Genomic DNA, 57,671 nt, shown 5'->3' with positions numbered 1-57,671 from the left:
GAGTGGAAGGCGTGGCTGACCGTGAGGCGCTTGGTCTTGCGGCCCAGCTCGACCAGCATGTCCTGGACGGCGAGGCAGGCGTCCTCGCGGCCCGAGATGACCACGGAGTTCGGGCCGTTGACGGCCGCGATGCCGACGCCCTCGCAGAGGTACGGGAGGACTTCCGCCTCGGTGGCCTGGACGGCGACCATGGCGCCGCCCGAGGGCAGGGCCTGCATCAGGCGGCCACGAGCCGCCACAAGACGCGCCGCATCCGCAAGATCCCACACACCCGCAACATGCGCAGCCGCCAGTTCACCGATCGAGTGCCCGGCGACGAAGTCCGGTCGGACGCCCCACGATTCGACGAGGCGGTACAGCGACACCTCGACCGCGAACAGTGCGGGCTGGGTGAACTCGGTGCGGTTGACGGCCTCTTCGTCGCCGTCTTCGAACAGCACCTCCTTGAGCGTGCGCGGGAGGTACTGGTCCAGCTCGGCCGCGACCGCGTCGAAGGCGCGGGCGAAGACCGGGTAGGTCCCGTACAGCTCGCGGCCCATGTCCAGGCGCTGGGCGCCCTGGCCGGTGAAGAGGACCGCCAGGCGGCCGCCCGTCACGGACTGTCCGGCGGTCTGGCCGGCGGCGACCGAGCGCAGGGCCAGGGTGGCGGCCTCGCGGTCGGCGGCGACGACGACGGCGCGGTGCTCCAGGGAGGCGCGCGAGGTGGCGAGGGAGTAGGCGACGTCCACCGCGGTGAGCGAGGCGTCCGCCTCGACCCGGTCGGCGATCCGGCCGGCCTGCGCCCGCAGTGCGTCGGCGGACTTCGCCGACACCACGAAGGGGACCAGCCGGTCGACGGGCGCCACCGGCTCTTCGGCGGTCTCGTCGGCCGGGGCCTCCTCGATGATCACGTGGGCGTTGGTGCCGCTCACGCCGAAGGAGGAGACCGCCGAACGGCGCGGCCGCTCCTCGGTACGGGCCCACGCGCGGGCCTCGGTGAGCAGCTCGACGGCGCCCGCCGACCAGTCCACCTTGGTGGTGGGCTCGTCGATGTGCAGGGTCTTGGGCAGGACGCCGTGGCGCATCGCCTCGACCATCTTGATGACGCCGGCGACACCCGCTGCGGCCTGGGCGTGGCCGATGTTCGACTTCAGGGAACCGAGCCACAGGGGCTCGCGCTCGCCGCGGTTCTGGCCGTACGTGGCCAGGATGGCCTGGGCCTCGATCGGGTCGCCGAGCGAGGTGCCGGTGCCGTGGGCCTCGACGGTGTCCACGTCGGCCGTGGTCAGACGGGCGTTGGCCAGGGCCTGGCGGATGACCCGCTCCTGGGCGGGGCCGCTGGGGGCGGTCAGGCCGTTGGAGGCGCCGTCCTGGTTGACGGCGGAGCCGCGGACCACCGCGAGGACCGGGTGGCCGTTGCGGCGGGCGTCGGAGAGGCGCTCCAGGAGGACCACGGAGACGCCCTCGGCCCAGGCGGTGCCGTCGGCGGAACCGGAGAAGGCCTTGGCCCGGCCGTCCTCCGCGAGACCGCGCTGGCGGGAGAACTCCACGAAGACCCCGGGGGTCGCCATCAGGGCGGCGCCGCCCGCGAGGGCCATGGAGCACTCGCCGCCGCGCAGCGACTGCGCGGCGAGGTGCAGGGCCACCAGGGAGGAGGAGCAGGCCGTGTCGACGGTGACGGCCGGGCCCTCCAGGCCCAGGGTGTACGAGACGCGGCCCGAGGCGACGCTGCCCGCGACGCCGATGCCGAGGTAGCCCTCGGTGCCCTCGGGGGCCTGCTGGACGTTGGAGCCGTAGTCGTGGTGCATGACGCCGCTGAAGACGCCGATGCGGGAACCGCCCAGCGAGGTGGGGTCGATGCCGGCCCGCTCGATGGTCTCCCACGAGGTCTCCAGCAGCAGCCGCTGCTGGGGGTCCATCGCGATGGCCTCGCGCGGGGAGATCCCGAAGAACGCGGCGTCGAACTCGGCGACGTCCGGGAGGAATCCGCCGTGGCGGGTGTACGAGGTGCCGGTGTGGTCCGGGTCCGGGTGGTAGAGGCCCTCCAGGTCCCAGCCGCGGTTGTCGGGGAACTCGGTGATGGCGTCCGTACCGGAGGCGACGAGCTGCCACAGCTCCTCGGGAGAGCTCACCCCGCCCGGGAGCTTGCAGCCCATGGCCACGATCGCGATCGGCTCGTCCGAGACGACCGGCTCCGGGTAGTCCACGGCGGGCTCGCCGGCCGGGGCGCCGAACATGCGCTTGCGCAGGTAGACGGCGACGGCCGTCGGCGACGGGTAGTCGAAGGCGAGGGTGACGGGCAGGCGCAGGCCCGACTCCTCGGTGAGGCGGTTGCGCAGCTCGACCGCGGTGGCCGAGGTGAAGCCGAGGGACTTGAAGCTGAGTCCGGTGTCGAGGGTGGTCAGGCCGGTGATGGTGCGGATCTGCTCCACGACCACGTCCAGCAGCCGCCGGTCCTGCTCGCTCTCCGGGAGGTCCTCGAAGCGGGCCTGGAAGGCCTCGGCGAGGTTCTCGTCGGGGGTGGCGGCCTTGCTTGCCGGGCGCTCGAAGAGCTCGGTCAGCAGCGGCGGGACCTCGCCCGCCGGGAGGGCGGAGACGTCCGGGCGGACGGCGACCAGGTGGGCCTGCGCCACGGTGTGCGCGGCGTCGAACATGGCCAGGGTCTCCTGGGTGGAGAGCACGCCCGCGCCCGTGGGCCACGTACGGCTGCCCGAGGCGGCCGCGGCCGCGCCGTGCCAGGGGCCCAGGGAGAGCGAGAGGGCGGGCAGTCCGGCCGCGTGCCGGTGGTCGCCCAGGGCGTCCAGGAACGCGGCGGCGCCGGCCGCGGCCCCGCTGCCGGGGGTGCCGAGCACGCCGTCGGCGGTGGGGATGACGAGGAAGGAGCCGAGCGCGATGTCCTTGGTGAGGCAGTGCAGGTTGAGCGCACCCTGCACGGCGAGGCTGCGGCCCCGCAGGTCGGTCAGGGTCTCGCGGCCCGCGGTGTGCACGATCGCGGTGAGCGGCTGGGCGATCTTGCCGAGCAGCTTGGCGACGGCCTTGCGGTCGGAGACGTCGCAGGCCTCGAGCCGGATGTCGGCCCCGCCCCGGGCCAGTTCGGCGCGCAGGGCGGCCGCGGCGGGGTCGGCCTTGCCGCCCTCGCTGACCAGGACCACGCGCCGGGCGCCGTAGACGGCCACGAGGTGGCGGGCGACGGCTTCGGCGGCCACGCCGTCGGCGCCGGTCAGCAGCACGGTGCCGGTGGTGTCGGGGGCGGCGGCCGGGCCGGAGGCGGCGGTGGCGCGCACCAGGCGGGGGCGCAGGAGCACCCCGTCGCGGACGGCGGACTGCGCCTCCTGGGAGGCGAAGGCCAGGGCCACGGCGCGGGCCGCGGCCTCGTCCGGCCACTCCTCGGGGCCGAGGTCGACCAGGGCGAAGCGGTCGGGGTGCGCGGCCTGGTAGGAGCGCAGCAGGCCCCAGACGGCGGCGTGTTCCATGCCGGTCAGCTCGTCGTCGTGGCCGGTGGCCACGGCGTCGCGGGTGGCGATCATCAGCGGCACCATGGCGGTGCGCTCCTCGGCCAGCCAGGCTTCGAGCGCCAGGGAGACGCGGGCCACGAGGGCTTCGACGGCCTCGCCGCGGCGGGCGGCGGTGGGCCGGTCGGCCTCGCCGAGCATCAGCAGGGCCACGTCCGGGAAGGAGACTCCGGCGGCGAGGTCCTCGACGAGGGCGTCGAGGGCGTCCAGGTCGCCGAGGCCGTCCACGTCGGCCAGGCCGGCGAGCCCGCCCAGCGGCAGGTAGGTCTGCACCTCGTTGCCCAGCGCCTCCAGGCCCGAGGCGAACTCGGTGCCGGCGATGTCGCCCGCGACGGCCCAGTGGCCGGCGACGAGCTGCGGCGCGGGCACGGACGGCAGGGGCAGCCAGTCGACGCGGAAGAGCGACTCGTAGCGGCCGCCGCCGGCGGCGAGCAGCCGGGCCGGGCGCTCCAGCAGGACGTGGCGCATGGTCTTGCCCGAGGCGGTGCGCGGGATCCGGTCGATCTCGTACAGCTCTTCGGGGATCTTGAAGTAGGAGAGGTTCTCGCGGCAGGCTTCGAACAGCCGCTCGTGGTCGACGCCTTCGGGGCCGGGGACGATGAAGGCGACCGGGACCTCGCCGAGCACCTCGTGGGCCTTGCCGGCGACGGCGACGTCGCTCACGCCGGGCACGCCGCGCAGTACTTCCTCGACCTCGCCGGGGTGGATGTTCTCGCCGCCGCGGATGACGAGTTCCTTGATGCGGCCGGTGACGGTGAAGTAGCCCTCCTCGTCACGGCGGGCCAGGTCGCCGGTGCGGAACCAGCCGTCGCGCAGGGCGGCGGCGGTGGTCTCGGGCTGGTTGTGGTAGCCGACCATCACGCTGGAGCCCTTGACCCAGACCTCGCCCTCCTCGCCGGTGGCCACGTCGGCCCCGGTCTCGGGGCTGACCAGGCGCACGCCGAGGCCGGGGACGGGAAGGCCGCAGGAGCCCTCGACCCGGGCGCCGGTGGGCCAGTTGATGGTGATGGAACCGCAGGTCTCGGTGGAGCCGTAGGCGTCGAGCAGCGGGGCGCTGAAGACCTCTTCGAAGGAACGGCGCAGCGCGGCCGTGGTGATGGCCCCGCCGACCAGGCACATGCGCAGTTCGGGGGCGGTGAACCCCTGTTCGCGGGCGGCCTGGACGAGGTAGTGGTACATGGTCGGGACGCCGGCCAGGAAGGTGGCCGACTCCTCGCGGACCGCGTCGAGGATCTCGTCTGCGGAGAAGCCGTCCACGATGCGCGCGGTGGCGCCGACGGCCGTGACGGCGAGGACGGCGACGATGTGCGAGAGGCTGTGGAAGAGCGGCAGCGGCCACACGACCCGGTCCTCGGAGGAGAGGCCGGGGATGGGTGCGTAGCAAGCGGCCACGGACCAGAGGCAGTTGCGCTGCGTGGACAGGACGCCCTTCGGCTTGCCCGTGGTACCCGAGGTGTAGAGCATCCAGGCGACGTCGTCGAGGCCGAGGTCGTCGCGGGCCGGCTCGGCCGGCTCGGTGGTGGCGAGGGTCTCGAAGGAGACCGTGCCGGCCGGGGCTTCGGCGGGGACGCCCTCGGGGCCGGTGACGATCACGCGGAGGTAGGGGCGGTCCTGGACCAGCCGGGCGACGAGCTCGATGCGCGAGGGCTCGGTGACGATGACGCGGGCGCCGCTGTCGTCGAGCAGGTAGGCCAGCTCGGCCTCGGTGACGCGGGGGTTGAGGGGTACTCCGACACCGGCGGCGCGGGTGATGGCGAGGTAGCTCTCGACCACCTCGACGCTGTTGCCGTGCAGGATGGCCGCCCGGTCTCCGGGCTGGAGCCTGAGACCGGCGAGATGCCCTGCGAGCCTGCGTGTGCGCGCCTCCAGTTCGGCGTGGCTCACGCTCCGCCGGGCGTCACTGTAGGCGACCTTCGTCCCGAAACGATCGGCATTCGCCCCCAGCAGCTCTGGCAGCGGCCGGATCAATTCGGTTCGCAGCATGGCTCTATACCTCTCGTCGAAAGACAACTCGATGCAGACATCTCGATACGGGAGGCATCAGCGTCACACGCATTCGATTCGGGGTTCCCACTATCGATCCCCTACGACCCCCCTATGTTGACGAACAAAGGCGACTCGGGGTAGGGGTAGCAGGTTCAATGCATCGGTAATTGCTCGACCTCTCGCACTCACCTCCCGCACTCACCTCTCGTACTCGACTTCTCGCACCGTAAGGAAATAGCGATGACCAATTCAGCCGGGGCGCCTCTTCGAATTACTGGAAAGACCAGGCTGTTCGCCGTGCTCGGGGATCCCGTGGCCCAGGTCCGCGCCCCGGAAATGCTGAACCCGGTCTTCGCCGCCCTGGGCGTGGACGCCGTACTCGTCCCCGTGGAGGCCCCGGTGGGCAGCCTGGGGGAGGTCGTACGGGGGCTGCAGCGCTCGGGGAACGTGGACGGACTGTTCATCACCGTCCCGCACAAGGACGCCGTCCGCCGGTTCGCCGACGTGTGCAGCCCGGCCGTGGACCTGGCGGGCAGCGCGAACGTGATGCGCCGCGGCCAGGACGGCCGCTGGTACGCGGAGAACTTCGACGGGGCGGGCTTCGTCTCCGGGCTGGTCGGCTCCGGGCACCCGCCGATGGGCCGGCGGGCCGTCCTGGTCGGCGCGGGCGGTGCGGGCAGCGCCATCGCGGCGGCCCTGATGACGGCGGGCGTGGCCCGGCTGGACGTCGTCGATCTCGACGCGGGCCGGGTCAAGGGGGTCGTGGAGCGGCTGCGGCGGCACTGGCCGGACCGGATATCCGGCGGCCCCACCACCGACCTGGGCGCGGCCGACCTCGTGGTCAACGCGACCCCGCTGGGGCTGCGGCCCGGCGACCCGCTGCCCTTCGACCCCCGGGAGCTGGCACCGGGGACGCTGGTCGCCGACATCATCATGACCCCGCGCGAGACCGCGCTCCTGCGGGCCGCGGCCGGGCTGGGGCTGCCGGTGCACCACGGGCACCACATGCTGGAGCACCAGCTCCACCTGTACCGCGAGTTCTTCGGGCTGGGCCAGGCCGCGGCGCGGGCGGGGGCGCCGGTGGGGGCGCCGGCAGGGGTAGCGGCGGGGGCGCCGGCAGGGGCAACGGCCGGGGCACGGGCGGGTGATGGGCACCGGATTGCCGGATGATGGACGGCGCCTTCATACCGTGCCCGTATGAATCCGACCGTCGACGCACGGGTGGAGGCGCCGTCCTCGGCCCTCCGGCTTCCCGATCCCATTGATGCCCTAGTCGCCGAAGCGGTGGCCCGTCCGGCCTCGCAGCAGCCCGAGTGGCCCGACGCGCAGGCGGCTGCGGCGGCCAGGGACACCCTGACCACCATGCCGCCGCTCGTCCTGCCCGGCGAGGTCGACCGGCTCCAGGGGCTGCTCAGCGAGGTGGCGCGCGGCAAGGCCTTCCTGCTCCAGGCCGGAGACTGTGCGGAGACGTTCGCGGGCAACACCGAGTCCCACGTGACCGCGAACATCCGCACGCTGCTGCAGATGGCCGTCGTCCTCACCTACGCGGCCAGCATGCCCGTGGTCAAGGTCGGCCGGATCGCCGGCCAGTACGCCAAGCCCCGCTCCAACAGCACGGACGCGCTGGGCCTGCCCGTCTACCGCGGCGACATCATCAACTCGCTGGAGCCCAACCCCGGCGCCCGGGTCCCCGACCCGAACCGCATGCTGCGCGCCTACGCCAACTCCGCGGCCTCCCTGAACCTGGTCCGCGCCATGGCCGGCTCCGGCCTCGCCGACCTCGGCCTGGTGCACGACTGGAACCGCGACTTCGTCCGCAGCTCGCCGGCCGGCGAGCGCTACGAGGCCCTGGCCGGGGAGATCGACCGCGGCCTCAGCTTCATCTCGGCCTCCGGCGCCGACCACGGCGCGCTGCACAGCACCGAGATCTACGCCAGCCACGAGGCCCTGCTCCTGGAGTACGAGCACGGCCTGCTGCGCCACGCGGCCTCGCCGCACGGCGAATCCCGGCTGTACGGGCTCTCCTCGCACTTCCTGTGGATCGGCGAGCGCACCCGCCAGCTGGACGGCGCGCACGTGGCGCTGGCCTCCATGCTCGCGAACCCGATCGGCCTCAAGCTCGGTCCGGGCACCACTCCCGAGCAGGCCGTCGAGTACGTGGAGCGGCTCGACCCCGACAACGTGCCCGGCCGCCTCACCCTCATCACCCGGATGGGCAACGGCAAGGTCCGCGACGTCCTTCCGTCGATCGTGGAGAAGGTCGAAGCCTCCGGCCACCAGGTGGTGTGGCAGTGCGACCCGATGCACGGCAACACCCACGAGGCCGCCAGCGGCTACAAGACCCGCCACTTCGACCGGATCCTCGACGAGGTCAAGGGCTTCTTCGAGGTGCACAAGGCCCTGGGCAGCCACCCGGGCGGCCTGCACATCGAACTGACCGGCGACGACGTCACCGAATGCCTGGGCGGCGCCCAGGAGATCTCCGAGGAATCCCTCGCAGAGCGCTACGAGACCAGCTGCGACCCGCGACTGAATCCCCAGCAGTCCGTGGAGCTGGCCTTCCTCGTGGCCGAGATGCTCCAAGCCTGATCCCTGGACCCCCGCCAGGGGGCAGGAGCACGCCGGCCACGCGAAGGGGGTGCCTGGACACCGGGCACCCCCTTCGCCGCATCCGTTCCATCCGCTCGGCAGAGGGGAGAACACCAGGAACGCACCCACCACTGATACGGGAAACGACGAAGGGCCGGACACCACTCCTCAGGTGGTGTCCGGCCCTTCGTGCTGCCCGGTACCGCTCGGCCGGTCAAGTGACCGGTCGGTCCGCCGGTCGGTCCGCCGGTCAATCGGCCGGGACGGTGATCGCGGTGAGCAACAGCCCGCCGGTCGCGCTCCAGTTGCCTTCGAGGCTGTCGTACCACTTGCCTCCGAAGACCAGCCCCGGCACCAGCAGCCGGGCCCGCAGGGTCCCGTTGAACGGGTCGATGGTGATCGCCGCGTCCGTGAACTCCAGCCTGACCCCGGTGGCCGGGAACGTGGCCTTGTAGACCGACTCCTTCGCGCTGAAGAGCAGCCGGTCCCAGGCGATCTGCGGGCGGGCCCGCAGGAGCCTGCGTACGTGCGCCTGCTCGCCCGGCAGCGCGATGGTCTCCAGGAGACCGGCCGCCAGCGGCTGCGCGGGCTCGGCGTCGATGCCGATCGCCGTGATGTGCCGGCGCAGGCCGAGCACCCCCGCGCGGTAGCCCACGCAGTGGGTCATGCTGCCCACGACACCCTCCGGCCACTGCGGGGCACCCCGCGCACCAGGAAGCAGCGGCACCGGCTCGATGCCGAGTTCCGCCATGGCGCGCCGCGCGCACATCCGTACCGTCGTGAACTCGCGCCGGCGCACCGGAAGCGCGTTCGCGATCCGGGCGGCCTCCTCGGCGAACAGGAACCCGCCGGGCGGGTCCCCGAACTCCTCCGCGTAGGCCACGGTGTCGGGAAGCAGGGCCGCGATCACGGCGCACCTCCCAGGAGCCCGGTACTCATTCGGCGAAGCGGACGGGCGAGAACCAGGCCCGCACCGAGGCCGGTACCGGCACCTCGCCGAGTCTCCGCTGCGGCGGTCGGACATAGGCCCGGAGGTTTCCTGTGAATATGTCGAGAGCCGCGTCGCGCGCCGCGCCGAGATCACTGGTGGGCGCGGCTGCCGCATCTCCCGACGGCACGCGATCAGCGTACGGAGCCACTGTGTCGGATGGTCGAGCGTGCATGAATACCGCCTTACTGGCAGGCCGCGAACTAGAACTATGGAAAAGGTAGAAGCGGCGGCCCTCGACTGGATCCCCTAGCGCACCCCTGAATTTCCCGGCGGAATGGAATTGGATTCGTACTCCCGGCCCATTGGGGCCGGTCTGCTGAATTCGGTCGGTCGGTCGGCGGGACGGTCCGCGTCAGACCAGCTGCGGCTGGCGGCCCAGCAGGCGCGGCTCCTGGTTCAGGATCGAGCGCTCCAGGGACTGGAGTTCCTGGGACGGGTCCAGTCCGTGCACCTCGACCAGTTCCCGGCGGGTGCGCCGGTAGACGGCGAGCGCCTCGGACTGCCGGCCGCAGCGGTAGAGCGCGAGCATCAGGTGGCGGCAGAGCCGTTCCCGGGTGGGCACCGCGGCCGCGACCCGGTCCAGTTCCGAGGCCAGCTCGAAGTGGCGCCCCAGCTCCAGTTCGGCCGTCGCCCAGTCCTCGTAGACCGCCATCCGCTCGCGGTCCAGCTGTGCGAAGGCCGGCCAGCGGATGCCCGCCTCGGCGAGGTCCACGAGCACCGAGTCCCGCCACAGGCCCAGGGCTTCGGAGAGGGTGGCCGACGCGGCTTCCGGAAGCCCCGCCGTCAGCTCGGCCCGGCCCCGGGTCGCGAGCATCCGGAACCGTACGGAGTCCACGGCCTGCGGGTCGATGTGGAGCATGTATCCCGGGTTCGCCGTGTCGAGGCGCGGACGGCCGTCGGGGCCCTCGTGCTCGGCGAGCATCCTGCGGATCCCGGAGATGGCGTTCTGCACCATCTTCCGCGAGGTCACCGGCGCCTCGTCGCCCCACAGGGCGCCGACGATGCGGCTCGTGGCGACCACCTTGTTCGGGTGGAGCAGCAGATAGCCGAGGGTGCTCCGCTGGACGACTCCGCCCAACGCCACAGTTCCCTCGCTACCCACCACTTCGAGTGGTCCCAGAATGTTGAATCGCATGATGCCCCCTCTTTCGTGGCGGTACGTGTACTAGGCGACGCTGGACAGAATCGGGCTGCCCCCCGCAGCTTGCGGCCTTGCCGGGGCGGGCCCCGTTTCGGTCACAACACGATGGAAGCCGACCGCCTCGTTGTCCGGAAGCCCGGACGCCACCGGCCAATCAACGCGGCCGCCGGACGACCGGGCTCCGGTCCCGGTCAGGAGCGGTCGGACTTGTAGTTCGTGCAGGTCAGACCACCTGCCGGGCACCAGAGGGTGGAGCCGCCGACCAGGTGGAGCTCCAGGTCCGAACCGCTCATCCCCCGCTCGTCCAGGGCCGCCCGCAGCGCGGACGGGGCCGGGTGCGGGGGCAGGCCGAGGACGCTGATGACGACGATCCCGTTGCGCGCCTCGACCGAGGCGATCCGCCAGTTGCCCGCCGCGGCCCAGCGTTCGGCCACCGGCCGGGCGTCCACGGCCAACTGCCGGTCGCGCGCCACGGAGACCGTCCCGGCCGTCAGGGGTACGGCGATCACCAGGAGCACCGCCACCACCAGGCCCAGGGTCCGCCCGCGGAAGGCGCCCACCTCCACCCCGGCGGCGCGGGCTGATGCGCGCCGACACCTGGCTGTTCGAGGCGAAGGCGTCGGGCGGCGAGACCAGCCACCCCATCAGCATCCCGATGGCCACGACGGCCAGCGCGCCCCCGAGCACCAGCAGGGCGCTGCGGACCAGGTGCGGCCAGCCGAGCGGGGGCCGGACCGCGGACGGTTCGGCCCCCGCTCGGGGAGTGCTGGGTCAGGAAAAGTCGAGCTCATGCAAGGAGCTTCTCCTTGGCCTTGTCGAACTCCTCCGCCGTGAGGTCGCCCTTCTCCTTCAGGGAGGACAGCTTGGCCAGCTCCTCGGCCGGGCTGTGGCGCGGGGCGCCGCCCGCCGCCTTCTGGACGTAGTCCTGGAAGGCCTTCTCGCGCTCCTCGGCTTGTTTCACGTCCCGCCGGCCCATGCTGCGGCCGCGGACGATGAGGTAGACGAAGACTCCGATGTACGGCAGCAGGAGGACCAGGATCAGCCAGCCCGCCTTGGCCCAGCCGTGCAGCTCGTGGTCGCGGAAGATGTCCGTGATCACCTTGAACAGCAGGAAGAACCACATGACCCACAGGAACAGCCAGAGCATCGTCCAGAACAGGTTGAGCAGCGGATAGTCGTCCACGCGGCACTCCGATCACATAAGGGGCAGATCAATTCATACCGCCCAGGTGGGTGATCCGCACGTGGAGTAGCCGCTCCGCCGCCCGCGCGCGACCATGAGGACATGCAGGAGCGCTCCCTCGACGGGGTCGGCGCGCCGAGCCGGGTGGCCGCGGCCGGAGAAGGCATCGGCCAGGACGAGCTGGCGCTCGCCGCGCGCAACCACGGGCTGCCGCTGGAAGCCATGCGGTACGAGGTCACGCCCGCCGGGCTGCACTACGTACTGGTCCACTACGACATCCCCGACACCCTCACCGAGGTCGAGTCCGACACCTGGCGGCTCACCGTCCACGGCCACCTGCGCCTCCCCCTGCGACTGGGCCTGCGGGAGCTGCGCGCGCTGCCCGCCGTGACCCGCCGGGTCACCATGGAGTGCGCCGGCAACGGACGGGCCCGGCTCTCCCCGCGCCCGGTCAGCCAGCCCTGGCTGGTGGAGGCGGTGGGAACGGCCGACTGGACGGGGGTGCCGCTGCGCACCGTCCTCGCGGAGGCAGGCGTCGCGGCGGACGCCGTGGAGGCGGTGTTCACCGGAGCCGACCACGGAGTCGAACGGGGCGTCGAGCAGGACTACCGGCGCAGCCTGCCGCTGCCCGTGGACGCGGACGTCCTGCTCGCCCACACGATGAACGGCTCCCCGCTGCCCCCGCAGCACGGGTATCCGCTGCGGCTGGTCGTGCCCGGCTGGTACGGGATGGCGCACGTGAAGTGGCTGCGGGACATCGAGCTCGTCGACGCCCCCTTCCGCGGGTTCCAGCAGGCCGTCGCCTACCGCTACCGGCAGAGCCCCGAGGACCCCGGGGAGCCCGTCACCCGGATCGCGCCGCGCGCCCTGCTGATCCCGCCGGGCTTCCCCGACTTCATGTCCCGCACCCGCGTCGTGCACCCGGGCCCCGTGCGGCTGCGCGGACGCGCCTGGTCGGGCTACGGGGCGGTCGTGCGCGTGGAGTTCAGCGCCGACGGGGGTCGGGGCTGGGCCGACGCCGAGCTGCTGCCGCGGGGAGCGCACCCGTACGCCTGGCAGGGCTGGCACGCCGACTGGACGGCCACCCCGGGCAGCCACACCCTCCTGGTCCGCGCCACCGACGGCTCCGGACGCACCCAGCCCCTCGAACAGCCCTGGAACCGGGGCGGCTTCGGCAACAACCTGGTCCAGTCCGTCCCCGTCGTCTGCTGCTGAGGGACCCCGACCCCTTGCCACACCGGCCCCCTTCCCATGAAACTGACGAACCGTCAGGTTTTTCGTCAGGGATGTGCGAGGAGAGGAACCGAGGATGCAGACCATCTGGCTCGGCGGACCCGAATGGGTCGCCGTTCTGCGGATCGGGCTCGGGCTGTGGTGGCTGGAGAGCTGGCGGCACAAGGACAAGAAGGACTGGTTCGGCGGGGGCGGCATCCGCTGGGCCGCCGGGGTCGCCGAGAAGCACCGCTGGGCGTTCGTCACGCGCGGCTTCGACCTCGTCGTCAAGCCCTACCCGCGTTTCATGGCCTACCTGGTCGCCTACGCCGAACTCGCCCTCGGGCTGGGCCTCATCGCCGGATTCCTGACCCCGATAGCCCTGGTCGCCGGGCTGCTGCTCAACCTGATCTACCTGGTCCTGATGATCCACGACTGGGGCGAGCAGGGGCAGAACCTGATGATGGCCCTGATCTCCGTGGCCGCGTTCTTCGCCATGGGCTGGCAGGTCTGGTCCCTGGACAACGCGCTGGGCCTGTTCTGACCCGACCGGACACCCTCCCCCGGTGGGCGGCGCCGACGCCGACGGGCGCCGCCCGCCGGGGGACGGCCACCGCGACGCCGGGCCCCGCCGGCCGGGCCGCTCAGCCCTGCCGGTCCAGCGGGTTGGCCGCGATGCGCTCCTTCGCTCCGCCCGCCACGTAGGCCGCCGCGGCGCACTTCGGCTTGCGCTCCGCCTGGTCCGCGACCAGCGCGAAGAAGGCGTCGCCGAAGCCCAGGCGCGGGTACTGCTCCAGGAGCCGTCCGGTGAAGGCCGGGTCGAAGTCGGCGAGGCCCAGGCCGGAGACGTCCGCGCTGGTGCCGACCTGGAGCAGGTGGCTCTCCGCGTCCTCCTGCGCCGTCACGTCGTCCCGCATGTGCAGCACGATGACCTCCTCCGCGCGAGCCCGCCGCTCGGCCGGCCAGCCCAGCCCCGCCGTCAGGACCCGGGCCACGTGGCCGCCCGCCTCCTCGAAGGGCAGGGTGTGGCTGTCGAAGGGCGCGGTCAGGCCGAGATCGTGCACCAGCGCGCTGACGTAGAGCAGCTCCCGGTCGTAGACGAGCCCGCGGCGGTCCGCGTACTCGGCCGCGAAGGCGTACGAGCGCACGGAGTGGTTCAGCAGCGCCGCGTCCGCGTACTCGGCGGCAATTTCCAGGGCCGCACGGCCCGACGGAGTGTCAAGTATCCATGTCTCAAGGGTCATGCGGCGTCAGTGTAGGCGGGGGCCCGAGCGGGGCCGGAAGTCCACCTCCGTCGGTTCCGCCTCCCCCGGCCAGGCCAGCAGTCGGGCCGGAGCCGCCGGGGTCTCGGCCAGGACGGTGCCGCGCGAGACCACGTACCGCGGGCGGACCTGGCGGCGGACCGCATCCGTCGGCGACTCGGCCGCCAGCAGCACGAAGGAGGCGGGCGCGCCCGCCGCGATGCCGTACTCGGAGGGCTCCAGACCCAGGACGCGCGCCGCGCGCTCGGTCACCATCTCGAAGGCCACCGGGATCTCCTCGGCCCCCGTGAGCTGGGCGGCGTAGATCCCGACGAGGGCGGTCTGGAGCGGGTTGCCGGTGCCGAGCGGGTTCCAGGGGTCCATCACGTCGTCGTGGCCGAAGGCCACGTTCACGCCCGCCGCCAGCATCTCCTTGACCTGCGTGAGGCCGCGCCGCTTGGGGTAGGCGTCGAAGCGGCCCTGGAGGCCCAGGTTGGCGAAGGGGTTGCAGACGAGGTTGATCCCGGAACGCGACAGCAGCCGCTGGAGTTTGTAGCTGTACGCGCCGCCGTAGGAGCCCATCGCCGTCGTGTGCGAGGCCGTCACCCGCTCGCGCAGCCCCGAGCGCAGCGCGAGGGCGGCCAGCACCTCCACGAACCGCGACTGCTCGTCGTCGATCTCGTCGCAGTGCGCGTCGATCCGCAGTCCGTGCTCCTCGGCGAGCGCGAAGGCGATCGACAGCGAGGCCACCCCGTCCTCCCGGGTGTCCTCGAAGTGCGGGATCGCACCCACCACGTCCGCCCCGCGCCGCACCGCCTCGCGCAGCAGCTCCGCGCCGTCGGGGAAGGAGACGATGCCCTCCTGCGGAAAGGCGACGATCTGCAGGGTCATCACGTCCCGCACCCGGTCGCGCACCTCCAGCAGAGCGTCGAGCGCGGTCAGCGCCGGGTCGGTGACATCGCAGTGGGTGCGCACGTGCAGGACGCCCTGAGCCGCCTGCCAGCGCAGCACCTCGGTGGCCCGCGCGATCACGTCCTCGCGGGTCAGGGTCCGCTTGCGCTCGCTCCAGCAGGCGATGCCCTCCCAGAGGGTCCCGGAGGCGTTCGGGCGCGGATCCCCGGCCGTCAGCGCGGTGTCCAGGTGGATGTGCGGCTCGACGAAGGGGGCGCTGAGCAGCCCGCCGTGGGCCTCGATCAGCACCCCCGTCGCCGGTGGTTCCTTCTGATCGTCGTACGGGAGCACGCGCGCGATCCGCCCGTCCTCCGCGACCTCGACGTCGTACAGGCCTTCGCCGTGCATCAGCCGGGCACCCCGGACGATCATCCGCATGCCGTCAGCCTACGACCGCGGGGACCGCACCGGGCCGTGCGAAATCCCCGTTCCCCTCGCGGAGGGGAACGGGGACCGTCGGACCGCGGTCAGCGGGACGCCGGGGTGGACCCTGGGGTCACGCCTTCTCGAACGGCGAGCGCACCGGGAAGTACGCGTTGAGGAACGCGTGCAGCACGCGGTCCTGCTCGTCGGCCGGCACGGCCGCGTTCGCCGACTCGCCGATGCAGAACACGCTGTGGCTGCGGGTGGCCAGCAGGCGGCTGAGCCGCGTGTGGTGCTCGTAGTCGCCCGCGTTGATGAACGAGCAGGTGATCGTCGACGGCATCGCCCGGCCGGTCAGGTAGCCGTAGTGGTGGTGCAGGGACGAGGTGACGGACAGGTCCGTCTGTGCCCGGAACTTGCTCGCCGCCGTGGCGCCGACCTCCTCGGAATACTCCTCGGCGAGCTCCTTGAGGACGCTCCGCCGCAGCGGGTGCGGCGTGTGCAGGAAGCCGTGGGTGGCGGTGCGGCCGAACTTCCGGTGGAGCAGTGCGCGGTTGTTCTTGGCGGCGGCGAAGTAGCCCTCGTCGGTCTCGGACAGTTCGACCGGCGGGATGGCGGTGGGCGACCGGAAGAAGTGGCTCATGCCGTTGCTGGCGAAGAACTCGGACTGCTGGAGCGGGCGGCCCAGGAACACGTCGTCGTTGAAGTAGAGGAAGTGCTCCGAGAGGCCCTCGATGTGGTGCAGCTGGCTCTCGATGGCGTGCGAGTTGAAGGTCGGCAGCCCGGACTGGTCGGCGAATATCTCGCGGTGGCTGACGATCTTGATCCCGGGCTGTTCGGTGTCCAGCCAGTCCGGCGTCTGGTCGTCGGTGACGATGTAGACGTTGCGGACCCAGGGGGCGTACATGGCCAGCGACCGCAGGGAGTACCGCAGTTCGTCGCGGTTGCGGAAGCGCACGTCACCGCTGTCCGCGCCATCGTCGGCGAGGAGGCCCGCGGCACGCTTCGCGGAGTCGCGGCGCTCGCGCCACGCCGGGTCGCTGTCGTCCACCCAGGTGTAGACGACGTCGACCGGGAACTCGACCTCCCACATGAGGTGATCGCCGAAGGCGGAGGCCGTCGGGTACTCGCGCTCGGCGACCTGCAGCGTGGCGGTGGCCTCCAGCGAGGGCAGGCGCGGGCCGACGAGGGTGGAGCCGCGCGGGGCCGCGCGCCAGCCGGGCAGCTCGGCGTCCTGCGGCTCCTCGTCCCAGAATTCGACGGAGCACGCGAAGGCGGGTCCGTAGCGCAGGGTCCGGCTCTCGGTGACGATCGGCTTGAAGACGTTCAGGCCGGCGACGTCGCCGGCCTGCTTCAGCCGCTCGGCGAGGATCGCGCCCGGGGCCGCGCCCCGCGGGGTGACGAGCTCCGCGTAGACGGGCTTGCCCTGCAGTTCGGCGGCGAGGGCGGCGAGCACCGCCTTGCGGCGCTCGGCCTCGACGGCGATGCGGTACGAGGTGCCGCCGTCGCGCAGCAGGACGTACGGGATGCCGTGCGCCTTCAGCGCGCCGGTGGTGATCTCGAGGTTCCACTCGGCCATGCGCGACGCGAGGACGTCGTCGCGCACCTCGGCCAGCCGGCCCGCGGAGCGGACCAGGGTGCCGGAGCGGTCCTGGGCCTGGATCATGACCTCGCGGGCCTTCTGCTCGTCCGCCGAGCCGGCCAGCACGCTGATGGGCGCCGAAATGCTGAAGGTGCGGGTGCCGCCCGCGGCGATCCGCAGTGCGACACGGTCGGCACGCTCGGCGAGCCGGGCGGGCGAGTCGCGGCGGGCGACGAGGCGCTCGAAGAGCTCCTCCCACAGCTTGGTGATCCGCTCGCCGCTGAAGCGCTCGTGGACGCCCTCGCGGGCGGCCTTGCCGTAGGCCCGGCGGGTCTCGTCGTCGCCCATCAGCTTCGACATGGCCACGGCCAGGGACGCCTTGTCGCCCGCGGGGACCAGCAGGCCGTCGACACCGTGCCGGATGATCTCGGCGGGCCCGGTGACGATGTCGTAGGCGACGACCGGAACTCCTGCGGCGAAGACCTCCAGGAGCACGAGGGGGAAGGCCTCGTTGCGGGAGGGCAGCATGGCGAGACCGGCATTGGCCCACTCCCGCTCCATTTCGGAGGAGCGGCCGAGCAGCAGGACGCGGTCATGCAGGGCGAGGCCGTCGATGATGCGCCGCAGGCGGACCTCCTGGGGCCCGTCGCCGAAGATCCGCATCGTCCATTCGGGGTGCTCGTCGGCGATGGAGGCGAAGGCCTCGATGGCGTGGTCGAGCTGCTTCTCGGGCGTCATCCTGGCGGCCAGGACGATGGTCTTGTTGTTCAGGTCGGACCGGGGCCGGAAGCCGTCGGGGACCGCATTGGGTATCGCGACGAGCTCGGGGGCGGTGGCGCCCAGCGAGTCGGCGAACCAGTCGTTGGTGCGCTCGGTGAGGGAGGCCAGCGCGTCGATCCGGGGCGCGTAGACCAGCAGCGGTTCGCCGCTGACGCCGCGCAGCTGGGACGCGCGGTGCTCCTGGTGCACGGTGATCACTCGGGAAGGCACGAGCTCTGCGGCGGCGGCCATCAGGGCGGGCGTGGTGGTGACCAGCACGTCGGTGTCGAGCGAACCCAGGGCCCTGGTCATCTCGATGTCAGAGAGGCGGTCGAAGGTGGCCTCCCAGGCGGGGCGGACCACCTCGCTCGGCAGGGAGCTGAGCGTGCGGCAGACCTTCTCGCTCAGACCGCTCTCGCGCACCGGGCGCCCGTACGGGCCGGTGCGGTCGACGAGGTAGCGACGCGGGATGGCGTGGCCGGCCGAGAAGAAGGGCGCGGGCCTGGTCTTGAAGACACTGATCACCTCGACCTCGTGGCGCGGGGTCAGGTGTGCAGCCTGGGTGTAGGTGGCCATCTCGGTGCCACCCATCTCGTCGCCCCAGGTGAGCAGGAAGGTGATCTTCATCAGGCAGTTTCCTTGGTGGATATGACAGTGCTGCTCACGGCGAGGTTTCCGGCGGCAGAAAGGTGCGCGTGCACGCGCAGCAGCGCACCTTCCTCAGTGGCAATGGTGCGGAAAGGAGTACGGAAGACCTTTTTGGGGTGGCGCACGTCACCGAGATGACGGCCGACCTTGAGACGGGTTCGCCCGGATCGGAGCTGAATGTCCCACACGCTCCTGCCCCGCCCCTTGGACATGGCATCGAGCGGCACGTCGAACGCGAACCGGTCGCCGTCCCACTCGGCGGAGATCGCCACGGACGCGGTACCGCCTCGACGCACGGCCTCGGCCGTGAAGGCGGCCGGCGTGGCGCCGGCGAGCAGCCGGCCGCGGACCGAGATCCGGTCCCAGCGCAGGTCGAAGGCGGTCAGCTCGGCGCCGGCCTTGGGGCCCGTCACCTTGATCATCGACTGCCCGTCGACGGACCTCACGGGCCGGAAGACGGCGCCCGACGACGGACTGGGCGAGGTGGAGTGGATGGGGCCGGACGACGTGTGGGCGACCGGGGCGGTGATGCCGAAGCGCTCCTTGCGCCCGTCGGCGTCGGCCGTTTCGACCGTGAGCTTCCACACCCCGTCGGTCAGACGCGGGTCGGTGGCCTGTGGGGCGTCGTGGCGCGCGTGGCGCAGCCCGACCGTCGCGGTGAGCAGCACCGGTCCGTGGCGCTGGGGTTCCACTTCCATCGGGACGGCCTGGCGCCGGCCCCCCCGCTCGAACACGAGGACCGCCGCGACGACCTCGGCGGAGGTGCCGGAGGAGGGCACGGGAACGGGAACGGCGAGGTTGAAGGTACGGCCACCGATCACCGAGAGGTGGACGGGCTTCAGGGTGGGCCCGGACCTCCCCATGCCGCCCAGAGCCGGCACGGTGTCGATCCGCTCCACCCGACGGCGAATCCGGCCCGCCGTGCGCCGAGCGCGCTTTACCGCCCCCACCGCATGGGACAGCAAGGTTTCACTCATGGCGTACCCACGTCTCTCCTGTGGTGATGCCCCCGCGCGCGTGATGTGACCGGTCAAAGCTCCGGGTCCGAGCACCCACGTGACTCCACTTGCAGGATGCCCGTCACCAACTGAAGAGAAATGCCGCTACGTCCGCTGTCGACACACGATTGTGACGCGTTGCATTCGCATGGGGTTTTCTTGATTCTTATCGAACATATATGTTTCTTTGTAAGTCAGCATGATAGGCGACGGCTACGGCCAACCGAAGGAACCAGGGATGAGGCACAGGGTATCGTGACCGTACCGCCGCTGAATCAGGTGATCGCCGCCAAGGTAGCCGCGCCCCGGAACGGACGACCCAACGCCGAGGGCTCCGCCCTGGTCGGCCTCTACCGCAAGGTGACCCCGCACCGTCTCCGCCGGGTGGTCGCCGACCGTTACTCTCCCGAGGCCCGCCGCCGCGTCAAGCAGTCCATCGGCTCCCTCGGCGTCGGTCAGATGCTCGGCAAGGTGCGCGGAACCCGTCTGGCCACCGTGCACCGTTCCCTCCTCGCCGGATCGGGTGCGCTCGTCATGACCGTCGGCGGGCGCCCGCGCATCGCCTTCGTGGACGCAGGCCTGTCGCCCGAGACCACCCGCCGCATCGGCCTCGGTGCGGTCACCGAAGCCCTCGACGCGGCAGGGGTGGACTACTTCTGCGTGCGCAACCAGGAGCGCCGGGCTTCGACCGTGGCCGTCGCCGCCTCCGACCGCGCCCGCGCCGTCACCGCCCTGCAAGAGCTGACCCGGACGGTGCCCGCCTACTTCGGCCCCAGCGGCCCCCACGACAAGCGCGTCCTCCCCGCCTACCAGGCCGCCAACTGGCGCCGGTTCGCGCGCGCCCGCGCCCTGCGCCTGTTCTGGTACCGGACCGACCCCGGCCAGAACCTCGTCATGGGGCACGAGCACGGCTGCGACATCGAGTTCTGGGCCGCCGAGGGCGACCAGCTGGTCGCCCCCCGCCGCAACTCCATCACCGAGTCCGTACCGGTCGCCGGAGCCTCCGTGGAGGTCCCCGTGACCACGTTCACGGCTCCCTGGGGCAGCCGTACCACCACGGACATGACGGTGCGCACGCGTCCGGAGTTCACGACCACGCTCCCCCGGGACATCACCTTCCCCGTCGACGTCGTCTACACCTGGGTCGACGGAACCGAAACGGAGTGGCTGCGCCGCCGGTCCAAGTTCTCCGGCGCCGACTACCACGCCGAAGCGGCGAACGCGGCGCGCTACGCCAACCACGACGAGCTGCGGTACTCCCTGCGGTCGCTGGCCATGTACGCCCCCTGGGTCCGCAACGTCTACATCGTCACCGACGACCAGACGCCGGACTGGCTGGACACCGAACAGCCCGGGATCAAGGTCGTCAGCCACCGCGAGATATTCGCCGACCAGTCCGTGCTGCCGACCTTCAACTCGCACGCCATCGAGAGCCAGCTGCACCACATCGAGGGCCTCTCGGAGCACTTCCTCTACTTCAACGACGACGTGTTCCTGGGCCGGGAGATGGCCCCGAGCGGGTTCTTCCTCGCCAACGGCCTGACCCAGTTCTTCCCTTCGCCCGCACTGGTGCCCCTGGGTCCGCCGTCCGCCGACGACGTGCCGGTCTCCGTCGCCGGAAAGAACAACCGCGCCCTGATCCAGGCACGCTTCGGAACCACGCCGACGCAGAAGATGCGGCACGTCCCGCACGCCTTGAACCGCACCGTCCTGGCCGAGATCGAGGACGAGTTCGGGGAGCAGCACCGGGCCACCGCCGCCAACCGGTTCCGCAGTCCGCAGGACATAGCCATACCCTCGTCCCTGCACCACTACTACGCCTTCCACACCGGGCGGGCACTGGCCGGGGACCTGGAGTACAGGTACATAGACGTCTCGCTGCCCAATGCGGCCAACCGCCTGGACCAGCTGCTCCTCGCACGCGACCGCGACGTGTTCTGCCTCAACGACACGCTCTCGACGGAAGAGGACTTCGAGACCAGCAGCGGGCTCCTGCGCACGTTCCTGGACGCGTACTACCCCGTTCCCAGCCGCTTCGAGCGATCCGCGTAACCATGGGAGAAGCACCGTGACCGTACGTCCCCCCACACGGCGCACCGTGGTCACGGGTCTCCTGGTCCTCGCCGCGGCGGGGTGCACGAGCGGTCCGGACGGCAAGAAGCACCCGTCGAAGGCCCCGGCGCCGGCCCGGGCCTCCGTTCCCCCGGCGAAGGACGGCATGAGCGGCGCACGGATCATGCAGATCGTGGCCCATCCGGACGACGACCTGTACTTCATGAACCCGGAACTCCAGCAGTCGATCAGCGACAACGACCGGCTGGTCAGCGTGTACGTCAACTGCGGCGAGAGTTCGGGCGTCAACAAGGTCCCCGGCGCCAAGACGCCCCCCGAGCCCGACGTCCCGGGCTACGCGGGCGCCCGCCGCCAGGGCCTGCGCCAGGCCTACGCGCTGATGGCGACCGGCAAGGACCAGGCGCCCTGGAAGGCCGAGGCCAAGACCCTGCAGGACGGGACCCCCGTCGAGGTGGACACCCTCGAGGGCCACTCCGGGGTCCAGCTCGTCTTCCTCGGCGTCCGACAGCACTCCACGGGCGGCGGCGCGAGCAACGCCCTTCCGGTGCTGTGGTCGGACCCGGCCGCGTCCACCAGCACCCTGGTCTCCACCGGTTCCCCCGTCACCGCCTCGCACGAGGTGACCCGCGAGAGCCTGATCGCCAATCTGGCCGCGCTGCTGAACGAGCACAAGCCCACCCTCGTCCGCACCCTCGACCCCGACCCCGACTCCCAGGTCCACGACTCGAAGAACCGCGCCCACCACGACCAGCCCGGTTACTCCGACCATCCGGACCACACGGCCGCGGCCCTGTTCGCGTACGCCGCCCTGGAGCGCTACAAGGGGCCCGGCGAAGGCCGTTCGCACACCGTCGTGAGCTACCGCGGGTACTACAACGAGCGGTGGCCGGACAATCTGCCGCCCCAGATCCAGCGTGCCAAGGCCGACGTGCTCAACGCCTACGGCGGCTCGCCGGACCGCTGCGACTTCGAGGCCGGCTGCGGAGACTACGACGTCGGCCAGGACCGCTCGTACGGCCCGGGCTGGCTCCAGCGGACCTCCCAGCGCCAGCCCACCGCGGCGCCCCGGATCCAGCAGGCCCCCGACGGCCGCCTCACCGCGTTCTGCGTCCTGGGCGGCCGGGCAGCCATGTGGCAGGAGTCCAAGCCCGGCAGCGGCAGTTGGGGCGAGCCCACGCTGCTCGGCGGCGACGGACTGCTGCCCGGGCTTGCCGCGGTCCTCACCGAAGACGGCCGCTGGCAGCTGTACGCCCAGCGCGTCGCCGGTCTCGGCTCCGATGCCCAGGAGAACCTGCGCGAGCTCGTCATGGCCGAACAGCGCAAGACCGACGGCCCGTTCGGGGCCTGGACCTCGCTCGGCAACCCGGAGAAGGACCCGGAGCGCGGCCGCCGCACGGGCGCACCCGTGGTGGCCGTCGCCGGCGACGGCACCGTCCACCTCTTCGCGCGCAACTGGTCCAAGGGCGTCTCCACCCGGCTCCGGCGCAGCGGCGAGAGCACCTGGAGCAACTGGCGCGACCTCGGCGGAGCCGAGGTGCAGGAGGGCCTGACCGCCGCCACCGACGCCAAGGGCCGTGTCCACCTGCTGGCCGCCGGGCACGACACCGTCCACCACTGGACGCACGACCAGCCGGGCCAGGACCTCGCCCCGGTCCCCACCGGCCTGCCCGCTCCCGCGGACCCTCCGACCGTCCTGGCCCGCCCCGACGGCTCGCTGCTCCTGGTGTTCCGGCAGCCGAAGACGGCTCGCCCCCAGCTCCACCGCCGCGCGGCCGACGGCAGCACGTGGACCGACGGAAAACTCGATCTCGCGGGCCGCGGCTACGGGCCGCTCGCCCTCCACCCGCTCCGCGACGGGGTGCTCGTCGCCGCCCGCAACAACGACGGCGGCACCAGTCTGGCCACGCTCGAAACCGGCGTCACCCCCCGCTGGAACAGCATCAAGGGTGCCGTGGTCGGCCAGGCCGCCCTGGCCTCCGACTCCGCCGGCCGTCCCTTCCTCGCCCGCCTGGCGCCCGACGCGACCCTCGTGACGAGCCCCGTTCCAGAGAACAGTCGCTGATGACCACTCCAGCTGTCCCCGCCGTCATACCCGTCCACGCCGCGGTTCCCCGCCCCGCCGCCGCTCCCGCCCGGAGCGGCCGCCTCTACACGCTCGACGGGCTGCGCCTGCTCGCCGCACTGATCGTCGTCGCCTTCCACTTCGTCGCCTTCGACGACTGGGCGACGCCGGTGTGGGGCAAGTCCACCTCCGTCATCTTCCCGACGGCACACCCGATCGCCTCCTACGGCTGGCTCGGTGTGCAGCTGTTCTTCCTGATCAGCGGCTTCGTGATCTGCATGTCCTGCTGGGGACGCACGGTCAAGGAGTTCGCGATCTCCCGGGTGATCCGGCTCTACCCCGCTTACTGGTTCGCCGTCCTGCTCACCGCCGCCGTGATGCTCTGGTCCCACGGGATGAAGCAGACCGGGATCACCCCGGGCAAGATCCTGTCGAACCTGACGATGCTCCAGGAACCGATGGGTGTCGGCGACATCGACCCCGTCTACTGGACGCTCTGGACCGAGCTGCGCTTCTACCTGCTGTTCGGCATCGTCGCCGCGCTGGGCCTCACCTACCGCCGCGTCGTCACCTTCTGCGGCATCTGGCTGCTGATGTCCGTCCTGGCACCGCACTCCGGCATCGACCTGATCAAGCTCATGGCCATGCCCGATGCCGCCCCGTTCTTCGTCGCGGGCGTCGTGATGTTCTTGATGCGCCGGTTCGGCACCAAGCCCGAACTGTGGCTGCTGCTCGGCATGTCCTGGCTGCTCGCCCAGAACCAGTTGCACGCCCTGCTGAAGACGGCCGAGGGCTCGGTGAAGCACCAGCTCTCCTGGACCGTCTGCCTCGCCGTCATCACGGTGTTCTACCTGCTCGTACTGGCCGTGGCCCTCGGCCGGCTGCGCTTCTTCAACCGCAAGTGGCTCACCACCGCCGGAGCGCTCACCTTCCCGCTGTACCTGCTGCACGAGGAACTGGGCTGGGAGATCATCCGGCGCCTGCACACCGACATCGCGCCCTGGCCGCTCCTCGGTGGCATCCTCGCGGTCATGCTGCTCGCTTCCTGGCTCGTGCACCGCTTCGTCGAACGGCCCAGCGCGAAGGCCATGAAGAAGTGGCTCACCGGCGCCGGGGCGGTCGGCGCCCGGCGCTGACCCGCCGCAACACGACGTACGCGAGGGCGGGACGGAAACGTCCCGCCCTCGCCCGTTCCTGATCAGTCGGTGCCCGCCCGGCCGTGCCGCAAGAATGGGAGGCATGACCACCGACAGCGATGTGACCACCACCGCCACGCCCGACTGGGAGAAGCGTTTCCGGGCCCCCCGCGTGGGACTGCCCGACTGGGCCGAGGACGCGCCCGACCGCTCGCTCTTCGTCTCCAACGCGACCGGGACCTTCGAGCTCTACGCCTGGGACCGCGCCACCGGCACCCAGCGGCAGGCCACGGACCGGCCGAACGGCACCACCGACGGGGCGCTCTCCCCCGACGGCGAGTGGATCTGGTGGTTCTCCGACACCGACGGCGACGAGTTCGGCACCTGGGTGCGCCAGCCCTTCGCGGGCGGCCCCGACGAGCCGGCCACCCCCGGGCTGGAGCCCTCGTACCCCTCCGGGCTGGCCATCGGGCGCGACGGGACGACCGTGGTCGGGCGTTCCACCGACGAGGACGGGACCACCATCCACGTCGTGCGGCCCGACGGGACGGAGCCCTCCGTCGTCTACCGGCACCGCGAGTCGGCCGGGGTCGGCGACCTGTCCCGCGACGGGACCCTGCTGGCCGTCGAGCACACCGAGCACGGCGACGCCATGCACTCGGCGCTGCGCGTCCTCACCCTGGACGGCGCCACCGTCGCCGAACTGGACGACTCCAAGGGCGGTACGGAGGAGCTGGGCCTCGGCGTGCTCGGCTTCGCGCCCGTCGAGGGCGACACCCGGCTGCTCGTCGGGCACCAGCGCCACGGCCGGTGGGAGCCGATGGTCTGGGACGTGGCGGCCGGTACCGAGGAGGAGCTGGCCCTCGACCTGCCGGGCGACGTCGGCGCCGAGTGGTACCCCGACGGGTCCGCGCTGCTGATCGACCACAGCTACGAGGCCCGCAGCGAGCTGTTCCGCTACGACCTGGCGGCACGGGAGCTCGTACGGCTGGACACGCCGCCCGGGACGGTGTCGGGGGCCACGGCGCGGCCCGACGGGTCGGTGGAGTACCAGTGGTCCTCGGCGGCCGAGCCCTCCGCCGTGCGCTCGACGGCGGGCGGGGTCGTCCTGGACCCGCCCGGCTTCCGGCCGCCCCGCTCCGTACCCGTCGAGGACGTGTGGGTGGAGGGTCCCGGCGGGCGGATCCACGCCCTCGCGCAGCGGCCGCAGGGCCACGGGGACGGCCCCTTCCCGACCGTCTTCGAGATCCACGGCGGGCCCACCTGGCACGACAGCGACGCCTTCGCCGCCACCCCGGCGGCCTGGCTCGACCACGGCTTCGCGGTGGTCCGGGTCAACTACCGCGGCTCGACCGGCTACGGCCGCGAGTGGACCGACGCCCTCAAGCACCGCGTCGGCCTCATCGAGCTGGAGGACATCGACGCCGTACGGGAATGGGCGGTCGCCTCGGGCCTCGCGGACCCGGCCCGCCTCGTGCTGTCCGGCGGCTCCTGGGGCGGCTACCTGACCCTGCTGGGCCTCGGCACGCAGCCGGGCGCCTGGGCGGTGGGCCTGGCCGCCGTGCCGGTCGCCGACTACGTGGCGGCCTACCACGACGAGATGGAGGCGCTGAAGTCCCTGGACCGCACCCTCTTCGGCGGCACCCCGGAAGAGGTCCCGGAGCGCTTCGCGGCCTCCTCGCCGCTGACGTACGTGGACGCGGTCAAGGCACCCGTCCACATCGCGGCGGGCCTCAACGACCCCCGCTGCCCGATCCGGCAGATCGAGAACTACGTGGACCGGCTCGCGGCGCGCGGGGCCGAGCACGAGGTCTACCGCTACGACGCCGGACACGGCTCGCTCGTCGTCGACGAGCGGATCAAGCAGGTCCGCATGGAGATCGACTTCGTGCTGAAGCACCTGCCGCGGTAGCCCCGCGGCGGCCCCGGCCCCGGTGAACCGGTGCACCCCCCGTACGGTGGTGGGGTGCACCGGTTTCTCCTGACCCCGCGCTGGTGGGGGATCAATCTCTTCGTCGTCCTCGGCGTGCCCTTCTGCCTGTTCATGGGCACCTGGCAGCTCGGCCGGTTCGAGGACCGCGTCGCCACGCACGAGGAGGCGACCAGCGCGCGCCCCGCCGACCGGGCGGCCGCCCCGCTGGACTCGCTGCTCCCGGTGGACAAGAACACCTCCGGACGGATCGCCTCCGTCTCCGGCGAGTACGCCGACCAGCTGCTCGTCCCCGAGCGGCGGCTCGACGGGAAGTCCGGCTTCTACGTCCTGACGCTGCTCAGGACCGACACCGGCAAGGCCGTCCCCGTGGTCCGGGGCTGGCTGCCGGGCACCGCCGACGCGGGCCGGGCTCCGGCGGCGCCGACCGGGCGGGTCGAGGTGACGGGTGCGCTGCAGGCCTCGGAGAGCTCCAGCAGCAAGGGCGTCTACTCCTCGGGCGGGCTCCCGGCCGGGCAGCTCGGCGTGATCGGTGCCGCCTCGCTCGTCAACATCGTGCCCTACGGCCTCTACGACGCCTGGCTGACCGTGCAGACCCCGGCCGACGGGATGCTCCCGGTGCCGGCGCAGGCTCCGGTCAACACCGGGCTCGACCTCAAGGCCTTCCAGAACCTCGGCTACACCGGCGAGTGGTTCGTCTTCGCCGCGTTCGTGCTGTTCATGTGGTTCCGGCTCTACCGGCGCGAGGTGGAGACCCTGCGCGACGCGGAGGCCGGGCTGCTGGAGGAGCCGGAGCCCGGTCCGGCGGAGCAGCCGCAGCCCGCGGGGACGGCTACGTCAGCCGCAGCCCCCGGGGACCGCTAAGGCTTCGTCGGCTCCGCCAGCGGGATGACGCCCGTCCGGTAGACCGTCCCGCCGCACGCGTCGGGGATCACCGTCTGCGTGGTCGGTGCCCCCGGCAGCGCCGTGCTGGGGGTGTGCGACACCTCCACACCCACCGGATCCGGCGCCGGTGCCGGTGCCGGGTGGGGCTCCGGGTCCTTCGCGATCGCCGCGCCCCCGTCCACCGCCGCGGCGGACGAGCCGCCCTGCGGGGGCTTGGCTCCGGACGAACCGCCGCTCGGCGCCTCGCTCGCCCCCGTACAGCCCTTCCCCGAGGGCACCCACGCGAAGCGGACCTCGTACGCCGCGTTCGGCGCGAGCAGCATCAGCGGGGCCTCCGCCGAAGGGTCGGGCAGCAGCCCGGTCGCCGGATCGCCCGTGGCATGGCCGACGACGGCCACCCCGGAGCCCGTCCCGCCGGGGCCGGTCCCCGCCGCCTCGGCGGTCACGGTGTCCGGACCCAGGACGGTGCAGCCCCGCGCCGAGACGTTGGTGACCTTGAAACTGCCGTAGACCTTGCCGTCCGCCTCCGGGGGCCGGGCACTGGCCGACACCCCGAGCTGTCCCGCGACGCAGCCGGGCACGCCCGGGGCCGCCGGCGGAGGCAGCATGCCGGTGCCCGAGATCGCCGAGCCGTCGGGCAGGGTGACCGCGCCGCCGGACGGGCCGGTCCCGGGCTGGCCGGAGCCGGGGAACCCGGTGCCGGACGGAGCGGGCACGGCGCCGGTGGTCCCACCCGCGCCCTGGCCCGTACCCGTGAACGGGGAGGCCTTCGGGCCGGTGGTGGCGCCGTTCTGGTGCGGGTCGGAGGGTCCGTCCGGCTGGCCGGAGCCCTGCTGGCCGTGGCCCGCGATCGCCGAGTGGTCGGTGGACTCGCTCCTGACCCCGCTCATGTGCAGGGCCGCCGGGACCGCGGTCCCCACCAGCAGCGTGGCCGCCGCGGCGGCCACGAGGACCTGCCGCTTGCGGGCCCGGCGCGCGGGCACGGCGTACCGCAGCCGCTCCAGCGCGTCGCCCGCGGGGTGGATCCCGCCGACGGCCCCGCGCATCAGCGCCCGGAGCGCCTGCTCATCGCGGCTCGCCATCGTGTCCTCGTGCTCGTTCATGACTGCGCAGCCTCCATCGCCACCCGCAGCGCGGCAATGCCCCGCGATCCGTACGCCTTGACCGAACCGAGCGATATGCCCAGCGTCTCGGCGACCTGGACTTCCGTCATGTCCGCGAAGTAGCGCAGCACCAGCACTTCTCGCTGGCGGCGCTGGAGTCCGCGCATCGATTTGATGAGATCGTCCCGTTCCAGCAGGTCGTAGGCGCCTTCCTCGGCGCTGGCCATGTCCGGCATCGGCTTCGAGAGCAGCTTGAGGCCGAGGATGCGGCGGCGCAGGGCGGAGCGCGAGAGGTTGACGACGGTCTGGCGCAGGTAGGCCAGGGTCTTGTCCCGGTCGCGGACCCGGCTGCGCGCCGAGTGGACCCGGATGAAGGCCTCCTGGACCACGTCCTCGCAGGACGCGGTGTCGTCGAGGAGCAGCGCGGCGAGGCCGAGGAGCGAGCGGTAGTGGGCCTGGTAGGTCTCGGTGAGGTGGTCGACGGTGGTCCCCGCCACCACCTCGGCGGTACCGGCCGCGTCGGCGGCCCCGGCCTCGTAGGCGGAACCGGCCGCCTTCGCGGGCCCGGTGCTCCCGGTGGCCTCCGCGCTATCGCGGGGGCCGGGCACGCGGCCACCCCGGGTCGGAACTGTCGAGGCTTCGGGCAGTGCGGGAACGATCACGGTGAAGCCGCCGGGTGTACGCGACCGCGGGCGCGGCGGGATCGTCCCGATACGCACCGGTTTGACCGGGAAGTCCAGCAATGCTTCTGCCACGCCAGTTGGACACGCGTCCCCCCATCAGGGTTGTACGCGCGGGGCAGACTGATCGGCGTCGTTCCCATTGCCCTCATGCGTAGGAGTTCTCCCCCGCGGCCCCGTCGTTCGAGGCGGCCTCCGGGTCATCACCTTGGTCAGGGGATCACTGATGATCCTACAAAGCGAAAGGGCCGAAATCTCCCGCGATCAGCTCCGCGGTGTGTGTGGCGTTCAGCGCAGAGCCCTGGCACAGGTTGTCCGCGCAGACGAAGAACTCCAGCGCACGCGGGTCGTCGAGCGAGGCCCGCACCCGCCCCACCCAGGCCGGATCCGTGCCCGCGGCGTCCGAAGGGGTCGGGAACTCCCCCGCCGCCGGATCGTCCACGAGGACCACCCCGGGCGCGGATTCCAGGATCTCCCGGGCGTGACCGGCATCCACCTCGGCCTCGAAGCGGGCCCGCACGGTCAGCGAATGCCCGGCCAGTACGGGGACCAGTACGCAGGTCACCGCGACCGGCAGCTCCGCCAGGTCCAGGATCCGGCGCACTTGCGCCCGTACGGCCAGCTCGTGCGAGGACCAGCCGCCGTCCCGCAGCTCGCCGGACCAGGGCACGACGTTGAGCGCGAGCGGAGCCGCGAAGGGGCCGGTGTCCTCGCCCACGGCACGGCGTACGTCCCCGGGCTGCTCCCCCAGGGTGGATCCGGCGACCAGCGACAGCTGGCGGCGCAGCGCCTCGGAGCCGGCCCGCCCTTCGGCGCTCGCGGCCTGGTAGGTGGAGACGGCCAGGTCGGCCAGCGCGTACTCGGCGTGCAGCGCGCCCAGCGCCGCGATCATCGCGGCGGTCACGGAGTCGGGACCGGCGACGATCCCGCGCGGCCGGATCCGTACCACGTGCGCGTTCACCTCGGGCACCACCAGCGGCACCTCGGGGTCCTCCCGGAACGCCGCGGACTGGTCCACGACGACGACACCGCGCGCGGTGACCACGGGAGCCCACCGGGCCGAGACCTCGGCCGGGGTGAGGAAGATCGCGACATCGCCCGCGCCGAGGCCGTCGAAGGCGTCCTCGGTGAGGGCGAGCACCTCGACCTCCTCGGTGCGCACGGCCAGCCGTCGGCCGGCCGAGCGCGAGGAGGCGATCAGTCGTATGTCGCCCCAGACGTCCGCCCGCTGCGAGAGCAGCCGAAGGACGATGGAGCCGACCGCTCCGGTCGCCCCGACCACGGCGAGTGCCGGAGCCGGGGCCGACCGGGCAGCGGTCATCGTCCGGAGCCTCCGTAGACGACGGCTTCGTCGGTGTCGGAGTCGAGACCGAAGGCCGTGTGCACGGCGCGGACGGCCTCGTTGACGTCGTCCTGGCGGGTCACGACCGAGATGCGGATCTCGGAGGTCGAGATCAGCTCGATGTTGACGCCCGCGTCGGACAGCGCCTGGAAGAACGAGGCGGTGACGCCCGGGTTCGTCTTCATGCCCGCGCCGACCAGGGAGATCTTGCCGATCTGGTCGTCATAGCGCAGGGAGTCGAAGCCGATGGTGCCCTTCGCCTTCTCCAGGGCGTCGATGGCCTTGTGGCCCTCGGTCTTGGGGAGGGTGAAGGAGATGTCCGTCAGGCCCGTGGACGCGGCGGACACGTTCTGCACGATCATGTCGATGTTGATCTCGGCGTCCGCGATGGCGCGGAAGATCGCCGCGGCCTCGCCCGGCTTGTCCGGAACGCCGACGACCGTGATCTTGGCTTCGGAGACGTCGTGAGCGACTCCGGAGATGATGGCGTGCTCCACCTGCTCTGCCCCTTGCGGATTCTCGTTGCTGACCCAGGTGCCCGGCAGTCCAGAGAAGGACGAGCGGACGTGGATCGGGATGTTGTAGCGGCGTGCGTACTCGACGCAGCGGTGCAGCAGCACCTTGGAACCGGAAGCCGCGAGCTCCAGCATGTCCTCGGAGGCGATCCAGTCGATCTTCTTCGCCTTCTTCACGACGCGGGGGTCCGCGGTGAAGACTCCGTCGACATCGGTGTAGATCTCGCAGACCTCGGCGTCCAGCGCCGCGGCGAGCGCGACGGCGGTCGTGTCCGAGCCGCCGCGGCCCAGGGTGGTGATGTCCTTGCTGTCCGCCGACACGCCCTGGAAGCCGGCGACGATGGCGATGTTGCCCTCGTCCAGCGCAGTGCGGATACGGCCCGGCGTGACATCGATGATGCGCGCTTTGTTGTGGACCGAGTCGGTGATGACGCCTGCCTGGCTACCGGTGAACGACTGGGCCTCGTGGCCCAGGTTTTTGATCGCCATGGCCAGCAGGGCCATGGAGATCCGCTCTCCGGCGGTCAGCAGCATGTCGAATTCTCGCCCGGCAGGCATGGGTGAAACCTGCTCGGCGAGATCGATCAGCTCGTCCGTCGTGTCGCCCATCGCGGAAACCACGACGACCACCTGGTGGCCGTTCTTCTTGGCATCCACAATTCGCTTGGCGACGCGCTTGATGCCCTCGGCATCGGCTACGGAGGAGCCTCCGTACTTCTGCACGACAAGGCCCACGTGCGCTCCTCGCTCAGTCTGTCTCATTGCTGGTGCAGTCTAACGAGCGCCCGGGATCCGACCGCCTCGTACCACATCATGAGACGAAAAGATCAGAGAATGGGTTCCCCCGCCGCTGATCTTTTACTCGCGGCCTCGCTTGATCCACTCACTTGATCGTCTTACTTGAGGCCCAGCCCGCCGAGTTCCTCGGCCATGACCTTGCCCGCCTGCTCGGCGAGGTCGTCCTCGGCCAGGTCCTCGTCGGTGTCCAGCCCGTCCAGGGCCTCCAGCGGCTGGTCCAGCCGTACGTGCGCCACGAGCGACTGCAGGGCGCGCAAGGTCGCCGACGCGGTCGGGCCCCAGTTGGTGAAGTACGAGAACTGCCACCACCACAGGGCTTCGGTGACCCGGTCCGCCTGGTAGTGGATGAGGCCGTGCCGCAGGTCGGCCACCACGTCGGCCAGGTCGTCGGAGATCCGGTGCGCCACCGGGGCCTTGCGCGGCTCGTAGGGGTCGAAGACCTCGGAGTAGACGTCGACCGGCTCCAGCATCAGCGCGAAGCGCTCGCGCAGATCGTCCACATCCGGCTCGGGGCCCAGGTCGGGCTCGTAGCGCTCGTCGGGCAGGACGTCCTGGTACGCGCCCAGCCGGCCGCCCGCCAGCAGCAGCTGGGACACCTCCAGGAGGAGGAAGGGCACCGCGCTGTCCGGGTCCTCGCCCTTGGCCACCTCGGTGACCGCGACGATGAAGGACTCGATCTGGTCCGCGATCGAGCCCGCGAAATCGTCCGGGTCCAGACCGAGGGCGTGCAGCGTTGCGTCAGACATCGAGAAGTCGCCTTCCTTCAAAGGCCCGCCCGAGCGTGACCTCGTCCGCGTACTCCAGATCTCCCCCGACGGGGAGCCCGCTGGCCAGGCGGGTGACCTTGAGGCCCATGGGCTTGATCATGCGCGCGAGGTACGTGGCGGTCGCCTCGCCCTCCAGGTTCGGGTCGGTCGCCAGGATCAGCTCGGTGACCGCGCCGTCCGCCAGCCGCGCCAGCAGCTCCCGGATGCGCAGGTCGTCCGGGCCGACGCCCTCGATCGGGCTGATCGCACCGCCGAGGACGTGGTACCGGCCCCGGAACTCGCGCGTCCGCTCGATCGCGACCACGTCCTTCGACTCCTCGACCACACAGATGACCGACAGGTCGCGGCGCGGATCGCGGCAGATGTTGCACCGCTCCTCCTGCGCCACGTTCCCGCACACCGCGCAGAACCGGACCTTGTCCTTGACCTCCAGCAGCGCGTGCGCGAGGCGGCGGACATCGGTGGGCTCGGCCTGCAGGATGTGGAAGGCGATCCGCTGCGCGCTCTTGGGCCCGACGCCGGGCAGCCTGCCCAGTTCGTCGATCAGGTCCTGGACCACGCCTTCGTACAACGGACTGCCTTCTTTCGGTGTGCGGTTCTCGGGGTGTTGCGGAAGTTGAAGATTAGAAGGGAAGGCCGGGGATACCGCTGCCGCCGCCCAGCCCCTGGGCCAGCGGGCCCAGCTTCTGCTGCTGGAGCGCCTGCGCATTCTCGTTGGCCGCCTGGACCGCCGCGACCACCAGGTCCGCGAGCGTCTCCGTGTCCTCGGGGTCCACGGCCTTCGGGTCGATCACCAGCGCGCGCAGTTCACCGGAACCGGTCACGGTCGCCCTGACCAGTCCGCCGCCGGCCTGGCCCTCGACCTCGGCCCGCGCCAGCTCTTCCTGGGCCACGGCGAGATCCTGCTGCATCTTCTGGGCCTGCTGGAGCAGCTGCTGCATGTTGGGCTGACCACCACCGGGAATCACGGGTCACTCACTTTCGTAGCGTCGTCGCGTGGGTGCCACGCGTGCGTTCCAAGCACCGGCGGCTTGGCCAATCCGAGCCTACGTGCTCCCCGGGCGCCGCGCCCTACGCCGTGAGGACCAACTCTTTCGAGTGAGAGACGAGGCGTGCGCGTACCTGATGGAGCCCTCCTTGCGGGCGGAAAACCCGGGATTCGTTGCCCACCGCGCCCCATTCGAAGGTAGGAAGAGCATGCGCACCATTGCGCACACGCGCACCACCACACGTCAGCGCAGGCAGAGGGAGTGCCCGGGTGAGTCAGCCGGAGATGCAGCCCGAGGGGCCACCCCGGGATCCCGCAGAGGACGGCGACCTTACCGGCCGGCCGTTCCCTCTCGGGGACTGGGGCGAGCCCGCCGAGCGGCTCGACGAGCTCTACCGGCGGGTCGAGGCCGACGCGCTGCGCACCGCCGATTGGTACCTGTCCGACCGGGCGTGGAAACGCCGCGGGGCCCGGATCCTGCGGGCCGGAGCCGCCGCCGGCGCGATCACGGGCGCCGCGATGCCGCTGCTGGAGCTGACCGGCTCGGCCCCCGGCGCGGCCTCCTACGGCTACCTCTCGCTGCTCCTGGCCGCAGCCTGCCTGGCCTGCGACCGGTTCTTCGGCCTGACCTCGGGCTGGATGCGGAGCGTGGCCACGGCCCAGGCCGTGCAGCGCCGGCTCCAGACCCTGCAGTTCGACTGGGCCTCGGAGAACGTGCGGGAGGTCCTGGGCCCGACGGAGGGCACCGCGAGCGAGGCCGCCGAGCGGTGCCTCACGGTGCTGCGGCGCTTCTCCGAGGACATCACGGAGCTGGTCCGCTCGGAGACGGCCGACTGGATGGTGGAATTCCGCACCGGCCCCGCCCCCCTGATGATGCAGTCCCTGGGCGGCTCCACCTCCCGCCCCGACACCGGCCTCCCCCCACCCCGCTTCCCCCTCCCCCCGGGCACCCGCCCCAACATGCCCCGCCAGAGACCCCCGGAGCAGCCGCGATAGGGGCAAATCCAGCCCCGCCGGCGTTTGAGGCGCGGGGTCTGGGGCGGAGCCCCAGGGAACGGCGGAAGGGCGGGTAGGGGACAAGCCCCGCAGGGCCCCACCCCCACCCGCCCACCCGGACCCGCACGAGGCCCCGTACAGCCGGCCCCGGCCCCGGCCCCGGCCACACGGGCCCCGTACAGCCGGCAGACGGCAGCCGCACCCGTCAGCTGAAGATGATCATCGATCCTTGGCCAAGGCTCCGCGTAGCCGCCGCATGCAACCCCAGCCACACATGCCGCTCCCGCGCGAACGGACTGTCGTCGTACGGAATCGGCCCCGCCGGCTCCTCCAGGGACGTCGGCCGCCCCGGCGGCGCCGGCGCCACCGGCGGATTGACCGGGTTTATCCCGATCGCGGGAGCAACCACCGCCAACTCCCGCAGCAGCCCCTGCGCGGACCCCAGCGGCCCGCCCCCGCTCAGCAGTTCCTCGTTGGCCAGCGGAACCGCGAAGTCCACGGGAACGTAAGCGCCCGCGTGGTCGTAGTGCCACACCAGATGCGACTGCTGCGCCGTCGACTCGAACATCTCCAGCAGCTGCTCGTAGTCCCCGCCCAGCTCGTCCACCGGCGTCACCGGCAGCCCGCAGATCTGGAGCAGGTACGCCCGCCGCAGGAAGTGCAGGGCGTCATAGTCGAATCCGGCCACCGGGGCGACGTCCCCGGACAGTCCGGGCATGTACGCGAACACCGGCACGGACGGCAGTCCGGCCTCGCCCAGCGCCTTGTCGTACGAGGCGATCTCTTCCGCGAAGGGATTGTCGGGGCTGTGGCACAGCACGTCGACAAGGGGGACCAGCCACAGGTCACAGGCCACTCGGCCTCCGATCAGTCGTTGTCGCCGATCGGGCCAGCGTAGTGCGCCGGACACGCTCCGCGAAGGGGTGAGCAGAACCTGGACGGCGGCCGGGTTGGCGGCCGGGGCGGCGGCCGGGGTCAGACCTCTCCCGGTCCGACCCTCCAGACCCACGCGTCCAGCACCTTCTCCGGCTGGCGCCCCAGCAGCCCGGTGATCAGCTCCCGCAGCTCCGCGTCCCGGTCCTGGACCGGCAGCACGATCGCGCCCGCCTTCCAGAACTCCAGGTCCTGGCGGGCCTGCTGGCGCCAGGCCGGGGTGATCTCGGGCGGCTGGCCCCCGTAGCGGACGTCGCGCAGGAGGTTGGAGAGGTGGCGCGGGGTGGCCCCGTAGATGCCGATGCGGTCGGGTCCCCACGGGCCGTTGAAGTAGCCCCCGGCCAGCCGGAATCCGAAGTCGGCCTCGACCTGCCAGTGCAGCGCGTCCGCCTGGCCCGGGTCGGGCAGCGGTACCGGAACGAGTGCCTCGCCGTCCTTGACGTAGCCCTTCCAGGCCCCGGAGGTGATGAAGGCCGGGACCGGCGCGCGGTCCCGTACGGTCAGCGGCAGCGGCAGGATCGGGATCAGCGCGGCGGCGACGCCCAGCAGGCCGAGCGTGCGCAGTTCGCGCGTCCGCATCCGCAGGATCCGGTCGAGCGCGAGGGCCAGCAGGATGCCGAGGACGGGGGCGCAGATCATCGCCACGCGCCCCTCGATCACCGACTCGAAGAGCGGCAGCTTGATCATCAGCCGCCAGGGGCCCGGCAGCACGATCTCGGTGCGGGGTACGGGCACCCACGGGCCGAGCGAGAGCAGCAGCGTCACGAACCCGGTGATCGCGAGGGCGCGGACGGCCTTGTTCCGCCACATCCAGACGCAGACGGCCACGCCCAGGGCCAGCAGCGGCCACCCGTAGAAGGCGTTCTGCTCGGTGGTGTTCAGGGAGAGCCGGCCCGCCTGCTCGGCGTCGCCGAAGAGGGAACGGGCGGCGTACGAGACCAGGGCGCGCGGGCTGTTGCCCGCGTTGTCCCCGTGCAGGACCGAGTGGTAGCTCTGCGGGCCGAAGAACTGCCAGTACAGCGGGACGATCACGAGCGGCAGGCAGACGGCGAGCGCCACGGCCAGACCGGCCCCCAACGGGCGGGCGGCCGCGAGGGCGCGGCGGCGGTCGACCAGCAGCCAGGCGAGGGAGAAGACCAGCATGCCGAGCGCGGCGATCAGCAGCGGCTCCTCGCCGATGAAGATCTGGTACGTCGCGAACAGCCCGAGCAGGACCCCGTCGCGGGTGACGTTGCGCCCCTCGCAGAGCCGCAGGGCCCGGTCGATGATCAGCGGGATCATGAACAGGACGACGAAGTTCGGATGGCCGTTGGCGTGCGAGACCATCGGCGGCGCGAAGGCGGCGAGCGCCCCGCCCGCGGCGGCGGCCCAGCGGCTGCGCACGAAGCGGCGGCGGATCAGCCAGTACCAGGTCCAGGCACTGGCGGCCATGCCCAGCGTCAGGACGAGGGCGAAGGTGACGGTCTCGCCGAAAAGGAGGGTGACCGGGATGAGCGGCACGTTCAGGCCGAGCATCGTGGCGTTGGCCATCAGGTTCACGCCGTCGGGCATGCCCTGGGAGTACGTGAAGAGCGGGTTCCGCAGGTGGGTGATGTTGTCGGTGGTGACTCCGACGAACCACTCCCACTGGTTCTGGTCCTGGAGCGCGTCGGCGAGGTAGCTGCCGTCGAGGTCCGCCCACAGGCCGTGGAAGACGTAGAGGGAGAGCGCCAGGAACGCGGCGGCGACCGCGAAGCCGCCGGAGTTCAGGCGCAGCAGCTCGCGGAGGGCGAGTAGGCGGCTGCCGGCGGCGGGGGCGGGGGCGGCGGGGCTCGACGCGGACGGGCGACGGGCGACGGGCACCTCGGCCACCTCCCAGCCCTGGCCGCGGATCCAGCGCAGGACCTCGGCGTCGATGGCCGGGCCGTCGAGGGTGGAGGCGCCGAAGGCGGCGCGAGCGCGGTCCCCGTCGAAGAGGGCGAAGGCACAGGTGTCGGAGCGGAAGCCCGGTATGCCGGGGACTCCGAGGGCGCGCACGAGCCGGTTCCCGGACCGGCCGAGGACCACGGCGGGCCCGGGGTGGGCGGGGGCGTGGGCGTCCGTGTGCGCGGCGTCGTCCCGGTCGAGGGCCCGCTCCAGGCGGGCCAGCTCGTCGAGCGGGGTCGTGAGGCCGGCATCGGTGAGCAGCACCCGGCGGCCGGCGGAGGCGAGCACCCCAGCGCGCAGCGCGGCACCCTTGCCCCGGGGGTCGCGCAGGCGGACGAGGCGGATGCGGGGGTCGGCGGACTCGTCGAGCGACTCGTCGACCGACTCATCGAGCGACCCGTCGACCGACTCGTCGACCGAATCGTCGACGACGAGGACGAGCTCCCAGTCGCCGGAGCCGGTGCCGAGGTGCTCGTCGAGGTGCTCGCGCACGGCAGCCGCCGTCGCGCCCAGCCCGTGCCGCTCGCCCAGGGCGGGGACGACGACGGAGAGGCCGACGGCTCCCAGCCAGGGCGTCCCGGTCGAGTCGTCCACGCCCGTTCCCGTGCCGGTGCCAGTGCTCACGCCGTTCTCTCCGCTCACGTGCCGGCCGTAGTCGTCGTCTTCAGGCCCGCGGCCCAGTCCAGACCGTGCTGGTTGTACGCGTGCACGAGGCGGCGCACCTCCTCGACGTCCGCACGGGTCACCGCATCGATCAGTTCGTTGTGGCCCGCCCACAGCTCGGTGCGCAGGTGCGGTTCGGCCTTGAGGTGGGGCACGGCGAAGACCCAGCACTGCACGCGGATCCGGTGCAGGAATTCGGAGATGTACGTGTTGCCGACCAGCCCGCTCAGCTCCCTCCAGAAGCGCAGGTCGTAACCGATCAGCACTTCGAGTGAGCCGGTCAGCGCTGTGCGCCGTGCTTCCTCCGCCCGGCGGCGCACCGAAACCAGCCGCTCGCCCATGCCGGGAGCGGTGCCGTGTTCGACGAGCCGGCGGAAGATCCCTTCCACGATCAGCGTACGAGCCTCGACCATGCCCCGGAAGTCGTCGACGGAAAAGACCCGGACGCGGAAGCCGCGGTGCTGCACGGAGTCGAGGAGGCCTTGCGCGGAGAGATCGACCAGGGCCTCGCGGACGGGGGTCGCGGAGACCTCGTACTGCTCGGCGATCTGCTTGACGGTGAATTCGGTCCCGGCGGCCAGGCGCCCCGCGAGCACCTCGTCACGCAGCGCGTCCGCGATCTGCTGGCGAAGTGTGTTGCGAGTGACAGCGCCGCTGCCTGCCATAGGGGTCCGTCTCCATCTGTGGGCTTGGGACACCTTAGGCCAGGCGGCCAGGCCGAAACCTTTCGGTTTGTGGCCGCTATGTGGATTTAGCGCCCGATATTCGGACGACGCACCAGTATTTTCTTGATCCTTCAACATCGATCGACCCTGTACGGGGCCTCGGAGGAGGTCCCGTACAGGGTCGTTCCCGCTGGTCGGCGCCGGTGCGTCCACGCGGACGGGCACCGGCCGGGGCGGCCGGACGGCGGCCCGCCCCGGCCCGCCGTGGCCCGCCGTGGCCCGGCCCGCGGACGGGTTTCGCGCCGTCAGGCGGAGGCGTGCCGGTCGGCGACCTTCAGGGCGTCGTCCAGCAGGGCCAGGCCCTCCTTCGCGTCCGCTTCCGTGATGTTGCACGGGGGAACCACGTGCGTGCGGTTCATGTTGACGAACGGCCACAGCCCCGACGCCTTGCAGGCGGCGGCGAATTCGGCCATCGGCGCATTGTCGGCGCCGGCGGCGTTGTAGGGGACGAGCGGCTCGCGCGTCTCCTTGTTCCGTACGAGTTCCAGCGCCCAGAAGGTGCCCAGGCCGCGGACCTCCCCGACCGAGGGGTGACGCTCCGCCAGCTCGGCGAGGGCCGGGCCGATCACGTTCTCGCCGAGGTGGGCGGAGTGCTCGACGATGCCCTCCTCCTCCATCGCGGTCATCGTCGCGACGGCCGCGGCGCAGGCCAGGGGGTGGCCGGAGTAGGTCAGTCCGCCCGGGTAGGGGCGTGTGGCGAAGGTCTCGGCGATCTCGGCGGAGATCGCGACGCCGCCGAGCGGGACGTAGCCGCTGTTGACGCCCTTGGCGAAGGTGATCAGGTCCGGGGTGACGTCCCAGTGCTCGGCCGCGAACCACTTGCCGGTCCGCCCGAAGCCCGACATGACCTCGTCGAGGATGAAGACGATGCCGTAGCGGTCGCAGAGCTCGCGCACCCCGGCCAGGTAGCCGGGCGGCGGGGTCATGATCCCGGCCGTGCCGGGCACGCTCTCCAGGATGATCGCCGCGATGGTCTGCGGCCCCTCGAAGGCGATGGTGTCGGCGAGGTGCGTGAGGGCGCGGGCGCACTCCTCGGCCTCGGTGGTCGCGTGGAACGCCGAGCGGTAGAGGTACGGACCCCAGAAGTGCACGACCCCGGCGGCAGCCGTGTCGGAGGGCCAGCGGCGCGGGTCACCGGTCAGGTTGATCGCGGCCGCGGTGGCGCCGTGGTACGAGCGGTAGGTGGACATGACCTTCTGCCGGCCCGTGTGCAGACGGGCCATGCGGACGGCGTTCTCGACGGCTTCGGCGCCGCCGTTGGTGAAGAAGATCTTGTCGAGGTCGCCGGGGGTCCGCTGCGCGATGAGGCGTGCGGCCTCGGAGCGGACGTCCACGGCGAACCCCGGAGCCAGCGTGCAGAGCGTGCCCGCCTGCTCCTGGATCGCGGCGACGACCTTGGGGTGCTGGTGGCCGATGTTGGTGTTGACCAGCTGGGAGGCGAAATCGAGGTAGCGCTTGCCGTCGTAGTCCCAGAAGTAGGACCCCTCGGCCTTGGCCACGGCGAGCGGGTCGATCAGGGCCTGAGCGGACCAGGAGTGGAAGACATGAGCGCGGTCGGCGGCCTTGACGGCGGCACCCGAGGTGACGTGAGGGGTCATGCGGTCACGCTAGAAGTGCGCAGGTGGGGAGGGATATCGGCGGACTGTATGGGGGTGGGGCACGGGCCTCGGCAGTCTGTCTGCACGAACGGCGCACGGGGGCCGGCGGGGGCGGGGGCCTCCGGGGGGCGCAGGCCAGGCCGCGGCCGAGGCCGGGGCCGGAGCCGGAGCCAAGGCCAGGGCCAGGGCCGGGGCCGGGGCCGGAGCCAAGGCCAGGGCCGGAGGCCAGGGCCAGGGCCGGAGCCGGAGCCGGAGCCAGGGCCGGAGCCGGAGCCAAGGCCAGGGCCGGAGGCCAGGGCCAGGGCCAGGGCCGGAGCCGGAGCCAGGGCCAGGGCCGGAGCCGGAGCCAGGGCCAGGGCCGGAGCAGGCCAGGGCCAGGGCCGGCGTTGGGGCCGGGGCCAGAGCCCGAGGCCCGGAGCCAGAGCACCGGTCCACCGGGCGGTCGACGACACCCGCGCCCACGCCCCGCCGTCGCCGGCGCCCGCGCGAAGACGGGCCACACCGCCGCACACCTCCACCGGCACGGCGGGCGCGGGCTTGGACTGCGGGCGTGGGCGACGGCACGGGCGCGACCACCAGATGCGCCCGCGGGCTCGGACTCGGCCACGAACTGCGGGCGCGGGCGCGGCCTCCGACTGCGGCCATGGGCTCGGACTCGGCCACGAGCTAAGGCCTCGGTCCGGGCTCCGAGCTCGGCCGCAGGCTCGGGCTCGGGCTCGGGCTCGGGCTCGGGCTCGGGCTCGGGCTCGGGCTCGGGCTCGGGCTCGGGCTCGGGCTCGGGCTCGGGCTCGGGCTCGGGCTCGGGCTCGGGCTCGGGCTCGGGCTCGGGCTCGGGCTCGGGCTCGGGCTCGGGCTCGGGCTCGGGCTCGGGCTCGGGCTCGGGCTCGGGCTCGGGCTCGGGCTCGGGCTCGGGCTCGGGCTCGGGCTCGGGCCGCAGGCTCGGGCTCGGGCTCGGGCTCGGGCCGCAGGTCCCGCCCGGGGGCGGCGCCCGGCCGGACTATTGTCGGGCCTCGGCGAGTCCTAGGGGGAGGACCAACCCGTCATGGAACAACTGCACCCACGGGACCCGCACCACGTCGGCCCGTACCGGCTGCTCGCCCGCCTCGGCGCCGGCGCCACGGGTCGGGTCTACCTCGCCCGTTCCGAGCACCTCGGACGCCCCGGACTGGGGACCGGAACGGGGACCGGCCCGGGGACCGGCCCGGGGACCGGCCCGGGGACCGGCACGGCGACCGGCACGGGGAGCCGTCCCCACACCGTCGCCGTGAAACTAATCCGTCCGGCCCTGGCCGCGCACCCCGACTTCCGCGCCCGCTTCCGCCGCGAGGTCGCCGCCGCCCGCCTCGTCGGCGGAGCCTGGACCGCGCCCGTCCTCGACGCCGATCCCGACGCGGAAACCCCCTGGCTGGCCACCGCCTACATCGCCGGGCCCAGCCTCCGCGAAGCCGTCGACCGCGACTTCGGTCGGCTGCCGACCGGCACGGTACGGGTTCTGGCCGAGGGGCTCTCGTACGCCCTCCAGGACATCCACCGCACCGGCCTCGTCCACCGGAACCTGAAGCCCTCCGACGTCCTGCTCGCCCTCGACGGCCCCCGCCTCATCGGCCTCGACTCGGTCGGCACCCGCCCCGACCACCCGCACGCCCCCGAACCCTCCGCCTTCCTCTCCCCCGAGCAGCTCCACGGCGCCGGCACCGGCGCCGGCGCCGGCACCCCCGTGACCCCGGCCTGCGATGTCTTCGGCCTCGGCGCGGTCCTCGCCTACGCCGCCACCGGCCGGCCGCCCTTCGGGGACGCCGAGCAGCCCGGCGGCACCGGGGCGCTGCGGCTGCGCATATCCGAAGCGGAACCGGACCTGGACGACGTGGCGCCCGAACTGCGTGACCTCGTACGGGATTGCCTGCGCAAGGAGCCGACCGCGCGCCCGACGCCCGCCGAGGTCCTCGCCCGGGTCGCCGCGGGCGGGGCGGCCGCTCCGGATCCGTGGCTGCCGGAGCAGGTTCTCGCGCGGCTTGGGCAGCACGCCGTGGCCCTGCTCGACCGCGAGGACGCCGGCCCGGACCGCCGCCCCGGGCCCGCGGCGCCCGCGCGCCCGGCTTCCTCTCTGTACAGAGAGGAAGCGGAACCCCTACCCCAGCCCCGCACCCGGCGGCCCCAGCCCCGCTCCGCCCCTGTATCCGCCTCCAGCGTTTTCCTCGTGGCCGTCGCCACCGTCGTCACCGTCGCCGCGGGCGGCTCGGTCTTCGCGATCATGAGCGGCGACGAACGCCCCCTCTACGCCCCCGGCGCCCCGCCACCCAGGCCCACCCCCTCGGGTACCGGTACGGCCACCCCCGCCACCCCGGCCATCCCTGCCACCCCGGCCGTGCTCCCGCCGGCCTACGCCGGCACCTGGCACGCCACCTCCGGCACCGAGACCTGGCACCTCACCCTCACTCCCGGCACGGTCGGCTCCCCGGTCATGTCCCTGACCCTCCAGTCGCCCCCCGGCGGACCCGGCACCCCCGGCACCCCCGGACCCGTCTGCTCCTGGACGGCGCCCCTGCACTCCGCCACCGCGCTCGCGGTCGAGTTGGACCCCTCCGCCGTCACCCCCGAGACCCCGTCGACCTGCCCGCCCGACGGCCGGAGCACACTGCGCCTGCTGCCCGACGGGAGCCTGGTGCGGGAGCTCGCCGACACCACCGGCACACCGCTGACCTACCACCGGCCCTAATTATTTCGATGTCAATAAGCCTGCAAGCAAAGCTTGTTGCATCTGACGGTCCCACCGCACACTGCGGCACATGGAGCCGTTGAAGGTAGTGGCACAACTGTGGGAGCGGATCGAGGCGCGGGACTGGGACGGAGTGGCCGTACTGATCGCCGAGGACGCGGTGATCGAATGGCCGGTCAGCGGCGAACGCATCGTCGGGCGCGACAACTTCATCGCCGTCATCAGCGATGACGACTACACGGACGAGAGCTCCGTGGAAGTCCTGCGGACCCTCGTGGACGGCGACCTCGTCGTCACCGAGGTGGAGATACCTCAGGACCACGTCGTCTACCGCGCCGTCTCCCTGTGGACCATCCGCGACGGGAAGATCGCGCGCGCCCGGGAGTACTGGACCAGCCCGGGCCAGGACCCGGCCCCCCGCTGGCGCGCGGGCTACGTGGAGCCGCTCGGCGAGGCCCTGACGGCGGACTGAGCGGCGGACCGAACGGCGGAACGAACGGCGGGCTGAGCGTCGGACTGAATGTCGGACTGAGCGCTCCCCCGGGCCTGTTCGAAGCCCTGCTCATGGTTCACCCGTAGCCCCTGTCATACCTGAGAGCTACTTGCGAAAGCCGCTCTCCAGCGGGACGCCGACCACGGACCCCGATTCCTAACTTCGTGACCAGAGAAGAACGCAGCACCACCCCCTCTGGCACGAGCGAAGGAACGGACCATGATCCGCCGACCCACCGCACGTCCCGGCGGCCCCTCCCGCGGCCCCTCCGACGGCCCCGACGGCGCCGCCACCGGCCGCCGCAGCGGCCGTCTGCGCCGCACGCTGCTGGCCGGGCTCGTCGCCACGGCCGTCGTGTTCCCCGTGTCCGCCGCCGCCTCCGCCGACGTGCCCGCCCCGGCCCCCGCGGCCTTCGCCGAGACCGCCTCCCTCCCGGAGCGGTACGCCGCCAACCTCACGAACCTCGCCGAGGCCGCCCGGATGGCCGACGCGGGCGGCCGCACCGGCCGCGCCGCGAAGCTCCGGGCGATGGAGGCGGGCGGGGGTGCCCGGTTCTTCTCCTTCGACGGCCGGGGCAAGGGCCGCGCAATAGAGGTGTTCGGCGATCTGGAGACCGCGGACCGGGTCACGGTCCTGGTCCCCGGGTCGGACACGACCCTGGACACCTACCAGAGGTTCCGTGCCGGGGCTGTCGTCCTTCAGCAGCGCCTCCAGGCCGAGCACAGCCGCTCCGCCGTGGTCGCCTGGCTCGGGTACGACACCCCCGGCACGGTCAGCCCGAGCGTCCTGACCGCCGGCCGCGCCGACGACGCCGCCGCGGAACTCGGGCCCTTCCTGGCCGGCTTGGAGCGGCGAGTCGTCCCGGACGCCCGCCTCTCGCTCCTCTGCCACTCCTACGGATCCGTCGTCTGCGCCCGTACCGGGACCGGCCCCAAGGTCACCGACATCGCCCTGTTCGGCAGTCCGGGCACCGGCGCCGACTCGGTCGCCGGTCTGCCCACCGGGGCCCGGGTCTGGGCCGGCCGGGGCGCGGGCGACTGGATCGCGCACGTCCCGCACCTGCGGCTCGGCGGGATCGGCTTCGGCACCGATCCGGTGGACCCGGCCTTCGGAGCGCTGCCCTTCGCGGCCGGATCCGGCGGGCACAGCGACTACCTCAAGCCGGGCACCGAGTCCCTGAACAGCCTGGCCTCGATCGTGCTCGGCACCTCCCGCGCTGCCACCACGCCCACCACGCCCACCACGGACACCGCCGCCATCACCCCGGAGGTCTCCCGTGCGTTCGCGTAGGCTCCACGCCCGCTGGTCCGTCCTCGCGGACCGCATCGACGCCGGTACCCCCGCCCACCGGGACAGGGCCGTGGACGCCCTGCGGGCCTTCGCCATACTCGGCGTGGTGCTGGGCCACTGGCTGGTCACCGCGCTCACGACCGCCGACGGCGGCCTGAAGACCACCAGCCCGCTGGCCCACATGAGCGCACTGGCCCCGGTCTCCTGGGTGTTCCAGACCCTGGCCGTCTTCTTCCTGGTCGGCGGGCATGTCGCGGCCCAGGGGTACGAGGCTGCGCGCGGGCGCGGAGTCTCGTACGGCCAGTGGGTCGGGCAGCGGCTGGGGCGGCTGTTCCGGCCGGTCGCCGCCGTCCTCGTGCTGTGGACCGTCGCGGCCGGCGGCATGCTGCTCGGCGGGGTCGGGACGGACACCGTCCACACCTTGCTCAAGCTCGTCCTGTCCCCCCTGTGGTTCCTCCTCGTCTTCGCCGCGCTCACCGCCGCGACCCCGCTCGTGGCCCGGCTCAGCCCCTTGTGGCCGCTGGCCGTGGTGGCCGCAGTCGATGTCTGGCGGTTCGGGCTCGGCGGGCCCGAGTGGATCGGCTGGGTCAATGTGGCCGCCGGCTGGCTGGTCCCCTACACCCTGGGGGCCGCCTGGTCCCGGGGCGCGTTCACCCGGCGGCCGGTGTCCATCGGCGGCCGCCGGCCGCGGGCGGCCGCCCTGCTGCTGGGCGGCGGGATCCTCGCCACGGCCGCGCTGGTCCTCTGGGCCGGATATCCGGCGTCGATGGTCGGTGTCCCCGGGGCGGCGATATCGAACCTGAACCCGCCGACGCTGGCCGCCGTCGCGTTCGGTCTGGCCCAGTGCGGGCTGGCGCTGCTGGTCCGGGAGCCGCTGGCCCGCGCGATGAGCCGGCCGCGGGCCTGGGCGAAGGTGGCCCTGGTGAACCTGTCGGCCATGACCGTCTTCCTCTGGCACCAGACCGCCATGATGGCCGTCACCGCCCTGGGGCTCCTGGTCTCCACGGACCTGCCCGGCCTGCACACCGTGCCCGCTTCCGCGCAGTGGATTGCCGCCCGGCTGCTGTGGCTGCCGGTGTTCGCAGCCGCGCTCATGGTCTGCTGGGCCGCCTTCCGGTCCTATGAGCAGGGCGGCCACCGCCCCAAGGGCCGTGGCCCGCGCAGGTCTTCCGGGACCGGGACCGTCGTCGCGGGCAACCGCCTCCCGTCCACCGCGGCCGGCGCCACCGCTCCGGTCTCCGCCACCGACCCGGCCTCCGCCGCCACCGCGGTGACACCGGCCGAGGAGAGCATCCATGCCTAGGCTGGGCGCCGTGAACGAGCAGAGCGAACACCCGTCCCCCGAAACGGCATCGGCCGCCGTCTCCACCGCCGGCCGCAGGCCCGGGGCCGCGGCCGTGGTGCGCAGCGTGGTCCGGGACCTGTTCGACCTGAAGTCCGATCCCCTCCCGAAGATGTCCCGGCCGCGCTGGCTGGCCTGGCTGCCGCACGTCGTGGTCGTCTACCTGGCGGTGTTCTTCCGCTTCATCACCGTGGAACAGCTGTCGGACCACTACCAAGTCAGCGGCACGGCCCTGCAAGTCCCGCCGATCCTGATCGGCCTGGCGATCGTCGTCGCCCTGCGGCGGCCGATGGCCGGATTCTGGATCAGCCTGGGTTCCTCGGCCTACATCGCCTGGGCGATCCACGACCACATCGGGCAGGGCCAGAGCTGGCCCTGGATGCCCGCCGGGATATTCGCCTTCGCCCCGGTTCTGCTGCTCGTCGCCCTGCGCGTACCGCCTCGGGTGACCATCGGGGCCGTCTCCGTGGCCATCGTCTACACCGGCCTGGCCGAGGGGTTCTTCAAGCCGGACCACAGCGGTACCTCCGCCCCCGGCGCCACCCTGCTCTTCGCCTTCACGGGCCTCCTGGGCTACGCCCTGCGCTCGACACGCCTGGCCCGCACGAAACTCGTCGAGCAGGAGACCCTCACCGAAGCCGAGCGGTCCCGGCGCACCCTGCTCGAAGAGCGCAGTCGGATCGCCCGGGAGCTGCACGACGTCGTCGCACACCACATGTCGGTGATCTCGATCCAGGCCCAGGTGGCCCCGTACCTCGTGGAGAACCCCTCCGAGGAGCTGAAGGAGAATCTGGCGGGCATCCGCGCGAACGCCCTGGAGGCCCTGACGGAGTTGCGCCGGGTGCTGGGCGTGCTGCGTTCCGAGCATCCGGACGATCCCGCCGGCGCGCATCATCCGCAGCCCACCCTGGCCGAGTTGGACGGCCTCGTGGACAACGTGCGCGCGGCCGGGCTGGACGTCACCACCGAGATCGCGGGCATCCGGCGCCCGCTGACCCCGGGCGTCGAGCTCACCGCGTACCGCATCGTGCAGGAGGCGCTGAGCAACTGCCTGCGCCACGCGCCCGGATCCCGCGTGGAGGTCGGCATCGCCTACGGGCCCCGCGAGCTGCACCTGTGCATCGCCAACTCCGCGCCCACCCGGCAGGCCCCGCCGTCCCCCGGTGCGGGACACGGGCTGCTGGGAATGCGGGAGCGGGCGGGCATGCTGGGAGGAGAACTGGCCGCAGGCCCCCGCCCCGGCGGGGGCTACGAGGTGAGCGCCGTCCTCCCGATGGACCCCGCAACCCCGAACACCACAGGCCTCTCCGCCGAGACAAAGAAGGAAGCATGACTGCCCCGATCATGACTGGACCGATCGCGAACGCCCCGATCAAGGTGATGATCGTCGACGACCAGATGATGGTCCGCCAGGGCTTCACCGTGCTCCTCAACGCCCAGCCCGACATCGAGGTCGTCGGCCAGGCCGTCGACGGCGCCGAGGCCGTGGCGAAGGTCTCCGAACTGGCGCCGGACGTGGTCCTGATGGACATCCGCATGCCCGGCATGGGCGGTATCGAGGCCACGGGCCTGATCACCGGCGTCCCCGGAGCCACGGTGAAGGTGCTGGTGCTGACCACCTTCGACCTCGACGAGTACGTCTACGAGGCGCTGCGCGCCGGAGCCTCGGGGTTCCTCCTCAAGGACGCCTCGGCGGACCAGTTGGCCGAGGCGGTCCGGGTGATCGCGGCCGGTGACGCGCTCCTCGCACCGAACATCACCAAGCGGCTGATCACCGAGTTCTCCCGGCTGGGAGCTCCGCGCGGGCCTTCGAAGGCGCGGATCGAGGAGCTGACGGAGCGGGAGACGGAGGTGCTGTCGCTGGTCGCCCAGGGCCTGTCGAACGCGGAGATCGCCGGGCACCTGGTCCTGGCCGAGCAGACGGTGAAGACGCATGTGGGCCGGATCCTGGTGAAGCTGGGTCTGCGGGACCGCACGCAGGCCGCGGTGTTCGCTTACGAAACGGGTCTGATCCGTCCGACGGGCTACTGAAGTACCCCGGGTAGTACTTGAGAGGGACCCCGGGAAATCCCCTTCAGCGGCGACGCGGACGAGGACACGGCGGACCTACCGTGGGGATCATGAGCAAGACGACCTCCGGGGCGACCCCCCGGACACCCGAGTTCCGGCTGGCGTCGGGCCTGATCCAGGGCCTGCGCCAGGACATGATCGCCGACGCCTTCGCCTACCGTCCGCTGGCCCCGATGCGCACGGACGGGCCGCTGATCCGGAAATTCCCGCAGCGGATACGGGCGGAGGCGGCCCACCTGCCGCACGCGGCCGTATGCCTGGTGGCGTTCGTCATCGTCTGCTTCACCACCGTGACCACCGAGCTGGTTCAGACGCGTGCGCTGATCCTGGGACTGTTGGCGGCCGCCCCGGTGCTGATGACCTTGGTTCGGCCCATGGGGGCGTTCTGGGTCTCCGTAGCCGTCAACCTGGTCCTCCCGGTCGCCACCCCGTGGGACTCCTACTGGCCCTTTGCGGCTGGCGCGTTCTTCGCCTACCTCGCGACGGTGACCATTGTGGCGATGCGGACCCGCCCCCGGATCGCGGGCTGGATGTGGCTGGTCACCGTGGTCATTGGCGTTGGGCTGGCCCTCCTCGGGCGCGGCAACTCCCTCAGCCTCACCCCGATGATCTTCTTCTCGGCGATCATTCTGCTGGCGGTCAGCGTCCGCAACGTCCGCAAGCAGGCCGCGCAGGAGGTCAGCGCGCAGATCGAGGTCACGGCCTTCGAGCGGGACCGGCGGACGCTGTTGGAGGAGCGGACGACGATCGCGCGCGAGCTGCACGACGTGGTCGCCCACCACATGTCGGTGGTCGCCATCCAGGCGGAGGCCGCGCCCTACCGGGTGAAGAACCCGCCGCCGGAGCTGGAGGCGGCCTTCGTCACCATCCGGGAGAACGCGGTGGCGGCGCTGACGGAGCTGCGCCGGGTGCTGGGTGTGGTCCGCTCCGCGGACTACGAGGCGCCGGACACCCCGCAGCCGACGCTGGCCTCGCTCGACGGGCTGCTGGCCAATGTGCGGGAAGCCGGGCTGAGCGTGGACAAGACGGTGACGGGTTCCGTGCGGGAACTGCCGCCCGGGGTGGAGCTGTCGGCGTACCGGATCATCCAGGAGGCCCTGAGCAACACCCTGCGGCACGCGCCGGGCGCGGTGACCGGGGTGGAAGTCTCCTACGTACTGGGCGGGCTGGGCATACGCATCGTCAACGAGGCGGCGACCGGGGACGTCCGGCCCTCACCGGGGGCCGGTCAGGGGATCACCGGGATGCGTGAGCGGGTGGCCATGCTGGAGGGGGAGATGACGGCCGGTGAGACGGCCGCGGGAGGGTACGAGGTGGCGGTGTACATACCGGTGTCCACCAGCCGCCCGGAGCCGGCGAAGGATCCGGCATGACGATCCGGGTGCTGATCGTCGACGACCAGATGATGGTTCGAGAGGGGTTCTCCGTCCTCCTGAACGCGATGGAGGGCATCGAGGTGGTCGGGGAGGCGGTGAACGGGCGCGAGGCCATCGCGCAGGTGGCGGCGCTGAAACCGGACGTGGTCCTGATGGACATCCGGATGCCGGAGATGAACGGCCTGGAGGCGACCCGGGCGATCGTGGCCGCCGACGCGGACGCGAAGGTGCTGGTCCTGACGACCTTCGACCTCGACGAGTACGTGTACCAGGCCCTGCAGGCCGGGGCTTCCGGATTCCTCCTCAAGGACGCCTCCGCCCGGCAACTGGCCGACGGGGTAAGGGTGGTGGCCGCCGGTGAGGCGCTGCTGGCCCCCTCGGTGACCAGGCGGCTGATCACCGAGTTCGCGAAGCTCTCGGGCACCCGGGTGTTCACGAGCAGCGAGGGGACCGGGGAGTTGACGGAGCGGGAGACGGAGGTGCTGGTGCTGATCGCGCAGGGACTGTCCAATGCGGAGATAGCCGACCGGCTGATCATCGCCGAGTCCACGATCAAGACCCACGTGAGCCGGATCCTGGTGAAGCTGGGCCTGCGGGACCGCACGCAGGCCGCGGTGTTCGCCTACGAGACCCGGCTGGTGACCCCGGCCTAGGCTGCGAAGGCGGCGGATAACGAAGGCGGCGGATCCCGAGGAATCGCGGATCCCGAAAAGTTGTCCACAGCTGTGGACAACTTTTCGAGCAGCTCGAACCGGGCCGTCAGGCCATCAGGTCGCGGCGGCGCAGCGCGGTCAGGCCGGCCGCCGCGAAGGCCACCGCACAGGCGGTCAGCGTCAGGAGAGGAGCCCAGGTCAGGGCCTGTGCGCCCGGCAGTTTCGGCAGGTGGGCGTAGGGCGAGAGGTCCAGAACCGCCCGGGGGAGATTGAGCGCCGGGCCGATCCAGCCGAGGGCCAGCGCCGCCCCGGCCACGCCCCAGGCGGCCACCGCGTACCGGGGGGCCGCGCCGTACAGGAGCGCCGCGAAGGCTCCGATCACCCAGACGGCCGGGAGCTGCGCCAGGCAGGCCCCGACGGCCGCGCCGACGTCCTGGCCGTGGCCGACGCCCAGGCCCAGCCCCGCCAGCAGCAAGATCAGCGCCGAGCCGCCGAAGGCCACGGCCAGGTGCCCGGCGGCCCAGCGCAGCCGGCCGAGGGAGTGCGCGAGCAGCGGCTCCGCGCGCTGCCCCGACTCCTCGGCGGCCAGCCGCAGCACCGACGAGACGATGTAGAGGGCCGCCACCAGCCCGAGCATCCCGGCCATCGTCGCCAGGAAGGCGTCGGTCAGGGCCAGTTGCCCGGCCGCGCCGCCAACACCAGCGCCGCCGCCCATCCGTTCGATGAGCTCACGGGTCTTGGCGTTGTCACCGACCAGCCGGGTGGCCCCGTCGGCCATCCCGCCGAACACCGCACCGGCCACCAGGAACCCGAGGCTCCACCCGAGCAGGGCGCCGCGCTGCAGTCGCCACGCCAGCGCCCCCGCGCCGGCGAGCCTCCCCTCGGCCGGGCCCGGCCGGGCCGCCAGGAAGGCCATGCCGAGGTCCCGGCGGCCGGCGAGTGCGTACGCTCCGGCCGTCTGGGCCGCGATGGCCGCCGCGAACAGGGCGAGCACCCACCAGCGTTCGCCCGCGAAGGCCCGTACGTGTTCCAGCCAGCCCAGCGGTGAGATCCACGTCAGCGCCGAGGAACCGTCCGCGGAGCCCGCGTCGCCCGCGGCCCTCAGCACGAAGGCCGCTCCGATCAGCGCCCCCGTGAGCCCCTTCGCGAGCCGCGCGCTCTCGGTGCACTGCGCCGCGACGGCCGCCGCCGAAGCGAAGAGCATCCCGGTGGCCCCGATGGCGAGCCCGAGCCCGAGCGCGCCGCCCGCGCCCCGGCCGGCGAGCCCGACCGCCACGAGGAGGGCGACGAGGAGGTTGGCGGCGCCGGCCGCCAACAGGGCGGCCGTGAGCGGGGCCCGGCGCCCCACCATGGCGGCGGACAGGAACTCCTGACGTCCCGTCTCCTCCTCTTCCCGGGTGTGCCGGACCACGACGACCAGGCTCATGATCCCGGCGAGCAGTCCCGCGAAGACCCCGCCCTTCCAGGCGGTCAGGGCGCCGATCGAGTCGGCGAAGACGGGGCCGTAGAGGGCGCGGAGCGAACCGTTGGAGTTCATCGTGGTGAGCAGCGCGGCCCGTTCCGCCGCCGTCGCATACATCGATTCGAGCGAGGCGGGCACGGCGAGCACCATCGAGGCCACGGCCAGGATCCACACCGGCATCATGACGCGGTCACGGCGCAGCGCGAGGCGCAGCAGGGCACCGGTCCCGGCCAGTTGACGGCCCTTCATCGGACCCCGCCCGTCTCCAGGCCCGTCGCCAGGTCCGCGTCCCGGTCCGTCTCCAGGTCCGCGTCCCGTTCTCCCGAAGGCGCGTAGTGGCGCAGGAAGAGCTCCTCGAGGGTCGGCGGGGTGGACGTCAGCGAGCGCACGCCCGAGGCCGCGAGCGAGCGCAGTACGGCGTCCAGCTTGTCCGTGTCGGCCTGGAGGCGGACCTTCAGCCCCCGCACCTCCACGTCGTGGACGCCCGGCAGGTGGGCGAGGTCGCCCGGCGGGGCGGCGAGCTCGGCGCTGATCGACGTACGGGTGAGGTGGCGCAGTTCTGCGAGGCTGCCGGTCTCCACCGTGCGGCCCTTGCGGATGATGCTGACCCGGTCGCAGAGGGCCTCGACCTCGCTGAGGAGGTGCGAGCTGAGGAGGACGGTGCGGCCGGCGGCGCGCGCTTCGGCGACGCAGCCCCGGAAGACCTCCTCCATCAGCGGGTCGAGGCCGGAGGTGGGCTCGTCGAGGACGAGCAGTTCGACGTCGGAGGCGAAGGCGGCGACGAGGGCGACCTTCTGCCGGTTGCCCTTGGAGTACGTACGCCCCTTCTTGGTCGGGTCGAGTTCGAACCGCTCGATCAGCGAGGCCCGGCGCTCCCGGTCCAGGCGGCCGCCGCGCAGCCGCCCGTAGAGGTCGATGACCTCGCCGCCGGAGAGGTTGCGCCACAGGGTGACGTCTCCGGGTACGTAGGCGATGCGGCGGTGCAGTTCGACGGCGTCGGCCCACGGGTCGCCGCCGAGCAGTTCGGCGGTGCCGGAGTCGGCGCGCAGCAGGCCCAGCAGGACCCGGAGCGCGGTGGACTTGCCGGCGCCGTTGGGGCCGAGGAAGCCGTGGACCTCGCCGGTGGCGACCGAGAGGTCGAGTCCGTCCAGTGCGTGGGTGCGGCCGAATGCCTTGTGGAGTTCGGCGATGCGGATGGCCTTCGTCATGACTCCGAACGTACGCTGATTTCACAATATTGTGAAGATTGGAAATCGACTAAAGTCGGGAGGGTGGCGGACGACATGAGCAACAGAGATGGCGCAGGACGGGACGACGAGGCCGTCTCCCGCTTCGTGGAACGGTTCGCCGCGCAGCTGACCGAGGCGGGCATGCAGCGGATGGCGGCGCGGGTCTTCGCGCAGCTCCTCGCCAGCGACGGCGGCGCGATGACCTCGGCCGAGCTGGGCGAGGCCCTGCGGATCAGCCCGGCGGCGGTGTCGGGGGCCGTGTCCTACCTCTCCCAGGTCAACATGGTCAGCCGGGAGCGCGAGCCGGGCTCCCGGCGCGACCGCTACGTGCTGCACAACGAGCTCTGGTACGAGACCTTCACCCGCCGCGACCAGATCCTGACCCTCTGGGAGAAGACCCTGCGCGACGGCGCGGCCAGCCTGGGCCCCGACTCCCCGGCGGGCGCGCGCATCGCGGAGACGGCGGAGTTCTTCGATTTCATGCAGGCGGAACTCCTGGCCCTGATGGACCGCTGGCGCACCCACCGAGCCACCCTGAACCTCCCGCCGGCCTGAATCCGGCGGACGAGGACGAGGCGGGCTCCTAGATCGTCCGGGCCGTCCCGCCGCCGACCGGCCCCGCTGCGAGTACGTACGTGATCGCCGAGGCCGCGTCCGGGGCCGTGTGAGTGGGCCGGAAGCCGGGCTCCGGCCAGGCCGCGGCGGTCGGGGAGACCCAGACGCTGCGGATGCCGAGGCCGTGGGCGCCACCGATGTCCGCCGCCGCGGAGTCTCCGACCATCCAGGCCTCGGCGGGCCCCGCACCGGCACCGGCACCGGCACCCGAATCGGCGCCCGCGACCGCCGCCGCCGCGTGGAAGATCTGCGGCGCGGGCTTCTTGTGGCCGGCCGCCTCCGAGATCACCCACCCGTGCACCAGCGCGTCGAGCCCGGTGTGGCGGATCTTCGCCTCCTGCTGCTCCGTTTCCCCGTTCGTCACGATCACGCAGCGCCAGCCCGCCGCGGTGGCCCGCAGCAGGGCTTCGCGCGTCGCCGGGGCCAGGACGGTCCGGTCGGCGCCGCCTCCGTCCAGGAGGGCCCGTACGCCGTCCGCGGGCGCCCGGGAGCCGTACCGCTCGGCCAGCCACCGGCTGAGCGGCTCGCGGGGCGTGTAGCCGCTCGCGTCCGCTTCCATCAGCGCGTCCAGGTCCGCGGCCGGCAGGCCGTGCGCGGACAGGAAGGCGGCGCAGGCCTCCCGGAAGGCGGCGTCGCGGTCGATCAGCGTGTTGTCGAGGTCGATCATCAGCAGGGGCCGCATGGCAGCCAGTAGATCATCCGCTCGGCGCGGCCCGGCGGGAACGGACCGTGCCGGGGCGCCAGGTCGTCTCTTTCGGATCTTGTCGGTCAGGTCCGCGTCGTCCGGTGCCGTACCTCGGCGCGCTGCCGGGGCTTCCGCCTACTGGACGTACTCGGGTGCCGCGGCAGCGCGCCGAGGTACGGTGCCGGGCGGCACGGACCCGGCAGGATCCGAAAGAGACGGCCTACCGCCTGCCGGCTCCCCGGCGCCACAGGCGGCGCGCGCGGCCGAGTTCCCGGGCGCGCGGAGCCCACACGACGGCCCCCGGTCCCGGATTCCCGCACAGCCACACCAGCCGTTCCCGGGGCGGATCAGGAGCGTCCGGCTCCCCCGGCGAGGGCGGCGGCGCCGACTGCGGCTGGGCCGGGCCGGTACGCGGCCACGCGCGCGGCGGCAGCACCCGCTGCCGCAGCACCCGCCACCCCAGTGGCCCCAGGGTCAGCACGTACGGCCCCCCGAAGCCGCCGCTGCGGTCACCGAGCACGAGCAGCGGCGGCAGCCCGCCCCCGCGCACCACCTCCGCGTCGTACGGGGTCCAGCCGAGCTCCGGATCCCCCAGGAGGCGGCGCACGCGCCGGACGGCGTACAGCTCCCGGAGCGCGACGAGCACCGGCAGACTCAGCAGGGCCAGCAGCACCACCCGCAGGGGCGCGGGGTCGGTGATCAGCGCCCCGATCAGCGCGGGCCAGCAGAGCAGCGGCAGCACGCCGATCAGCACGGCGTCCTGCCGCCAGTCGCCGAGCGCGTCCCGGACCCCCGCTTCGTCGGGCGGCCCGCACCCGGGTTCGTCCGGAGCACCGGCCCCGGACCCGGACCCGACCCGCTCAGCCCCTCCGGAAACCGCCACCCGGCCCGTCCCCCTCACCACCGGCCCCGGCACCGGCCCGGGAGCCGGGCCCCCGGATCCGTCACCGCTGCGACGGCAGCGTCAGTCCCCACGCCGCCGGGTGCAGGGTCCACGTACGGCGCCGGACCGGCCCCGTGACGGCCGCGTCGGCGCGGTAGCGGAAGTCCGGGCCGGACACGGTCACCGTGGCCGCCCGCGCACGCACCACCCCGTCTACGGCGCTGTCGGCACCCCCGACACTCCCGGCTCCGCCCGATCCGCCCGATCCGCCCGAACCACCCGCTCCGCCGTCCGCCCCGGCCAGCCGGACCAGTACGTCCGCCAGCCCGTCGCCCTCCCGGGCCGACACCGAGACGTCCTCCACGAGCCGGTCCACGTCCGCCAGGACCACCCCGTCGGCCTCGATCCGCAGCCGGTGCCCGCCGGAGCCCCCGGACCCGCCCGAGGCCGACAGCGGCGGGCGGACGAGCGTACGGACCAGCGAGCGGTACGCGCTCCAGACCGACGGGCCGGCCGGCCGCGGCACGGCCCGTACCGGCGGAATGCCGATCCCGCCCAGCACCACCCCGTCGCTGTCGTCGACCAGCAGGTCCCGCATGCCCACGGTCCCGTCCAGGACGGCCCGCGCGGCGGACACCGCCGACAGCGGCACGCCGAGCTGCCTCGCCAGTCCCAGGGACCCCGGCTGGCCCACGGGAATCAGCGAAATCGCGCCTTGTGAAAGCGCCCGCTCCCGGTACAGCAGCCCGACCGCCCGAACGAGCGCCCGGTCGTCGCCCACGATCACCGGCTGGCGATGACCCCGGCGGGCAAGAGCCCGCGCAAACTCCTCCTGCGAGTCCGGGAGGCAGATTTTCGCCGCAGCTCCCGCTGACAGAACATCTTTCGCGATCCGCACGGACTCGCCGTCAAGACGGCGGGCGACCGGGTCGACGAGCACGAGCAGGCCGCCTACCGGCGCGCCCGCATGGCTCATGGTGGGCTCTGGAGCCGACACCTCGGTCCTTCCTCGGGTAGCATCTTTGTGCAAGAGGCCCTTGCGCTATTGCGCCAGGGCCTTCGTCTATTCCGGGGTACCGGTCCGACGGCTCAGCCTGCGGTGTACATCGTCGTACGCCCCCTGACCTTGGACATGCCCCATCCGGAAGAGGTGTACGCCTGTGCCCGCTCTTGTGCTGCTCGGAGCTCAGTGGGGTGACGAGGGCAAGGGAAAGGCCACCGACCTGCTCGGTGGATCCGTTGACTATGTAGTGCGTTACCAGGGTGGCAACAACGCCGGCCACACGGTCGTCGTGGGCGACCAGAAGTACGCACTGCACCTTCTCCCTTCCGGCATCCTCTCCCCCGGATGCACCCCGGTCATCGGCAACGGTGTCGTAGTCGACCCGGCCGTCCTGCTCTCCGAGCTGCGCGGCCTCAACGAGCGCGGCATCGACACTTCCAAGCTGCTCCTCAGCGGCAACGCGCACCTGATCACGCCGTACAACGTCACCCTCGACAAGGTCGGCGAGCGCTTCCTCGGCAAGCGCAAGATCGGTACGACCGGCCGCGGCATCGGCCCGACCTACGCGGACAAGATCAACCGCATCGGTATCCGGGTCCAGGACCTCTACGACGAGTCGATCCTCACCCAGAAGGTCGAAGCCGCGCTGGAGGGCAAGAACCAGCTCCTCGCGAAGCTGTACAACCGCCGCGCGATCGACCCGGCGCAGATCGTCGAAGAGATGCTCCAGTACGCGGAGCAGATCAAGCCGTACGTCGCCGACACCACCCTCATCATCAACAAGGCGCTCGACCAGGACAAGGTCGTGCTCTTCGAGGGCGGGCAGGGCACCCTGCTCGACGTCGACCACGGCACGTACCCCTTCGTCACCTCGTCCAACCCCACCGCGGGCGGCGCCTGCACCGGTGCGGGCGTCGGTCCGACGAAGATCAGCCGCGTCATCGGCATCCTGAAGGCGTACACGACCCGTGTCGGCTCCGGCCCGTTCCCGACCGAGCTCTTCGACGCGGACGGCGAGGCCCTGCGCCGCATCGGCGGCGAGCGCGGCGTGACCACCGGCCGTGACCGCCGCTGCGGCTGGTTCGACGCCCCGATCGCCCGCTACGCGACCCGCGTGAACGGTCTGACGGACTTCTTCCTCACCAAGCTGGACGTGCTCACCGGCTGGGAAGAGATCCCGGTCTGCGTCGCGTACGAGATCGACGGCAAGCGCGTCGAGGAGCTCCCGTACTCGCAGTCGGACTTCCACCACGCGAAGCCGATCTACGAAAACTTCCCCGGCTGGTCCGAGGACATCACCAAGGCCAAGACCTTCGCGGACCTCCCGAAGAACGCCCAGGCGTACGTCAAGGCCCTCGAGGAGATGTCGGGCGCCCCGATCTCCGCGATCGGCGTCGGCCCCGGCCGCACCGAGACGATCGAGATCAACTCGTTCCTCTAGGCAGTCCCCGTACGACCCGAAGGGGCGGCAGGCGCACCGGCGCCGGCCGCCCCTTCGGCGTACCCGGACGACTCCGGGCGGGGGCGCGGAAAAGAAATTTCCCGCCCCCTGTCACATCCGTGCGCGCCCATCCGTCATTGCTGCGAGACGCCGACACCGGCCGACCTGGCCGACACCGG

General features: G+C 72.3%; 46 protein-coding genes (1 of these 46 only partly in view). 20 read left to right on the top strand and 26 right to left on the bottom strand.

Annotated elements, in window-relative coordinates; all coding sequences use genetic code 11:
- Window positions 1–5,474, bottom strand: the beginning of a protein-coding gene (locus OG490_RS20395) for an SDR family NAD(P)-dependent oxidoreductase (RefSeq protein ID WP_330297733.1). It extends 9,322 nt beyond the left edge of the window; only the first 5,474 of its 14,796 coding nucleotides appear in the window; the start codon lies at window positions 5,472–5,474; the stop codon falls past the left edge of the window.
- Window positions 5,475–5,717: 243 nt separating this feature from the next.
- Between OG490_RS20395 and OG490_RS20390 the strand changes: the two genes are divergently transcribed.
- Together OG490_RS20390 and OG490_RS20385 are read left to right on the top strand one after the other, a co-directional pair.
- A complete protein-coding gene (locus OG490_RS20390) occupies window positions 5,718–6,647 on the top strand; it encodes a shikimate dehydrogenase family protein (RefSeq protein ID WP_330297732.1) in 930 nt (309 codons plus the stop codon).
- 27 nt (window positions 6,648–6,674) lie between these two features.
- Window positions 6,675–8,066: a class II 3-deoxy-7-phosphoheptulonate synthase gene (locus tag OG490_RS20385; protein WP_330297731.1), complete on the top strand. Its 1,392-nt coding sequence runs from the start codon at window positions 6,675–6,677 to the stop codon at window positions 8,064–8,066.
- 250 nt (window positions 8,067–8,316) lie between these two features.
- Here OG490_RS20385 and OG490_RS20380 read toward each other — a convergent pair whose 3' ends face one another.
- The 5 genes from OG490_RS20380 to OG490_RS20360 all read right to left on the bottom strand — a co-directional run bounded on the left by OG490_RS20380 (window position 8,317) and on the right by OG490_RS20360 (window position 11,381).
- Window positions 8,317–8,976: a 4'-phosphopantetheinyl transferase family protein gene (locus OG490_RS20380; RefSeq protein WP_330297730.1), complete on the bottom strand. Its 660-nt coding sequence runs from the start codon at window positions 8,974–8,976 to the stop codon at window positions 8,317–8,319.
- 25 nt (window positions 8,977–9,001) lie between these two features.
- Window positions 9,002–9,184, bottom strand: a complete 183-nt coding sequence (locus tag OG490_RS20375; RefSeq protein ID WP_330297729.1) for a hypothetical protein — start codon at window positions 9,182–9,184, stop codon at window positions 9,002–9,004.
- A 225-nt stretch (window positions 9,185–9,409) separates the two neighbouring features.
- Window positions 9,410–10,192 (bottom strand): AfsR/SARP family transcriptional regulator, encoded by a 783-nt coding sequence (locus OG490_RS20370; protein WP_330297728.1) that lies wholly within the window; start codon window positions 10,190–10,192, stop codon window positions 9,410–9,412.
- 197 nt (window positions 10,193–10,389) lie between these two features.
- The gene (locus OG490_RS20365; protein ID WP_330297727.1) at window positions 10,390–10,758 is read right to left on the bottom strand and encodes a hypothetical protein; all 369 of its coding nucleotides are present in this window, start codon (window positions 10,756–10,758) and stop codon (window positions 10,390–10,392) included.
- Window positions 10,759–10,985: 227 nt separating this feature from the next.
- Window positions 10,986–11,381, bottom strand: a complete 396-nt coding sequence (locus tag OG490_RS20360) for an SHOCT domain-containing protein (RefSeq protein WP_330297726.1) — start codon at window positions 11,379–11,381, stop codon at window positions 10,986–10,988.
- Between the two features lie 102 nt (window positions 11,382–11,483).
- Here OG490_RS20360 and OG490_RS20355 point away from each other — a divergent pair, with 102 nt between their 5' ends.
- Together OG490_RS20355 and OG490_RS20350 are read left to right on the top strand one after the other, a co-directional pair.
- Window positions 11,484–12,596 (top strand): sulfite oxidase, encoded by a 1,113-nt coding sequence (locus tag OG490_RS20355; protein ID WP_330297725.1) that lies wholly within the window; start codon window positions 11,484–11,486, stop codon window positions 12,594–12,596.
- Window positions 12,597–12,690: 94 nt separating this feature from the next.
- Window positions 12,691–13,137, top strand: coding sequence for a DoxX family protein (locus OG490_RS20350; protein ID WP_330297724.1), 447 nt, complete (start codon window positions 12,691–12,693; stop codon window positions 13,135–13,137).
- A gap of 100 nt (window positions 13,138–13,237) precedes the next feature.
- On the opposite strand, the gene OG490_RS20345 is transcribed toward OG490_RS20350, so the two are convergent.
- The 4 genes from OG490_RS20345 to OG490_RS20330 all read right to left on the bottom strand — a co-directional run bounded on the left by OG490_RS20345 (window position 13,238) and on the right by OG490_RS20330 (window position 19,036).
- Entirely contained in the window at window positions 13,238–13,837 is a 600-nt protein-coding gene (locus OG490_RS20345; protein WP_330297723.1) for an HD domain-containing protein, read from the bottom strand.
- A gap of 6 nt (window positions 13,838–13,843) precedes the next feature.
- The gene (codA, locus tag OG490_RS20340) at window positions 13,844–15,163 is read right to left on the bottom strand and encodes a cytosine deaminase (protein WP_330297722.1); all 1,320 of its coding nucleotides are present in this window, start codon (window positions 15,161–15,163) and stop codon (window positions 13,844–13,846) included.
- Window positions 15,164–15,281: 118 nt separating this feature from the next.
- The gene (locus tag OG490_RS20335) at window positions 15,282–18,116 is read right to left on the bottom strand and encodes a stealth conserved region 3 domain-containing protein (RefSeq protein ID WP_330297721.1); all 2,835 of its coding nucleotides are present in this window, start codon (window positions 18,114–18,116) and stop codon (window positions 15,282–15,284) included.
- Window positions 18,116–19,036 carry a hypothetical protein gene (locus OG490_RS20330; protein ID WP_330297720.1) on the bottom strand — a complete coding sequence of 307 codons (921 nt, stop codon included), beginning with the start codon at window positions 19,034–19,036 and terminating at the stop codon, window positions 18,116–18,118. The genes OG490_RS20335 and OG490_RS20330 overlap by 1 nt, the downstream gene beginning before the upstream one ends.
- Before the next feature lie 378 nt (window positions 19,037–19,414).
- On the opposite strand from OG490_RS20330, the gene OG490_RS20325 reads away from it, so the two are divergent.
- From OG490_RS20325 to OG490_RS20305, 5 genes are all read left to right on the top strand, one after another.
- Complete coding sequence (locus OG490_RS20325) at window positions 19,415–21,187, top strand: stealth family protein (protein ID WP_443065965.1); 1,773 nt, start codon at window positions 19,415–19,417, stop codon at window positions 21,185–21,187.
- Between the two features lie 16 nt (window positions 21,188–21,203).
- Window positions 21,204–23,270: a PIG-L family deacetylase gene (locus OG490_RS20320; protein WP_330297718.1), complete on the top strand. Its 2,067-nt coding sequence runs from the start codon at window positions 21,204–21,206 to the stop codon at window positions 23,268–23,270.
- Window positions 23,270–24,406, top strand: coding sequence for an acyltransferase family protein (locus OG490_RS20315; RefSeq protein WP_330297717.1), 1,137 nt, complete (start codon window positions 23,270–23,272; stop codon window positions 24,404–24,406). Before OG490_RS20320 ends, OG490_RS20315 begins: the two co-directional genes overlap by 1 nt.
- Window positions 24,407–24,509: 103 nt before the next feature.
- Window positions 24,510–26,318 carry a S9 family peptidase gene (locus OG490_RS20310; protein WP_330297716.1) on the top strand — a complete coding sequence of 603 codons (1,809 nt, stop codon included), beginning with the start codon at window positions 24,510–24,512 and terminating at the stop codon, window positions 26,316–26,318.
- 54 nt (window positions 26,319–26,372) lie between these two features.
- Window positions 26,373–27,200 carry an SURF1 family protein gene (locus tag OG490_RS20305; RefSeq protein ID WP_330297715.1) on the top strand — a complete coding sequence of 276 codons (828 nt, stop codon included), beginning with the start codon at window positions 26,373–26,375 and terminating at the stop codon, window positions 27,198–27,200.
- On the opposite strand, the gene OG490_RS20300 is transcribed toward OG490_RS20305, so the two are convergent.
- From OG490_RS20300 to OG490_RS20270, 7 genes are all read right to left on the bottom strand, one after another.
- Window positions 27,197–28,324 (bottom strand): hypothetical protein, encoded by a 1,128-nt coding sequence (locus OG490_RS20300; RefSeq protein ID WP_330297714.1) that lies wholly within the window; start codon window positions 28,322–28,324, stop codon window positions 27,197–27,199. The two genes, OG490_RS20305 and OG490_RS20300, sit on opposite strands and share 4 nt — an antisense overlap.
- Window positions 28,321–29,064 carry a SigE family RNA polymerase sigma factor gene (locus tag OG490_RS20295; protein ID WP_443065964.1) on the bottom strand — a complete coding sequence of 248 codons (744 nt, stop codon included), beginning with the start codon at window positions 29,062–29,064 and terminating at the stop codon, window positions 28,321–28,323. Before OG490_RS20295 ends, OG490_RS20300 begins: the two co-directional genes overlap by 4 nt.
- Window positions 29,065–29,236: 172 nt before the next feature.
- Entirely contained in the window at window positions 29,237–30,325 is a 1,089-nt protein-coding gene (locus OG490_RS20290) for an aspartate-semialdehyde dehydrogenase (RefSeq protein WP_330297713.1), read from the bottom strand.
- On the bottom strand, window positions 30,322–31,596 hold the full coding sequence (locus OG490_RS20285; RefSeq protein WP_330297712.1) for an aspartate kinase: 1,275 nt from the start codon (window positions 31,594–31,596) through the stop codon (window positions 30,322–30,324). Before OG490_RS20285 ends, OG490_RS20290 begins: the two co-directional genes overlap by 4 nt.
- Before the next feature lie 161 nt (window positions 31,597–31,757).
- Window positions 31,758–32,405: a DUF5063 domain-containing protein gene (locus OG490_RS20280; protein ID WP_330297711.1), complete on the bottom strand. Its 648-nt coding sequence runs from the start codon at window positions 32,403–32,405 to the stop codon at window positions 31,758–31,760.
- Window positions 32,398–32,997 (bottom strand): recombination mediator RecR, encoded by a 600-nt coding sequence (gene recR, locus OG490_RS20275; protein WP_330297710.1) that lies wholly within the window; start codon window positions 32,995–32,997, stop codon window positions 32,398–32,400. The genes OG490_RS20280 and recR overlap by 8 nt, the downstream gene beginning before the upstream one ends.
- Window positions 32,998–33,049: 52 nt before the next feature.
- Window positions 33,050–33,394: a YbaB/EbfC family nucleoid-associated protein gene (locus tag OG490_RS20270; protein ID WP_330297709.1), complete on the bottom strand. Its 345-nt coding sequence runs from the start codon at window positions 33,392–33,394 to the stop codon at window positions 33,050–33,052.
- 305 nt (window positions 33,395–33,699) lie between these two features.
- Between OG490_RS20270 and OG490_RS20265 the strand changes: the two genes are divergently transcribed.
- Window positions 33,700–34,410 carry an SLATT domain-containing protein gene (locus tag OG490_RS20265; protein ID WP_443065963.1) on the top strand — a complete coding sequence of 237 codons (711 nt, stop codon included), beginning with the start codon at window positions 33,700–33,702 and terminating at the stop codon, window positions 34,408–34,410.
- A gap of 205 nt (window positions 34,411–34,615) precedes the next feature.
- On the opposite strand, the gene OG490_RS20260 is transcribed toward OG490_RS20265, so the two are convergent.
- The 4 genes from OG490_RS20260 to OG490_RS20245 form a co-directional block, all read right to left on the bottom strand.
- Window positions 34,616–35,266 (bottom strand): hypothetical protein, encoded by a 651-nt coding sequence (locus OG490_RS20260; protein ID WP_330297707.1) that lies wholly within the window; start codon window positions 35,264–35,266, stop codon window positions 34,616–34,618.
- 119 nt (window positions 35,267–35,385) lie between these two features.
- The gene (locus OG490_RS20255; protein ID WP_330297706.1) at window positions 35,386–37,872 is read right to left on the bottom strand and encodes a glycosyltransferase; all 2,487 of its coding nucleotides are present in this window, start codon (window positions 37,870–37,872) and stop codon (window positions 35,386–35,388) included.
- A 14-nt stretch (window positions 37,873–37,886) separates the two neighbouring features.
- Window positions 37,887–38,576: a GntR family transcriptional regulator gene (locus tag OG490_RS20250; RefSeq protein ID WP_330297705.1), complete on the bottom strand. Its 690-nt coding sequence runs from the start codon at window positions 38,574–38,576 to the stop codon at window positions 37,887–37,889.
- Between the two features lie 305 nt (window positions 38,577–38,881).
- The gene (locus OG490_RS20245) at window positions 38,882–40,234 is read right to left on the bottom strand and encodes an aspartate aminotransferase family protein (RefSeq protein ID WP_330297704.1); all 1,353 of its coding nucleotides are present in this window, start codon (window positions 40,232–40,234) and stop codon (window positions 38,882–38,884) included.
- A 1,042-nt stretch (window positions 40,235–41,276) separates the two neighbouring features.
- On the opposite strand from OG490_RS20245, the gene OG490_RS20240 reads away from it, so the two are divergent.
- The 8 genes from OG490_RS20240 to OG490_RS20205 all read left to right on the top strand — a co-directional run bounded on the left by OG490_RS20240 (window position 41,277) and on the right by OG490_RS20205 (window position 50,174).
- Window positions 41,277–42,950, top strand: coding sequence for a serine/threonine-protein kinase (locus tag OG490_RS20240; RefSeq protein WP_330297703.1), 1,674 nt, complete (start codon window positions 41,277–41,279; stop codon window positions 42,948–42,950).
- A 70-nt stretch (window positions 42,951–43,020) separates the two neighbouring features.
- On the top strand, window positions 43,021–43,422 hold the full coding sequence (locus OG490_RS20235) for a nuclear transport factor 2 family protein (RefSeq protein WP_330297702.1): 402 nt from the start codon (window positions 43,021–43,023) through the stop codon (window positions 43,420–43,422).
- 240 nt (window positions 43,423–43,662) lie between these two features.
- Window positions 43,663–44,733, top strand: coding sequence for an alpha/beta hydrolase (locus OG490_RS20230; RefSeq protein WP_330297701.1), 1,071 nt, complete (start codon window positions 43,663–43,665; stop codon window positions 44,731–44,733).
- A complete protein-coding gene (locus OG490_RS20225) occupies window positions 44,720–46,036 on the top strand; it encodes an acyltransferase family protein (RefSeq protein WP_330297700.1) in 1,317 nt (438 codons plus the stop codon). Before OG490_RS20230 ends, OG490_RS20225 begins: the two co-directional genes overlap by 14 nt.
- A gap of 10 nt (window positions 46,037–46,046) precedes the next feature.
- Complete coding sequence (locus OG490_RS20220) at window positions 46,047–47,408, top strand: sensor histidine kinase (protein ID WP_330297699.1); 1,362 nt, start codon at window positions 46,047–46,049, stop codon at window positions 47,406–47,408.
- Entirely contained in the window at window positions 47,405–48,106 is a 702-nt protein-coding gene (locus tag OG490_RS20215) for a response regulator (RefSeq protein WP_443065845.1), read from the top strand. The genes OG490_RS20220 and OG490_RS20215 overlap by 4 nt, the downstream gene beginning before the upstream one ends.
- 89 nt (window positions 48,107–48,195) lie before the next feature.
- On the top strand, window positions 48,196–49,518 hold the full coding sequence (locus OG490_RS20210) for a sensor histidine kinase (protein ID WP_330297698.1): 1,323 nt from the start codon (window positions 48,196–48,198) through the stop codon (window positions 49,516–49,518).
- Entirely contained in the window at window positions 49,515–50,174 is a 660-nt protein-coding gene (locus OG490_RS20205; RefSeq protein WP_330297697.1) for a response regulator transcription factor, read from the top strand. The genes OG490_RS20210 and OG490_RS20205 overlap by 4 nt, the downstream gene beginning before the upstream one ends.
- A gap of 106 nt (window positions 50,175–50,280) precedes the next feature.
- Here the strand turns inward: OG490_RS20205 and OG490_RS20200 are convergent, their stop codons facing one another.
- Both OG490_RS20200 and OG490_RS20195 read right to left on the bottom strand, forming a co-directional pair.
- Entirely contained in the window at window positions 50,281–51,885 is a 1,605-nt protein-coding gene (locus OG490_RS20200; protein WP_330297696.1) for an ABC transporter permease, read from the bottom strand.
- On the bottom strand, window positions 51,882–52,844 hold the full coding sequence (locus tag OG490_RS20195) for an ABC transporter ATP-binding protein (protein WP_330297695.1): 963 nt from the start codon (window positions 52,842–52,844) through the stop codon (window positions 51,882–51,884). The genes OG490_RS20200 and OG490_RS20195 overlap by 4 nt, the downstream gene beginning before the upstream one ends.
- Before the next feature lie 75 nt (window positions 52,845–52,919).
- Here OG490_RS20195 and OG490_RS20190 point away from each other — a divergent pair, with 75 nt between their 5' ends.
- Window positions 52,920–53,420 (top strand): GbsR/MarR family transcriptional regulator, encoded by a 501-nt coding sequence (locus tag OG490_RS20190; RefSeq protein ID WP_330297694.1) that lies wholly within the window; start codon window positions 52,920–52,922, stop codon window positions 53,418–53,420.
- Between the two features lie 28 nt (window positions 53,421–53,448).
- Here OG490_RS20190 and OG490_RS20185 read toward each other — a convergent pair whose 3' ends face one another.
- The 3 genes from OG490_RS20185 to OG490_RS20175 all read right to left on the bottom strand — a co-directional run bounded on the left by OG490_RS20185 (window position 53,449) and on the right by OG490_RS20175 (window position 56,024).
- Window positions 53,449–54,162, bottom strand: a complete 714-nt coding sequence (locus OG490_RS20185) for an HAD family hydrolase (RefSeq protein ID WP_330297693.1) — start codon at window positions 54,160–54,162, stop codon at window positions 53,449–53,451.
- Window positions 54,163–54,385: 223 nt separating this feature from the next.
- A complete protein-coding gene (locus OG490_RS20180) occupies window positions 54,386–55,048 on the bottom strand; it encodes a hypothetical protein (RefSeq protein ID WP_330297692.1) in 663 nt (220 codons plus the stop codon).
- Window positions 55,049–55,109: 61 nt separating this feature from the next.
- Window positions 55,110–56,024 (bottom strand): diacylglycerol kinase, encoded by a 915-nt coding sequence (locus OG490_RS20175; protein WP_330300988.1) that lies wholly within the window; start codon window positions 56,022–56,024, stop codon window positions 55,110–55,112.
- Window positions 56,025–56,208: 184 nt separating this feature from the next.
- On the opposite strand from OG490_RS20175, the gene OG490_RS20170 reads away from it, so the two are divergent.
- A complete protein-coding gene (locus OG490_RS20170) occupies window positions 56,209–57,492 on the top strand; it encodes an adenylosuccinate synthase (protein WP_330297691.1) in 1,284 nt (427 codons plus the stop codon).
- The last annotated feature ends 179 nt before the right edge of the window (window positions 57,493–57,671 follow it).

This window comes from Streptomyces sp. NBC_00503, assembly GCF_036346895.1.
Taxonomy (GTDB): Bacteria; Actinomycetota; Actinomycetes; order Streptomycetales; family Streptomycetaceae; genus Streptomyces.
This window is presented reverse-complemented; position numbering and strand designations above follow the sequence as displayed.

Coding starts and splice junctions, on each gene's coding strand:
- OG490_RS20240 (WP_330297703.1), top strand. CDS start 41,277: ATGGAACAACTGCACCCACGGGACCCGCACCACGTCGGCCCGTACCGG.
- OG490_RS20290 (WP_330297713.1), bottom strand. CDS start 30,325: ATGACCGCTGCCCGGTCGGCCCCGGCTCCGGCACTCGCCGTGGTCGGG.
- OG490_RS20215 (WP_443065845.1), top strand. CDS start 47,405: ATGACTGCCCCGATCATGACTGGACCGATCGCGAACGCCCCGATCAAG.
- OG490_RS20390 (WP_330297732.1), top strand. CDS start 5,718: ATGACCAATTCAGCCGGGGCGCCTCTTCGAATTACTGGAAAGACCAGG.
- OG490_RS20230 (WP_330297701.1), top strand. CDS start 43,663: ATGATCCGCCGACCCACCGCACGTCCCGGCGGCCCCTCCCGCGGCCCC.
- OG490_RS20355 (WP_330297725.1), top strand. CDS start 11,484: ATGCAGGAGCGCTCCCTCGACGGGGTCGGCGCGCCGAGCCGGGTGGCC.
- OG490_RS20195 (WP_330297695.1), bottom strand. CDS start 52,844: ATGACGAAGGCCATCCGCATCGCCGAACTCCACAAGGCATTCGGCCGC.
- codA (WP_330297722.1), bottom strand. CDS start 15,163: ATGCGGATGATCGTCCGGGGTGCCCGGCTGATGCACGGCGAAGGCCTG.
- OG490_RS20310 (WP_330297716.1), top strand. CDS start 24,510: ATGACCACCGACAGCGATGTGACCACCACCGCCACGCCCGACTGGGAG.
- OG490_RS20250 (WP_330297705.1), bottom strand. CDS start 38,576: ATGGCAGGCAGCGGCGCTGTCACTCGCAACACACTTCGCCAGCAGATC.
- OG490_RS20315 (WP_330297717.1), top strand. CDS start 23,270: ATGACCACTCCAGCTGTCCCCGCCGTCATACCCGTCCACGCCGCGGTT.
- OG490_RS20345 (WP_330297723.1), bottom strand. CDS start 13,837: ATGACCCTTGAGACATGGATACTTGACACTCCGTCGGGCCGTGCGGCC.
- OG490_RS20370 (WP_330297728.1), bottom strand. CDS start 10,192: ATGCGATTCAACATTCTGGGACCACTCGAAGTGGTGGGTAGCGAGGGA.
- OG490_RS20300 (WP_330297714.1), bottom strand. CDS start 28,324: ATGAACGAGCACGAGGACACGATGGCGAGCCGCGATGAGCAGGCGCTC.
- OG490_RS20385 (WP_330297731.1), top strand. CDS start 6,675: ATGAATCCGACCGTCGACGCACGGGTGGAGGCGCCGTCCTCGGCCCTC.
- OG490_RS20280 (WP_330297711.1), bottom strand. CDS start 32,405: ATGTCTGACGCAACGCTGCACGCCCTCGGTCTGGACCCGGACGATTTC.
- OG490_RS20335 (WP_330297721.1), bottom strand. CDS start 18,116: ATGAAGATCACCTTCCTGCTCACCTGGGGCGACGAGATGGGTGGCACC.
- OG490_RS20185 (WP_330297693.1), bottom strand. CDS start 54,162: ATGCGGCCCCTGCTGATGATCGACCTCGACAACACGCTGATCGACCGC.
- OG490_RS20245 (WP_330297704.1), bottom strand. CDS start 40,234: ATGACCCCTCACGTCACCTCGGGTGCCGCCGTCAAGGCCGCCGACCGC.
- OG490_RS20200 (WP_330297696.1), bottom strand. CDS start 51,885: ATGAAGGGCCGTCAACTGGCCGGGACCGGTGCCCTGCTGCGCCTCGCG.
- OG490_RS20350 (WP_330297724.1), top strand. CDS start 12,691: ATGCAGACCATCTGGCTCGGCGGACCCGAATGGGTCGCCGTTCTGCGG.
- OG490_RS20205 (WP_330297697.1), top strand. CDS start 49,515: ATGACGATCCGGGTGCTGATCGTCGACGACCAGATGATGGTTCGAGAG.
- OG490_RS20235 (WP_330297702.1), top strand. CDS start 43,021: ATGGAGCCGTTGAAGGTAGTGGCACAACTGTGGGAGCGGATCGAGGCG.
- OG490_RS20190 (WP_330297694.1), top strand. CDS start 52,920: ATGAGCAACAGAGATGGCGCAGGACGGGACGACGAGGCCGTCTCCCGC.
- OG490_RS20265 (WP_443065963.1), top strand. CDS start 33,700: ATGCAGCCCGAGGGGCCACCCCGGGATCCCGCAGAGGACGGCGACCTT.
- OG490_RS20210 (WP_330297698.1), top strand. CDS start 48,196: ATGAGCAAGACGACCTCCGGGGCGACCCCCCGGACACCCGAGTTCCGG.
- OG490_RS20175 (WP_330300988.1), bottom strand. CDS start 56,024: ATGAGCCATGCGGGCGCGCCGGTAGGCGGCCTGCTCGTGCTCGTCGAC.